The organism is Pseudomonas sp. LS2P72 (assembly GCF_054897865.1).
Genome location: NZ_CM142708.1, coordinates 4,566,714 through 4,622,183, shown reverse-complemented (window position 1 = coordinate 4,622,183; position 55,470 = coordinate 4,566,714). Strand labels below are relative to the sequence as shown.

At 58.9% G+C, this 55,470-nt stretch carries 56 protein-coding genes and 5 pseudogenes (2 of these 61 running past the window's edge); 26 read left to right on the top strand and 35 right to left on the bottom strand.

Annotated elements, in window-relative coordinates; translation table 11 throughout:
* Window positions 1–470: the 3' portion of a cysteine hydrolase family protein gene (locus tag ACYZUA_RS21215; protein WP_461960487.1), read on the top strand. The gene continues 64 nt to the left of window position 1, outside the view; 470 of the gene's 534 nt are visible here — the last part of the coding sequence; the start codon falls outside the window, past its left edge; the stop codon is at window positions 468–470.
* A 30-nt stretch (window positions 471–500) separates the two neighbouring features.
* Here ACYZUA_RS21215 and ACYZUA_RS21210 read toward each other — a convergent pair whose 3' ends face one another.
* Window positions 501–1,403, bottom strand: coding sequence for a LysR family transcriptional regulator (locus ACYZUA_RS21210; protein ID WP_461960486.1), 903 nt, complete (start codon window positions 1,401–1,403; stop codon window positions 501–503).
* A gap of 147 nt (window positions 1,404–1,550) precedes the next feature.
* Between ACYZUA_RS21210 and ACYZUA_RS21205 the strand changes: the two genes are divergently transcribed.
* A complete protein-coding gene (locus tag ACYZUA_RS21205) occupies window positions 1,551–3,050 on the top strand; it encodes a purine-cytosine permease family protein (protein ID WP_201188280.1) in 1,500 nt (499 codons plus the stop codon).
* Window positions 3,047–3,892 (top strand): nitrilase family protein, encoded by an 846-nt coding sequence (locus tag ACYZUA_RS21200; RefSeq protein ID WP_461960485.1) that lies wholly within the window; start codon window positions 3,047–3,049, stop codon window positions 3,890–3,892. Before ACYZUA_RS21205 ends, ACYZUA_RS21200 begins: the two co-directional genes overlap by 4 nt.
* 103 nt (window positions 3,893–3,995) lie before the next feature.
* Here ACYZUA_RS21200 and ACYZUA_RS21195 read toward each other — a convergent pair whose 3' ends face one another.
* Window positions 3,996–5,324 (bottom strand): TolC family outer membrane protein, encoded by a 1,329-nt coding sequence (locus ACYZUA_RS21195; protein WP_461960484.1) that lies wholly within the window; start codon window positions 5,322–5,324, stop codon window positions 3,996–3,998.
* Between the two features lie 241 nt (window positions 5,325–5,565).
* Between ACYZUA_RS21195 and ACYZUA_RS21190 the strand changes: the two genes are divergently transcribed.
* Entirely contained in the window at window positions 5,566–6,261 is a 696-nt protein-coding gene (locus ACYZUA_RS21190; RefSeq protein ID WP_461960483.1) for a tRNA (adenine(22)-N(1))-methyltransferase, read from the top strand.
* 3 nt (window positions 6,262–6,264) lie between these two features.
* On the opposite strand, the pseudogene ACYZUA_RS21185 reads toward ACYZUA_RS21190, so the two are convergent.
* From ACYZUA_RS21185 to ACYZUA_RS21165, 5 genes and pseudogenes are all read right to left on the bottom strand, one after another.
* Window positions 6,265–6,351, bottom strand: a pseudogene (locus ACYZUA_RS21185) (MAPEG family protein); the annotation flags it as partial.
* 75 nt (window positions 6,352–6,426) lie between these two features.
* Window positions 6,427–7,692: an MFS transporter gene (locus ACYZUA_RS21180; RefSeq protein WP_461960482.1), complete on the bottom strand. Its 1,266-nt coding sequence runs from the start codon at window positions 7,690–7,692 to the stop codon at window positions 6,427–6,429.
* 33 nt (window positions 7,693–7,725) lie between these two features.
* Window positions 7,726–8,796, bottom strand: a complete 1,071-nt coding sequence (locus tag ACYZUA_RS21175) for a sugar phosphate isomerase/epimerase family protein (protein ID WP_461960481.1) — start codon at window positions 8,794–8,796, stop codon at window positions 7,726–7,728.
* A 112-nt stretch (window positions 8,797–8,908) separates the two neighbouring features.
* A complete protein-coding gene (gene pdxR / locus ACYZUA_RS21170; RefSeq protein ID WP_461960480.1) occupies window positions 8,909–10,414 on the bottom strand; it encodes a MocR-like pyridoxine biosynthesis transcription factor PdxR in 1,506 nt (501 codons plus the stop codon).
* A gap of 432 nt (window positions 10,415–10,846) precedes the next feature.
* The gene (locus ACYZUA_RS21165; RefSeq protein WP_461960479.1) at window positions 10,847–11,242 is read right to left on the bottom strand and encodes a RidA family protein; all 396 of its coding nucleotides are present in this window, start codon (window positions 11,240–11,242) and stop codon (window positions 10,847–10,849) included.
* A gap of 139 nt (window positions 11,243–11,381) precedes the next feature.
* On the opposite strand from ACYZUA_RS21165, the gene ACYZUA_RS21160 reads away from it, so the two are divergent.
* Entirely contained in the window at window positions 11,382–12,296 is a 915-nt protein-coding gene (locus ACYZUA_RS21160; protein ID WP_461960478.1) for a LysR family transcriptional regulator, read from the top strand.
* Window positions 12,297–12,360: 64 nt separating this feature from the next.
* Here the strand turns inward: ACYZUA_RS21160 and ACYZUA_RS21155 are convergent, their stop codons facing one another.
* Window positions 12,361–13,674: an MFS transporter gene (locus ACYZUA_RS21155; RefSeq protein WP_461960477.1), complete on the bottom strand. Its 1,314-nt coding sequence runs from the start codon at window positions 13,672–13,674 to the stop codon at window positions 12,361–12,363.
* Window positions 13,675–13,814: 140 nt separating this feature from the next.
* Here ACYZUA_RS21155 and ACYZUA_RS21150 point away from each other — a divergent pair, with 140 nt between their 5' ends.
* Window positions 13,815–14,273 (top strand): winged helix-turn-helix transcriptional regulator, encoded by a 459-nt coding sequence (locus tag ACYZUA_RS21150; protein ID WP_461960476.1) that lies wholly within the window; start codon window positions 13,815–13,817, stop codon window positions 14,271–14,273.
* A 195-nt stretch (window positions 14,274–14,468) separates the two neighbouring features.
* Complete coding sequence (locus ACYZUA_RS21145) at window positions 14,469–15,215, top strand: tetratricopeptide repeat protein (RefSeq protein ID WP_461960475.1); 747 nt, start codon at window positions 14,469–14,471, stop codon at window positions 15,213–15,215.
* A gap of 67 nt (window positions 15,216–15,282) precedes the next feature.
* On the opposite strand, the gene ACYZUA_RS21140 is transcribed toward ACYZUA_RS21145, so the two are convergent.
* Entirely contained in the window at window positions 15,283–15,681 is a 399-nt protein-coding gene (locus ACYZUA_RS21140) for a hypothetical protein (RefSeq protein WP_461960474.1), read from the bottom strand.
* A 408-nt stretch (window positions 15,682–16,089) separates the two neighbouring features.
* On the opposite strand from ACYZUA_RS21140, the gene ACYZUA_RS21135 reads away from it, so the two are divergent.
* The 3 genes from ACYZUA_RS21135 to ACYZUA_RS21125 all read left to right on the top strand — a co-directional run bounded on the left by ACYZUA_RS21135 (window position 16,090) and on the right by ACYZUA_RS21125 (window position 18,214).
* The gene (locus tag ACYZUA_RS21135; protein WP_461960473.1) at window positions 16,090–17,205 is read left to right on the top strand and encodes a DUF3616 domain-containing protein; all 1,116 of its coding nucleotides are present in this window, start codon (window positions 16,090–16,092) and stop codon (window positions 17,203–17,205) included.
* 10 nt (window positions 17,206–17,215) lie between these two features.
* Window positions 17,216–17,545, top strand: a complete 330-nt coding sequence (locus ACYZUA_RS21130) for a DHCW motif cupin fold protein (RefSeq protein WP_461960472.1) — start codon at window positions 17,216–17,218, stop codon at window positions 17,543–17,545.
* Window positions 17,546–17,641: 96 nt separating this feature from the next.
* Window positions 17,642–18,214 (top strand): eCIS core domain-containing protein, encoded by a 573-nt coding sequence (locus ACYZUA_RS21125; protein ID WP_461960471.1) that lies wholly within the window; start codon window positions 17,642–17,644, stop codon window positions 18,212–18,214.
* 4 nt (window positions 18,215–18,218) lie between these two features.
* Here ACYZUA_RS21125 and ACYZUA_RS21120 read toward each other — a convergent pair whose 3' ends face one another.
* The 11 genes from ACYZUA_RS21120 to ACYZUA_RS21070 all read right to left on the bottom strand — a co-directional run bounded on the left by ACYZUA_RS21120 (window position 18,219) and on the right by ACYZUA_RS21070 (window position 26,479).
* The gene (locus ACYZUA_RS21120; protein WP_461960470.1) at window positions 18,219–18,893 is read right to left on the bottom strand and encodes a class I SAM-dependent methyltransferase; all 675 of its coding nucleotides are present in this window, start codon (window positions 18,891–18,893) and stop codon (window positions 18,219–18,221) included.
* 64 nt (window positions 18,894–18,957) lie between these two features.
* Complete coding sequence (locus ACYZUA_RS21115; protein ID WP_223430525.1) at window positions 18,958–19,554, bottom strand: cytochrome c3 family protein; 597 nt, start codon at window positions 19,552–19,554, stop codon at window positions 18,958–18,960.
* Between the two features lie 9 nt (window positions 19,555–19,563).
* Complete coding sequence (locus ACYZUA_RS21110) at window positions 19,564–20,049, bottom strand: nitrate reductase cytochrome c-type subunit (protein WP_461960469.1); 486 nt, start codon at window positions 20,047–20,049, stop codon at window positions 19,564–19,566.
* 11 nt (window positions 20,050–20,060) lie between these two features.
* Window positions 20,061–22,565, bottom strand: a complete 2,505-nt coding sequence (gene napA, locus ACYZUA_RS21105) for a nitrate reductase catalytic subunit NapA (protein WP_461960468.1) — start codon at window positions 22,563–22,565, stop codon at window positions 20,061–20,063.
* On the bottom strand, window positions 22,562–22,822 hold the full coding sequence (locus ACYZUA_RS21100) for a chaperone NapD (RefSeq protein ID WP_056744788.1): 261 nt from the start codon (window positions 22,820–22,822) through the stop codon (window positions 22,562–22,564). The genes napA and ACYZUA_RS21100 overlap by 4 nt, the downstream gene beginning before the upstream one ends.
* 37 nt (window positions 22,823–22,859) lie before the next feature.
* Window positions 22,860–23,027, bottom strand: a complete 168-nt coding sequence (napE, locus tag ACYZUA_RS21095) for a periplasmic nitrate reductase, NapE protein (protein WP_033059995.1) — start codon at window positions 23,025–23,027, stop codon at window positions 22,860–22,862.
* A 137-nt stretch (window positions 23,028–23,164) separates the two neighbouring features.
* Window positions 23,165–23,863: an arsenical resistance protein ArsH gene (gene arsH, locus ACYZUA_RS21090; protein ID WP_461960467.1), complete on the bottom strand. Its 699-nt coding sequence runs from the start codon at window positions 23,861–23,863 to the stop codon at window positions 23,165–23,167.
* 11 nt (window positions 23,864–23,874) lie between these two features.
* The gene (locus ACYZUA_RS21085; protein WP_461960466.1) at window positions 23,875–24,345 is read right to left on the bottom strand and encodes an arsenate reductase ArsC; all 471 of its coding nucleotides are present in this window, start codon (window positions 24,343–24,345) and stop codon (window positions 23,875–23,877) included.
* A gap of 29 nt (window positions 24,346–24,374) precedes the next feature.
* The gene (locus ACYZUA_RS21080) at window positions 24,375–25,658 is read right to left on the bottom strand and encodes an arsenic transporter (RefSeq protein WP_461960465.1); all 1,284 of its coding nucleotides are present in this window, start codon (window positions 25,656–25,658) and stop codon (window positions 24,375–24,377) included.
* 23 nt (window positions 25,659–25,681) lie between these two features.
* Complete coding sequence (locus tag ACYZUA_RS21075; RefSeq protein ID WP_461960464.1) at window positions 25,682–26,029, bottom strand: metalloregulator ArsR/SmtB family transcription factor; 348 nt, start codon at window positions 26,027–26,029, stop codon at window positions 25,682–25,684.
* 150 nt (window positions 26,030–26,179) lie between these two features.
* Window positions 26,180–26,479, bottom strand: a complete 300-nt coding sequence (locus ACYZUA_RS21070) for a hypothetical protein (RefSeq protein WP_461960463.1) — start codon at window positions 26,477–26,479, stop codon at window positions 26,180–26,182.
* A gap of 310 nt (window positions 26,480–26,789) precedes the next feature.
* Here ACYZUA_RS21070 and ACYZUA_RS21065 point away from each other — a divergent pair, with 310 nt between their 5' ends.
* The 6 genes from ACYZUA_RS21065 to ACYZUA_RS21040 all read left to right on the top strand — a co-directional run bounded on the left by ACYZUA_RS21065 (window position 26,790) and on the right by ACYZUA_RS21040 (window position 34,754).
* Window positions 26,790–27,812 carry a helix-turn-helix transcriptional regulator gene (locus ACYZUA_RS21065; protein ID WP_461960462.1) on the top strand — a complete coding sequence of 341 codons (1,023 nt, stop codon included), beginning with the start codon at window positions 26,790–26,792 and terminating at the stop codon, window positions 27,810–27,812.
* A 411-nt stretch (window positions 27,813–28,223) separates the two neighbouring features.
* On the top strand, window positions 28,224–30,092 hold the full coding sequence (locus ACYZUA_RS21060) for an amidohydrolase (protein WP_461960461.1): 1,869 nt from the start codon (window positions 28,224–28,226) through the stop codon (window positions 30,090–30,092).
* Window positions 30,093–30,110: 18 nt separating this feature from the next.
* On the top strand, window positions 30,111–31,853 hold the full coding sequence (locus tag ACYZUA_RS21055) for an amidohydrolase (RefSeq protein WP_461960460.1): 1,743 nt from the start codon (window positions 30,111–30,113) through the stop codon (window positions 31,851–31,853).
* Window positions 31,854–31,964: 111 nt separating this feature from the next.
* Entirely contained in the window at window positions 31,965–32,705 is a 741-nt protein-coding gene (locus tag ACYZUA_RS21050; protein ID WP_461960459.1) for a TorF family putative porin, read from the top strand.
* Between the two features lie 50 nt (window positions 32,706–32,755).
* Window positions 32,756–34,159, top strand: a complete 1,404-nt coding sequence (locus tag ACYZUA_RS21045) for a purine-cytosine permease family protein (protein WP_461960458.1) — start codon at window positions 32,756–32,758, stop codon at window positions 34,157–34,159.
* A gap of 136 nt (window positions 34,160–34,295) precedes the next feature.
* On the top strand, window positions 34,296–34,754 hold the full coding sequence (locus tag ACYZUA_RS21040; RefSeq protein ID WP_461960457.1) for a GNAT family N-acetyltransferase: 459 nt from the start codon (window positions 34,296–34,298) through the stop codon (window positions 34,752–34,754).
* Between the two features lie 15 nt (window positions 34,755–34,769).
* Here ACYZUA_RS21040 and ACYZUA_RS21035 read toward each other — a convergent pair whose 3' ends face one another.
* From ACYZUA_RS21035 to ACYZUA_RS21025, 3 genes are all read right to left on the bottom strand, one after another.
* A complete protein-coding gene (locus tag ACYZUA_RS21035; RefSeq protein ID WP_461960456.1) occupies window positions 34,770–35,630 on the bottom strand; it encodes a phosphotransferase in 861 nt (286 codons plus the stop codon).
* 413 nt (window positions 35,631–36,043) lie between these two features.
* Window positions 36,044–37,339, bottom strand: a complete 1,296-nt coding sequence (gene cls, locus ACYZUA_RS21030; RefSeq protein WP_461960455.1) for a cardiolipin synthase — start codon at window positions 37,337–37,339, stop codon at window positions 36,044–36,046.
* Window positions 37,340–37,612: 273 nt separating this feature from the next.
* Window positions 37,613–38,173 (bottom strand): lipid-binding SYLF domain-containing protein, encoded by a 561-nt coding sequence (locus tag ACYZUA_RS21025; RefSeq protein WP_309676738.1) that lies wholly within the window; start codon window positions 38,171–38,173, stop codon window positions 37,613–37,615.
* A gap of 289 nt (window positions 38,174–38,462) precedes the next feature.
* Here ACYZUA_RS21025 and ACYZUA_RS21020 point away from each other — a divergent pair, with 289 nt between their 5' ends.
* Window positions 38,463–38,699 carry a hypothetical protein gene (locus ACYZUA_RS21020; protein WP_461960454.1) on the top strand — a complete coding sequence of 79 codons (237 nt, stop codon included), beginning with the start codon at window positions 38,463–38,465 and terminating at the stop codon, window positions 38,697–38,699.
* Window positions 38,700–38,898: 199 nt separating this feature from the next.
* On the opposite strand, the gene ACYZUA_RS21015 is transcribed toward ACYZUA_RS21020, so the two are convergent.
* Window positions 38,899–39,273: a RidA family protein gene (locus ACYZUA_RS21015; RefSeq protein WP_461960453.1), complete on the bottom strand. Its 375-nt coding sequence runs from the start codon at window positions 39,271–39,273 to the stop codon at window positions 38,899–38,901.
* Window positions 39,274–39,306: 33 nt separating this feature from the next.
* On the bottom strand, window positions 39,307–39,510 hold the full coding sequence (locus ACYZUA_RS21010) for a hypothetical protein (protein ID WP_461960452.1): 204 nt from the start codon (window positions 39,508–39,510) through the stop codon (window positions 39,307–39,309).
* 6 nt (window positions 39,511–39,516) lie between these two features.
* On the opposite strand from ACYZUA_RS21010, the pseudogene ACYZUA_RS21005 reads away from it, so the two are divergent.
* A pseudogene (locus tag ACYZUA_RS21005) lies at window positions 39,517–39,675 on the top strand (glucarate dehydratase); the annotation flags it as partial.
* Between the two features lie 104 nt (window positions 39,676–39,779).
* Entirely contained in the window at window positions 39,780–40,958 is a 1,179-nt protein-coding gene (gene solA, locus ACYZUA_RS21000) for an N-methyl-L-tryptophan oxidase (protein WP_461960451.1), read from the top strand.
* Here the strand turns inward: solA and ACYZUA_RS20995 are convergent.
* A complete protein-coding gene (locus ACYZUA_RS20995; protein ID WP_461964071.1) occupies window positions 40,948–41,250 on the bottom strand; it encodes a DUF7693 family protein in 303 nt (100 codons plus the stop codon). The two genes, solA and ACYZUA_RS20995, sit on opposite strands and share 11 nt — an antisense overlap.
* Window positions 41,251–41,363: 113 nt before the next feature.
* On the opposite strand from ACYZUA_RS20995, the gene ACYZUA_RS20990 reads away from it, so the two are divergent.
* Together ACYZUA_RS20990 and ACYZUA_RS20985 are read left to right on the top strand one after the other, a co-directional pair.
* Entirely contained in the window at window positions 41,364–41,753 is a 390-nt protein-coding gene (locus tag ACYZUA_RS20990) for a c-type cytochrome (protein WP_461960450.1), read from the top strand.
* Window positions 41,754–41,849: 96 nt separating this feature from the next.
* Window positions 41,850–42,905 carry a sterol desaturase family protein gene (locus ACYZUA_RS20985; protein WP_461960449.1) on the top strand — a complete coding sequence of 352 codons (1,056 nt, stop codon included), beginning with the start codon at window positions 41,850–41,852 and terminating at the stop codon, window positions 42,903–42,905.
* Window positions 42,906–42,975: 70 nt separating this feature from the next.
* On the opposite strand, the gene ACYZUA_RS20980 is transcribed toward ACYZUA_RS20985, so the two are convergent.
* From ACYZUA_RS20980 to ACYZUA_RS20965, 4 genes and pseudogenes are all read right to left on the bottom strand, one after another.
* Window positions 42,976–44,691 carry an amidase gene (locus ACYZUA_RS20980; protein ID WP_461960448.1) on the bottom strand — a complete coding sequence of 572 codons (1,716 nt, stop codon included), beginning with the start codon at window positions 44,689–44,691 and terminating at the stop codon, window positions 42,976–42,978.
* A 181-nt stretch (window positions 44,692–44,872) separates the two neighbouring features.
* Window positions 44,873–45,301, bottom strand: a complete 429-nt coding sequence (locus ACYZUA_RS20975) for a nuclear transport factor 2 family protein (RefSeq protein ID WP_461960447.1) — start codon at window positions 45,299–45,301, stop codon at window positions 44,873–44,875.
* A 36-nt stretch (window positions 45,302–45,337) separates the two neighbouring features.
* A complete protein-coding gene (locus ACYZUA_RS20970) occupies window positions 45,338–45,910 on the bottom strand; it encodes a chorismate mutase (RefSeq protein WP_461960446.1) in 573 nt (190 codons plus the stop codon).
* Window positions 45,911–46,072: 162 nt separating this feature from the next.
* Window positions 46,073–46,309, bottom strand: a pseudogene (locus ACYZUA_RS20965) (phage infection protein); the annotation flags it as partial.
* A gap of 202 nt (window positions 46,310–46,511) precedes the next feature.
* On the opposite strand from ACYZUA_RS20965, the pseudogene ACYZUA_RS20960 reads away from it, so the two are divergent.
* Window positions 46,512–47,036 (top strand): annotated as a pseudogene (locus ACYZUA_RS20960) (cupin domain-containing protein); the annotation flags it as partial.
* Window positions 47,037–47,045: 9 nt separating this feature from the next.
* Window positions 47,046–47,522 (top strand): hypothetical protein, encoded by a 477-nt coding sequence (locus tag ACYZUA_RS20955; protein WP_461960445.1) that lies wholly within the window; start codon window positions 47,046–47,048, stop codon window positions 47,520–47,522.
* A 4-nt stretch (window positions 47,523–47,526) separates the two neighbouring features.
* Here the strand turns inward: ACYZUA_RS20955 and ACYZUA_RS20950 are convergent, their stop codons facing one another.
* The gene (locus ACYZUA_RS20950; RefSeq protein WP_461960444.1) at window positions 47,527–48,156 is read right to left on the bottom strand and encodes a bestrophin-like domain; all 630 of its coding nucleotides are present in this window, start codon (window positions 48,154–48,156) and stop codon (window positions 47,527–47,529) included.
* Between the two features lie 42 nt (window positions 48,157–48,198).
* A complete protein-coding gene (locus ACYZUA_RS20945) occupies window positions 48,199–48,867 on the bottom strand; it encodes a polysaccharide lyase family 7 protein (RefSeq protein ID WP_461960443.1) in 669 nt (222 codons plus the stop codon).
* A gap of 351 nt (window positions 48,868–49,218) precedes the next feature.
* Here ACYZUA_RS20945 and ACYZUA_RS20940 point away from each other — a divergent pair, with 351 nt between their 5' ends.
* The gene (locus ACYZUA_RS20940; RefSeq protein ID WP_461960442.1) at window positions 49,219–50,310 is read left to right on the top strand and encodes a DUF3616 domain-containing protein; all 1,092 of its coding nucleotides are present in this window, start codon (window positions 49,219–49,221) and stop codon (window positions 50,308–50,310) included.
* Window positions 50,311–50,745: 435 nt separating this feature from the next.
* Here ACYZUA_RS20940 and ACYZUA_RS20935 read toward each other — a convergent pair whose 3' ends face one another.
* The 3 genes from ACYZUA_RS20935 to ACYZUA_RS20925 all read right to left on the bottom strand — a co-directional run bounded on the left by ACYZUA_RS20935 (window position 50,746) and on the right by ACYZUA_RS20925 (window position 53,840).
* Entirely contained in the window at window positions 50,746–51,879 is a 1,134-nt protein-coding gene (locus ACYZUA_RS20935; RefSeq protein ID WP_461960441.1) for an alanine--glyoxylate aminotransferase family protein, read from the bottom strand.
* A gap of 484 nt (window positions 51,880–52,363) precedes the next feature.
* Window positions 52,364–52,858, bottom strand: coding sequence for a PaaI family thioesterase (locus ACYZUA_RS20930; RefSeq protein ID WP_461960440.1), 495 nt, complete (start codon window positions 52,856–52,858; stop codon window positions 52,364–52,366).
* 127 nt (window positions 52,859–52,985) lie between these two features.
* A complete protein-coding gene (locus ACYZUA_RS20925; RefSeq protein WP_461960439.1) occupies window positions 52,986–53,840 on the bottom strand; it encodes a LysR substrate-binding domain-containing protein in 855 nt (284 codons plus the stop codon).
* A gap of 147 nt (window positions 53,841–53,987) precedes the next feature.
* Here ACYZUA_RS20925 and ACYZUA_RS20920 point away from each other — a divergent pair, with 147 nt between their 5' ends.
* Both ACYZUA_RS20920 and ACYZUA_RS20915 read left to right on the top strand, forming a co-directional pair.
* A complete protein-coding gene (locus ACYZUA_RS20920; protein WP_461960438.1) occupies window positions 53,988–55,040 on the top strand; it encodes an agmatine deiminase family protein in 1,053 nt (350 codons plus the stop codon).
* A gap of 4 nt (window positions 55,041–55,044) precedes the next feature.
* Window positions 55,045–55,470, top strand: a pseudogene (locus tag ACYZUA_RS20915) (nitrilase-related carbon-nitrogen hydrolase); its annotated part runs 363 nt beyond the window's last position; the annotation flags it as partial.

Here is a 55,470-nt window from a genome sequence, read left to right as displayed (position 1 = left end):
TTGAGATCAAGCGCGTTATCGAGAACATCAACGACCTCAGTGCCAAGGCTCGCGAAGCAGGCATCCCGGTCATCCTCATCCAGCACGAAGAAAGGGGCGATCTGCTGCAGCACGGTTCCGAAGGCTGGCAACTGGCCAAAAGCCTGAAGACTTCGCCGCAAGACCTTCGCGTGCGAAAAACCACTCGAGACTCGTTTTACCAGACCCACTTGCAAGCCCAATTGCAGGATTTGGGCACCGACCGCCTGATCATCTGCGGGCTGCAAACCGACTATTGCGTCAACGCCACTGTCCGCCAGGCCCTGAACCTGGGCTATGACGTAGTGCTCGCCGCCGATGCGCATTCCACCGTCGACAACGGCAACCTCGCCGCTGAAGACATCATCACCGAGCACAACGCAGACCTGGCGCACTTGACGGGGCCCGTGGCGCGGATCGACGTCCTGCCGACCAACGAAATCCGGATCTGAAACGGGTGAGGGGCTTGCTCCCGTTGACGCTTACAAGGCCTCGAAAATGTCGATCAACTCAGTCAGAAAAGCACTGACCACATCCCGCTGACGCGCCGAATGCCTGACCGCCGCATGAAAGCCGACCTCATAGCGCAACAGCTCGGGATTCAGCGGATGTAACTGCCCCAGTTGTTCGTGCTTTGCCGCATAGTGCTGCGGCAGAAAGCCCAAATGCTGGCCTGACAGAATGAGCAGGGCGGCGCCGTCCATGCTGTCCGTGAGCACAGTCAGGCGTTCTATCGAGGTGGGCGCTGGCATTTCCGGCAAGGGATGGCTGGGCCATACCCAATCGTAATCGCTGACGTCATCCCGGGTCAGCTCGCCCACTTGCTCGAACAGTGGATGAGTCGGGGCGCAGTAGGCGATTTGGGTTTCCTGGAATAACGCAAAGTAATCAATGCTGGGCAGGCGGTGCCAGAAATAGCCGATCGCCAGATCGATATGGCCGTTGATGATTTTCTCTTCCAGCAGCGATGACGACAGCTCCGTGAAATGGAAGTACAGCCCTTCATGCCGAGACCGTAACCGCGCAATGGCCAAGGCGATTTTCTTGTTGGCCACCGGATCGATTTGCCCGAGCAGGCCGATGTTGATGTTGCCCGACACCTTGCGATTGATGTGTTGGACTTCAACCCGGAACCCTTCGGCAGCCGCTAGCAATCGGCGCGCCGCCTCGACAAACTGGCTGCCCTTGGGCGTCACCGAAAACCCGCCGCGTCCGCGTTCGCAAAGACGAAACCCCACCCGCGCCTCCAGCGTCGCCAATTGCGCGCTGATGGTGGGTTGCGTGGTGTTGAGCGCCGTTTGTGCGGCCGAAATCCCGCCCGCCTCAACGACGGTGAGAAACACCCGGATCAAACGCAGATCCAGCTCCGATACAGTTCCCAGCATGCGTGCTCCCGATACTCAATTACATAGGCGTTGATCTATGTAAACAGTGTGCCTGCGATATTTTACAGCCCTGACCAACGGCCTACATTGCAATGAAACCGGCGCTTTGCCCATAAAAACAACAATCACCAGCATAGGAACACTCATATGTCAGGGTCCCCTCAATCTGCGCACGCCATCGAAGCGAGCAGCGGGTTGGCCATCGAAGGCCACTCGATCGATTACATTCCGGAAAACGAACGTCACGCCAAGCTCAGCAGCCAAGGCCCTTTCTGGTTTCTCGGCAACTTCCACTTCTTCACCATCTCCATCGGTTTTGTCGGCCCAAGCCTTGGCTTGTCGGCGCTGTGGACGATGTTGGCCGGTGCGCTGGGCATCATGTTCGGCACCATTTTCATGGCGTTTCATGGCTCGCAAGGTCCGGAGATGGGTCTGCCGCAAATGATCCAGTCGCGTGCGCAGTTTGGTTATCGCGGGGTGATCCTGGCGTTGATGGCGACGATGTTTGTGTTCGTCGGATTCAACGTGGTGAACATCTCGCTGATCATGAACGGCCTCGAACATGTGTTTGGCATCGACCCGACCATCGTCGCCATTGCGGTGGTGCTGATCGGCGCGCTGCTGTCGATCTATGGCCACGACCTGATGCACAAAGCCTTCAAGTGGGCGTTGCTTGCAACGTTGCCGCTGTATGCGCTGGTCACCATCGCCTTGATGTTCGGCGCAGGCCAGGAGGGCGTCACCCCGGCGACCGACCTGGGTTTCAGCTGGATTGCCTTTGCCACGCTGTTTGCCATTGGCGCGAGCTACAACATTTCCTATGCGCCTTATGTCTCCGACTATTCCCGTTACCTGCCGAAAAATACCAGTCGGCCAAAACTGATCGCCGCCGTATTCATCGGTGCGTCGTTGTCGGGCGGCTGGATGATCGGCCTCGGAGCCTGGCTTGCGCAGCAGTTGAAAGCGGCGGATGCGCTGGTGGCGCTGAATCAGGTTGGCTCTTCGATGATTCCAGGCCTGGGCAATGTGTTGGTGATCGTCTCGGTGGCGGGCTTTCTGCCGATCATCGCGCTCAACACCTACAGCGCCATGCTGACGTTGCTGACGGGTGTGGATTCGATCAAGAAAATCACCCCGACACCTCGCGCCCGAGTGATGTCGATCTCTGCGATCAGCGTCATTTTGTTGACCTGTGTGCTGTCGATCAAAGGCGATGGTATCGCCCTGTTGAACACCTTCCTCGTGCTGCTCCTGTACTTTCTCGTACCCTGGACCGCGGTCAATCTGGTGGACTACTTCTTCGTGCGCAAAGGTCGCTATGCGATCCCGCATTTCTTCACGCCGAAGGGCATTTACGGCGCCTGGCAATTTCGCGGCATCGTCTCGTACCTGATTGGGTTCGCCGCCATGGTTCCGTTCTTCTACATCTTTGATGCGGCGGCTGGCAAAGAGGTGTTCGTCGGGCCGCTGGCGCGGATGCTTGAAGGCGTTGATATCGCCTGGCTGGTGGGTCTTGTGGTCTCGGGCCTGACGTATTACCTGCTCAGCCGTTCGATAGACCTTGAGTACGAACGCCGGATTATCGATTCGATTACTGAGAGCGACATTGTTTCCATGGCTCATCAGTCTGTGGAGGAGGGGCGTTGAACAGCGCAAAAAATACCGTGGTCGCTTGCTGCCAACTGGCACCGAAAATAGGCGACCTGGCTTACAACCGGAAGCTGATCGAACGAGCGATTCGTTCGGCGGCTTACCAGGGCGCTCAAGTGGTGGTGCTGCCCGAACTGGTCCAGAGCGGCTACTTGTTTGCCGATCGCAGCGAAGCCCTGTCCCTGGCGGAAACCGTCGAAGGGCCGACCTTGCGTCTGTGGACGGCGCTGGCCCGGGAATTGAACATCGTTGTGGTGGGTGGATTCTGCGAGCGGTTAGCCGGCGATGTACTGGCCAACAGTGCGGCGATGATCGATGCCCAAGGCCTGCGCGCCGTATACCGCAAGGCCCATCTCTGGGATGGCGAGAACGAAATCTTCAGCGCCGGCAGCGACGCGCCGCCGGTTGTAGAAACCGTTCATGGACGGATCGGCATGCTGATTTGTTACGACCTGGAATTCCCCGAGTGGGTGCGACTCCCGGCGCTGGCCGGTGCGGACCTGCTCTGCGCACCGGTCAATTGGCCCGATGGGCCACGACCGCCAACCGAGCGTCCGGCGGAAGTCGTGCGGGTCCAGGCCAACGCCTCGGTGAACCGAATGTTCATCGCCGCGTGTGATCGCCATGGTCATGAACGTGGGGTCAGTTGGGTGCAAGGCTCGGTGATCGTCGATGCCGATGGCTACTCTGTGGCAGGGCCGGCGGAGCAGGGTGGCGAGCAGATTTTGCTGGCGACGCTGAGTCTTGCCGGGGCGCGGAATAAGCGGATCAGTGCGGGTAATGATCTGCATCGGGATCGACGATTGGAGTTGTATGGGTTGAATAGTTTGGTTGTGTAATGCAAGCGGATGAAGCGGCGCGTCCTCGAAGGTGGGCGAAGGGAACGCTGTCGCGTGCCTGGGTTTTGCCGACCACCTTGTAGAAGTGCCGCGCAGGTGAACGTCAGTGGGTGACCAACAGTTCCGGGCCGAGGTAGTCGTTGACGTGGTCGATATCGTCGGCGCCCAGACTGCCCACCGAAGAGGCCAGGCGCAGGCGCGACATCAAGTAGCGAAGCTTGGCGTCGAACAGATCGTGACGCGCAACGAACAGCAGCTCTTCGGCATTGAGGACGTCCGAGTTGGTGCTGGTACCTCCTCCTTTGAAGCCCTTGCGTGCCGAAGCCAGTGAGCGTTCGTTGGACTCCACTGCCTTCTCCAGCGCGTGAATACGTCGGGCACCGCTTTGTACGCCTTGATACTCACGGGTGGTACCGGTGATGACTTCCTGGCGCGTGGCGTCGAGTTCGTCCAGGGCCTTATAGCTATTGGCACTCGCCTGGCGTGTCAACGCGCTGGTGCCGCCACCGCTGTACAACGGGAAGTTTACTTCCAGACCGATTGAGCCGTAGCGGTTGCGTTGATTCAACTCGGAGATGGATTGGCTATCGCCCGCGGTGTAGCCGGCCACAAAATCCAGTGTTGGCCAGTGGCCGGCCTTGGCGCGCTTCACTTCTTCTTCGGCGAGGTCGCTGCTATGACGGCGCGCATGGATCAGCGGGCTGTCGGTCTGGGCTTTGACCAACCAGTCTTGCAGGTTGCTCGGTAGCAGCGGAGGTGTATCGAAGCTCGGACGCAAGGTGGTCAGCGATTCGGGGGTTTCACCGATAAATTCCTCAAGCTTGCGGCGCGCGTTGACCAGGTTGTCCTGCGCTTCGATCAGCTCAACCGCGGCGAGGTCGCGACGAGCGGCCGACTCGTCGATGTCGGTGATGGTGCCGGCCCCCAACTCCATGCGCCGTTTCGCCGAGGCGAGTTGCTCGTCGAAGGCTTTCAGTTTGGACTTGGCTAGGGTGATGGTTTCGCTGGCCAGGAGCACGTCGAAATAGCTTTCAGCCAGGCGCACTGCGGTGTCCTGACTCTTGGCATCGAACACCGCGACGCTGTAGTCGGCACGCTGCTTGCCCTGGCGGTACTCGGCCATCTTCTGTTTGTTGAACAGCGGCTGGCGCAGGCGCACGTTAGCGCCCTTGGAGGTGTAGTCGAGATCTCTTTCGACGCCGCTCTGGCGTTGGGTGCCATTGACCTTGTTGTCGTAAGCCGAGGCATTGATCTGCGGTAGCAGGCCGGCGATGCCGATGTCGCGGTTTTGCGCGCCGGCCTCTTTTTCATGCACGGCGGCGCGATAGACGGGGCCTTGGTATTGCAACAGATCCCAAGCTTGTTTGAGGTCCATGGCGCTGGTCGGGAAGGACAGCGCCAGCAGGCAGAAGAACAGGCAATGACGGACCATTTCATTGTTCCTTGAAGGAGCTGTCAACGCTCAAGCACTGCTTTGAGAAGATAGCTCATCATGTTGCGCTCGCCAGTCTTGATGGTGACGATGGCGGGCATGGCCGGGAAAGCGGTGTCCACGACCACACAGCATTCTCTGTGGCAAAAAATTGACTAGCCTATAATTCCCCGCCGACGGGGCAGCCAGGGCTACCTCCTGATATCGACCTGATGCGCACACTGAAAAAAAGGAACGGCGGTTGAACGAACACACATTGTCCCAGCGCCTGGAGCGCGTAGCGGCGCATGTGCCAGCAGATGCGCGCCTTGCTGATATCGGCTCGGATCACGGCTACCTGCCGGTGGCGTTGATGCGCCGTGGCGTGATCGCGGCGGCGGTGGCCGGCGAGGTGGCATTGACGCCGTTCCACTCGGCCGAACGTACCGTGCGCGAGAACGGCCTGGACCGGTGGATCACCGTGCGCCTGGCCAATGGTCTGGCGGCGATCGAGTCGGGAGACGGGATCACGGCGATCAGCATCTGCGGCATGGGCGGCGAGACGATTCGCGACATCCTCGACGTCGGCAAGACGCGCCTCAGCGGGCAGGAGCGCCTGATCCTGCAGCCCAACGGCGGCGAGCAGCCTCTGCGCCAATGGCTGATGGAAAATGGCTACCGCATCCTCTGCGAGGAGCTGCTGCGGGAAAATCGCTTCGATTACGAAATCATCGTCGCCGAGCGCGCCGGGCCGGTGACGTACACCGCCGAGGAGCTGTACTTCGGCCCGCTGCAGATGCAGACACGCAGCCCGGTGTTCCTGATCAAGTGGCAGCGCATTTTGCGCGAGAAGCAGAAGACCCTGACCCACTTCGCCCGTGCGCGGCAAGCCGTTCCCGAGGAAAAGGTGCAAGACATCACCCGGCAGGCCCGGTGGATCACCGAGCTGCTGGCTTGAGCTTCATACGCCGTAACAAGCGGCTATGACAATGAGTGCGAGAAAGCAGACCAACTGCACGCAAAAGAAGGTAAATCGAACCGCCACGAATGTCGCCTGATAAGCCGGTACGCTAGGAGGAATCGGCGTGGTAGTCGATTCCTCCTCCTGGAGCCTATGGTTCGATCAGGCTTGCGCCGCGCTCATCCCGCCAGTGGCCATGGATTTTTTGCGCACCGCTTGATACAGCAGGCTGGACACCATGAAGCCCACAATGGCCAGTATGCTCATCAGGGTGAAAACATAGTTGTAACCCTGTTGACCGGGGAAGTGGTCGAGGATCGCGCCATAGATGACGTAGGCAAACATGCCGGGTGCATAGCCGATCAGGCAACCGATGCCGAAGGCCGAGCCGGTGATGTGCTGGGGAATGCCGACCTCACCCATGGGGGCCCAGAACACGCCGCGCATGGAGAACACGATCAGGGCGAAGGACAGGGTGGCGGCCATGCCCGCATAGATGAAGTCCGGGCTTTTCGGGATCAGCATGATCACGCCCATCAGCGGCAGCAGCGCCAGGAATGCCCACTTCAGGTAGCGGCTGGTGCTCTTGAACTGCTTGTCGGCAATGAAACCACCGGCAGGCCCGCCGAGGATCTTCAGGAAGTATTGGTTGATGATGCCGTAGGCGCCTACCAACGCCACTGGCAACCCGTACATTTCCTTGAGGTAGGGAATGAAATAGGTCAGGCCGCAGTAGACGATGTAGACCATGAACACGTTGAGGCTGACCAGCCAGATTCCCGGTACCTTGATCGCTTCCATCAGGTTCGCCAGACCATTCTTCGGCTTGGCCACCGACTGCGCGTTGCCGCCCTTGAGCAGGAACCAGGTCAGGGTGCCGGCCAGAATGTCGATGACCGAGTAGAACAGGATTGCCGACTTCAGGCCGGTTTCGCCCGAACCCATGGCGACGAACACGCCCAGGGCGGAAAAGGCCACCAGGGTGTCAATCACGCCACGCCCGCCTTCGAGCAGGCCGAACAACCGGCCTTGTTCCTGATCGTCACCCAGGTTACGGATGGCTTTGAGCAGCGAGGGCCAGAACAGGCAGTCGGCACAGATAGCCAGCAGACTGAACACGATCAGCAGGTTGCTGAAGGGTGGAAAGGTCGCCAGGTACAAGCCCAGGCCACCGGTGCCGATCAGACCGAGGGGGATCAGCTTGCGCGTGTCGTAGCGATCGGCGAGCAGGCCGCCCACCACAAACAGCGCGGTGGCGATGATCGCGTTGGCACTGAGCAGCATGCCGATTTCGGTGTGGCTCAAGCCCATGAATTCCTGCATGGGTACATAGAAGGCGTCCTTGAGGTTCGCCAGCTTGTAGATGGTGCCGCCACCGAGGATGAGGATCAGGAATCTGAGCCATTTGGCCTTGTTTTGAGTTGTCATTATTGTTCTCCGGGCGTAGTCGTGTCGTCAGGTTCAGGCGTTGGAAGAGGTGGCCAGGGTCAGTTCGGCCAGGGTGCGAAATTCGGCCAGCAGGCTACGGACATAGGCGACCTGGTTGTTCGCCCAGCGGTGTTCGTCGGCCAGCATTCGCTCAAGTGAGTAGCCGTTCGGCAGCGGCGTTTCGCTCATCTCCCGGTAGGCAATGAAGGGATCCGCCGCCTCAGTGCTCTGGCGGAAGGCCGGGGCCACGTAGTGGTTTTCCTGCTCGAGAATGAAGGCGATCACCTGCGGGGTGGCTTCGCCGAGCATCAACAGCTCGAACAGCATGCGGGCGCTGGGCAGATCATCCTCGTCGCTGCCCTGCAATACGCCGTAATGGCCGAAGCCGTTTTGCTCGGGGACGATGCGCACACCCTTGAGGTGAGTCTGGCGGATGTACGGCGCCAGGTTGTGCAGGGCCTGCAAGGGCTGTTCGCAGGCATTGATCATGTTGCCAAAGTCGAACAGGGCATGCAGGCGAGGGTGGTTGAGGCGGTTGAGCAGTTGCGCGATTTCGCCGCTCTTGAGTTCTTCATGCTGCTCGAAGTCAAAGTACAGATCGTGTGCGTCGGCCTGTTGCGCGAGGTAGTGCAGGTCGGTCTCGATCACGTCCATGACCCGCGACAGCGTGCCCTCGTAACGTGAGTAAACACGGATGTTGCGCACCCCCAGGGTCCTGGCGATGGCGATCACCTGGTCGACATCCTTTTTCAGCGTGCTGCTGATTTCCAGGTGCACATCCAGCCCCAGCGCTTTGGCCTTGGCGGCAAACGCCTTGAGCTGCTCGCCTGACATTTGGCTCAGGCTGTTTTCCTCGCCGTCGAGCAAGTGCAGGCTCAGGCCTTGCAGCTCGTGGCGATAGGCGAAGTCCAGCATGTCGGCAGGGATGACACGGCCGTGGGTGAGGTTGGTCAGTAGCGGGTAGGCGTGGGCAAACAGACGCAATTGCCCGAGACGTTCAAGTAACCGCCGGGCCAGCGCGTCCGTCAGCACGGGAACAGCCCCGTGTTCGACCACCTTATGGCTCAGCAAGGCGTTGAATCGTTCCTGGATCTTATTGTTCATTAGAGTCGTTCCTGGTTCAGACACCGGGTCTACCGGCGCAGCCTTTATCGCGCCAGTCAGGAACTCTCGATAGATCCATTATCAGTTAATTGATAAGACCACTTGCCTCGCATCAAGTGGTCGGTGGCAGATAACCCAAGGTGCGCAAGGCTTGGGCCAGGGCCTCGACACGCTCCCGCGCCTGGTTTTCAGGCGTGCCGGCAAAGCCGATCAACAAGGCCGGCGGCAGCGCATGCTTGATGCGGTAGTCGCTCAAGGCGTAAGTGTGGATGTTGTGCTGGGCCAGTTGCCGGGCGATGTCAGTGTCACTGAGTTCGGGCGGCAGCCAGGCAATCAGGTGCATGCCGGCATCCGCCGCAGTGATCCTGAAAAAGCTGCCAATCTGCTTTTCAAGCTGTTCGATCAATGCCTGCTGGCGCGCCTTGTACAGCGCACGCATGCGGCGGATGTGCCCCAGGAAGTGGCCTTCGATCATGAAGTCTGCGGTTGTCGCCTGAAGCAGGGTAGGCGGACTGCGATCCATGACCGCGCGCAGGGTGCAAAAGGGTTCGACCAAGGCCTGCGGCAGAATCACGTAGCCCAGCCTCAGTGACGGAAACAACACTTTGCTGAACGTTCCGACGTAGATCACCCGGGCCATCTGGTCCATGGCATACAGCGCCGGGAGGAGGCGGCCACTGTAGCGAAACTCACTGTCGCAATCGTCCTCGATGATCCAGCTCTGATGCTGCGCAGCCCAGTCGATGAGTGCCTGGCGCCGCGCATAACTGAGGGTGACACCCAAAGGATGCTGGCGCGAAGGCGTACAAAACACCAGGCGGGCATCAGGGCACTCGGTCAGGCCTTGCTGGACATCGATCCCCTGTTCATCGATACGCAATGGATTCACCTGAGCCCCCTGGGCCTGCAACGCAATGCGCGCGGCGATGTGCCCCGGGTCCTCCATCCAGACGCTGTCCTGCGGATTGAGCAGCAGCATACCCAGCAGGTTGAACGCTTGCTGCGCGCCGGAAACGATCACCACTTGCCCGGCATTGCAGTCGATGCCACGCGCATCGAAGACGTATTCGGCAATCGCGGTGCGGAACGCCTGCAAGCCTTGCAACTCGCCATAACCCAGAATGGCCTTGGTAGGCTTGAGCAGATGACGGTTCATCAGGCGCCGCCAGATCGCCTGCGGGAATGCGTCATAGGTGCTGTGGCTGGGCAGGAAGGAGGTCGGGGTCGCGGGGTCCCAGTCGGCATAGGACACCCCGCGAAAATGATCGCTGCGCAGCGACAGCATCGACTGGCTCAGGTCGGACAGGCGCGGTGGCTGGCGCGGTTGCTCATCCTCGATACCCCGGCTTTCCCACTCAGTGCCGACATACGTACCGGCGCCAGTACGCGAGGCCAGGAAACCTTCGGCAATCAACTGATCGAAAGCATTGAGAATGGTGATCCGCGATAACCCCAACTCGTTGCTCAAGGTTCGGGTCGACGGCAGGCGCACACCCCCCTGAAGTCTGCCGTTGAGTATCTGTTTGCGAATCTGCAGATACAGTTGGCGGTACAGAGGAATGGCACTGGCACGGTCCAGCTCGATAGCCGACAGCAGCAAACCTGCGGGGGATTTCATGACGTGCTCACCTGGGTGAAATGGGATTGACCTGAAAACTGTCAGGGGCGCTATGGAATCGACTCCACCTCAACCTTCAGTTTTTCTTGGGCAGTAAATAGCGCGTCAAGGAATTGCTTTGATGCGCCTTTTGGCGTTTGTCCCTGACGAGTATTACAGTGAAAAGCTGCGCTATAGGCCAGCCTGGTGGGCAAAATCGGGAAGATTGGTCAGCATGACGGTCACCTGATCAGAAAAATTCCCGCCCAAAAACGGCGCGCGCTTTTATATCAGCAATACCGGTTTGCGGGTTATTCGCCGAAATGCCGACTGATCGATCATGACACCTTGCATGCCGGGCCGGCAGCGCGTTTTTAACGCACGGAGCGGGCTCGGTTTCCCACTTTCGTTTTTGCGAAAGTCAGGTGCGGGCGGAGGAGTGCTGAGCCTATTTTATTGGGGTAGTTTGGCGATCACCTTGATCTCGAAGTCGAAGCCGGACAACCAGGTCACGCCGATAGCGGTCGCCGTCGGGTAGGGAGCTTCGCCCCAGTACTCGGCCGCTACTTCCCAGATAGTTTCGAATTTCGTGCCGGGGTCGACCATGAAGATGGTCGTGTCGACCACATCCTCGAAACTACTGCCGGCCTCGGCAAGGATCGCGTTGAGGTTGGTGAAGGCCAGGCGAACCTGTGCCGCGAGGTCCGGCTCGGCCGAGCCATCCTTGCGGCTGCCGACCTGACCGGATACGAACAGAAAACCGTTGGAGCGAATCGCCGGCGAGTAGCGGTGAAGCTCGTAGAGTGCATGGCGGTCAGGCGGGAAAACGACATCACGTTTGCTGGTCATTGCATAGCTCCTTCGGGGCATCATGGCCCGCTGTTAACGATGGAACCACTGTAAAAAGAAGGCAGACTTGGATAAACGGGCAACTCTGGTCATGACTGTTTGTAGAATCCAAACTATCCAGACCCGAGTGAGGCGTGAAATGGACCGTTTCGATGCAATGCAGGCCTTTGCCCGAGTGGTGGAAACCGGCAGCTTCACCAAGGCGGCAGCCACCTTGCACATGAGCAAGACCACCGTGACGCAGCTCGTTCAGCAACTGGAAGCGAGGCTGCGCGTACGCCTGCTCAACCGCACCACACGCAAGGTCAACGTCACCGCCGATGGCGCGGCCTACTATGAGCGCGTCATCCGGCTACTGGTCGATATGGACGACGCCGAGACCAGCTTGTCCAGCGCGTCGATGACACCGCGCGGGCGGCTGCGGGTGGATGTACCCAGTCCGCTGGCGCGAATGCTGCTGATACCCGCCTTGCCGGGGTTCTTTGCACGCTACCCGGAAATCCAGCTGACCGTGGGCGTGAGCGATCGCATCGTCGACATAATTGGCGAAAACGTCGACTGTGTGGTGCGCGGCGGCGAGATCATCGATCAGTCCCTGGTGGCAAGGCATGTGGGCGATCTGAAACTCGGCATCTATGCCGCGCCCGGCTATCTGCAGCGCTTCGGTACGCCGGCGCACCCCCGTGAGCTGGAGGAGGGCAGGCACAGTACCGTTGGCTTCCTCTGGTTTCGTACGGGCAAATCCTTGCCCTACGCGATGCAGCGGGGTGAGGAACGCATCGAGGTCCAGGGCCGCCCGCAACTGACGGTCGACGACGGCAATGCGTACCTCGCCGCCGGCGTGGCTGGTCTGGGCATGCTTTGGCTACCGCACTACATGGCAAAACCGCACCTGGTCAGCGGCGAGCTGCTGCCGCTGCTTGAGGACTGGCACATGGCGCCAATGCCGATGTATCTGGCATTCCCGCCGAATCGCCATGTCAGCGCCAAGGTGCGGGTATTTATCGACTGGGTAATGGAATTGATGGCCGAGCATGCGCCGGTGGTCAGGTGAAACAGGTGTAAAGCCATTTCAGGACTAGACACTCTAAACGTCCATTTTTGGCGAAAGGTGCCGGTCATGAACGTCTGTTTCCGACAACGGCTATTTGCTTTAAGGCCACATGCCTCTCAAGGGAAAAATGAAACGTGAGGAACCACAAAATCAAGGCAGTAGCGCTGATCAAGGCGCCGAGCAGGCTGACTGCTATCCAGCCCCAAAGCGCATAAACCTGGGTCGCGGCTGCCGCCCCCAGCGCACTCCCGAGCGAGTAGAAGCACATGTATGCGCCGACCATGCGACTTTGGGCGTCGGGTCGTGCAGAAAAAATGAGGCTCTGGTTGGTGACGTGTACTGCTTGCACCGCGAAGTCGAGCAAGACCACTCCGAAGACCAGCGCGATCAAGGATGTCTCGGCAAAAGTGATGGGCAACCAGGAAAGCGTCAGGAGCCCCAGCGAAATGCCGGTAACTCGTTGTCCCAAGCCTTGATCGGCCCAGCGACCGGCTCTTCTCGCAGCAAGGGCACCGGCGACGCCGGCCAATCCAAACATGCCGATGGCAGTGTGTGAAAGCGACAGCGGCGGGGCGCTCAACGGCAGCACCATGGAAGTCCACAGCACGGAAAAATCGGCAAAGATCAGTAAAGCCAGAAGGCCCCTGATCCGCAAAACCGGTTCGGTCATGAACAGCTTGAAGAACGACCGGATGAGCGCGTGGTAGGCGTGTTGATTGCGTGGCGACGCTGCGGCAGGAACCACTTTCCACAGCACCGCCGCGATGGTCAGCATCAATCCTGAGGACACGAAGTAAACGGCGCGCCAGCCCGCGATGTCCGCAATCAGGCCAGAGGTAAACCGCGCCAGAAGAATGCCCAGGACGATTCCACTGGTTACCGTCCCCACTGCCTGCCCCCGTTGTGATGGCGTTGCCAACACGGCGGCGTATGCCACAAGTACTTGAACAACCACTGCCAGTAAGCCCATCACGATCATGGCACCCAACAGGGCTAGCCATTGCTGTGCTGCGCCGACCGCCGCGAGTGCAACCGCAGACAGCATCACTTGAGTCAAAATCAGCCGTTTACGGTTAACCATATCGCCCAGCGGTACGATGAACAGCAACCCCAGCGCGTATCCAGCCTGAGTGGCCGTCACCACGACCCCGATCAATCCTGAGGCGACGCCCAAGCTCTCAGCCATTGAGGCGAGCAAGGGTTGGGCAAAGTAAACATTGGCTACTGCAAGTGCGCAGGTGAGGGAAAACAATAACGTGAGCGACGGGGAAAGCCCCGGAGACTGGTCGGTCCTGCTGCTTTCCCCGGTGTCCGAATGCAGCAATTCCGAGGGCTGTCCGAAGAACCGTTTGGTGGCTGAGTCGGCATCTGCTGTCATGTACACCTCCATGGCGTTAAACTGGTTTCAATTTAGAACTAGATTTCATTGTCGCCGTATCAGGTTTTAAATTGCAACCACATTGCGCCAGGCTAGTGGACATACGTGGCAAAAATCCACATTCCGGAAGGTTAAAAAAGATGGTCGAAGACGCTTCACCGCAACGCAGCGAATGCCCGGTAGCAAGGACACTGGAGGCCATTGGGGATCGATGGTCGCTCATGATTATCCGCGACGCTTTCGATGACATTCGCCGGTTCAGCGAATTTCAAAAGAGCTTGGGCGTGGCGAAAAATATTCTGGCATCGCGACTGAAAACGTTGGTCGAGGTCGGGGTATTCGACGTTCGACCGGCGTCAGATGGAAGCGCCTACAAGGAGTACGTCCTTACGGACAAAGGACGGGAGATCTTTCCGGTTGTGGTCAGCATGAGGCAGTGGGGCGAACGTTTTCTGTTCAAGCCGCAGGAGACGCGTTCTGTGCTGATAGACAACGAGTCCGGCCAGCCCCTGATGCCGATTGATGTTCGCTCATCAAGTGGTCAAAAACTTGGACCGTCTGACTGCCACAGAGTGAGACGTGCTGACGACGAGTCGTGAATCGACAGGGTGGGGTGGTAAAAAATCAGACGGGTTGCGGTGGTCTGCGAATTCCACGCCATCCGCAGTGGCCGTTGCAGCGGGAACTTCAGGGTATTGGCCAGGTCAACAGGGGCCCTGTATCGGCGACGCCGATCAGCGATGGTGGCCTGTTTTACGGCAGTGCCGTCCGAGAACATCCGAGTCCGCCCCCTGATGCCAACCAAGAGTTTTCTGCCGGGTCTCGTCCTGGCGTTCTGCGCCGTCGCGTCGCTTTGCTCGGTTGCTGCCGAGCGAAGAGCGCCCTCGCAAAGTAACAGCGCATCAACCACGCTCATCGAAACTGCCTCGCGGCAGTATGAAAATGGCCAGTTGGACCAAGCCGCTGCCACGCTGGAGCGTGCCCTGCATATCCAGCCGAACAACCCCGCGACGCTGCATTACCTTGGTGTGTTGCGCCTTCAGCAGGGACAGTACCAGCAGGCTGAAACATTGGCGGCGCGCTCGAACATGCGGGTGGGTCGCAACGTCGAGTTACGCAACCGCAACTTCCAATTGATCCAGGCGGCGCAGCAGGCCAAGGCTTCGAGTACCTCACCCAACACCAAAGAGGACCTGGTCGCCGTACAGAAGGGGCTCAAAGAGGACGCCCAAAAGCGCCGCGAAGCAGAAATGGCCGCTGCTGAACAACCCAACGCTGGCAACTTCGCCAGCGCAAAGGCAGAGACCGTATCGAATTCGCTGACGGCTGGCAGGCTACGGCCCGAAGGAGAAATGCCAGTGGCTTCCGTAGAGCCAGAGCCCGCGCACGATGAGGTTGAAATCCCCCGGGGCCATTGGCCGCCACCGGGTAAATGCCGAATCTGGTTTCCTGATCGCCCGCCCGGGCATCAGCCCGCACCTGGCAAGTGCAAGAAGCTGCGACATCGGGTTCCGTCAGGAGCCTACCTGGTGCGCGGTTGAGTTTCTGAGTGTCCTTCTGGCCGGTTAAGTCGCAGGTGTTGCAGGCGGATAATCCCGTGGCGTCGCACTAGCGACGATAGTAGCGGCGATCGTCTTCATAGCGGTGCCGCATGGCCCGATCGTGGTGGCGCTCCCAATCACGATGGCGCTCAGCTTCTCGGCGGGCTTGCTCTCTACGCCACTGATCTCTACGCCAGTCGTCTCGGCGCCAATCGTCTCTACGATTGTGCGAACGGTGGTCATGCCAGTATCGGTCGTCATGGGCAAGCAACGGCCCTGGCTGCGTGCCGGCCATACTGGCCAAGGTCAGCCAAGGGTTGCCGGCGGCCTGGACAGGAGCCTGAACGGCTGCGACTTCAGTTACGAAAACAGGGGTCGAGGTCTTCATTTGTGTTGCTGATGCCGAGCCCACTGCCGCGAACGCGAACAGGCCGAAGAGCATCATCCGTGGGTCATGGAATTTCATGAGCGAAGACAACCTCTGATTGACAATTGGACGTGTGGCCATCTGGGTGCGAGAAGCTGCGGGTTCGCGCTTACCGAGCGGATGTGCCTATGCACATAGACAGATAAATAGGGAAAAGTTCTAGGGGGGGCGCTGCTTAAATAGCCAACGGTCTCAGTGTTTGGCGCCCTTTGAAGTTTGCTATCTCGATGTCCGCTTCTGGGCCGATTGCCGTCTGTGGCGAAGGGCAGCAATCGACTGTCGATTCAACCGGTCGACGCAACAAATTTTAGCAGCTGCAGCGAACGGACCTAAGCCATCAGCGGTGGACGGGTCGGCTAGGATGAGTGCATGCTCTGGAAGAAGAGCACGCGCAGAATCCGGTTCTGAGTAACCGGCGCGCAGCGCCATAAAGACAGGAGACCGCTCATGAGCCACCGAAGCAATTTTGCGCTGTTGAGCTTTGATCCGGCGTTTGCGTCGTTGCGCGATGGCCTTTCGGTCGCTCAGCAGATTGACGACACACTCTGGGTGGCGAACGACGAAACCACGAGCCTGGAACGCCTGAAAATCCAGGATGCTGCGCCCGGCGACGTCGTAAGGTGCGATGAGCACCAATCGTTTCAGCTCCTGGAGTATTTGGATCTGCCCCTACCGAAGCAAGACGCCGAGATCGATATCGAGGGGTTGGCCTATACCCATGACAGTGGTTACCTCTGGTTGGTGGGCTCCCATAGCCTGAAGCGAAAGAAGGCCGAGGCCGGCACTCCTGCACAGAAGAATATCAAGCGCCTATCGACGGTAGAGGCGCAGGGCAATCGCTTTCTGCTGGCCCGCATCCCTGTGGTCCGGCAGAACGACGGCTATGCACTCGCCAGGAAGGTGGACGCCGATGGACGTACGGCGGCGCAGCTACATGGCAACGAGGTCAGTAACGACCTGACCACGGCCATTGCTGAAGATCCTCAACTACGCGACTTCCTGAGTATCCCGGGTAAAGACAACGGCTTCGATATCGAAGGGTTGGTGGTGATTGGCTCGCGTCTTCTGCTAGGGCTACGTGGACCGGTCCTTCGCGGCTGGGCTGTGTTGCTGGAGATAGAACCTGAGCTGAACGACGCCTCGACTGACACGCTGGTGCTTAAGAAGATCGGTCCGGATGGGCGCCGTTATCGCAAGCACTTCTTCGCGCTAAATGGTCTGGGCTTGCGTGACCTGTGCACTAGCGGTGACGATCTGCTGATCCTGGCGGGTCCCACCATGGACCAGGATGGTCCGGTAACGGTCTTCCGCTGGCGCGGCGGTTTCGCGTCCGACGAGGAAAGCGTGGTCTTTACGGATCAATTGGAGAAGGTGCTGGAGGTGCCTTTTGGGCAAGGCAACGATCACGCTGAGGGCATGTGTCTGTTCCAATCGGGCGAGCAGCCTGGGGAGGTTCTGATGATCGTCTACGACTCTGCGGCGCAGAGTCGTAAACACGGCGATACGGATGTGGAAGGGGACTTGTTCATCCTGGATTACGGTCCACAGACACTCAATCATTGATGAGGCAACGATGGATCTGACGGCTGTTCCCTTTGGTACGACCGATTGGTCGACTGTCGAACCTGTTCAGTATGCTGGACAGACGGGTACCGCCTATTGGCGAACCTGCCAGTTTGGTTCAGCGCGTGTGCGGATGGTTGAGTACAGTCCCGGGTATCTGGCCGATCACTGGTGCTGGAGAGGTCATATCCTGTTGTGTCTGGAAGGCGAGTTGCACACGGAGCTGGAGGATGGTCGTCAGTTCACGCTCACCGCCGGGATGAGCTATCAGGTGGGCAGCAACGCTGAGGGGCATCGATCGTTCAGCACCACCGGTGCCAAGTTGTTCGTCGTGGATTAACGCTGGGGCGCTTGGTTCGGGACTACGCTAAAGCCATGCGGATCGTCGATCAATAGTGACCCACTGTTCGCGTTGCGTCCGTCCCTGGAGCGCCCAATGCCGCCCATCATCACGCGCCCGTTGGCGCTGTTTGTTCTTTGCCTGACGCTTGAAGTGCCAGCCCAGACCAACGCCTGCCCAGCTGGCGAGACACAAGTGTGCCTGGACGGCTGCATCTGCCTGCCAATGCCTGATGGCATTTACCAAATCGCGGCACCGGCCCTGGCGATGTGGCTGACCCAAGCCCGTGCTGACGCAGCCAGCGCCGGCATCCAACCCATTCCACCGCACATCCGGGAACAACTGATGCGCTGGTACGACCCCAGCGTCCTCGATACTGCGCGCTACAAAGTGAGCGATAACGGCCAATTCAACACCGCCACTGCCATGCTGCAAAACCCCGATGTCGGTGCCGTGACGCTGATCGACATCATCCTCTTCCGGGACGCTCAATCCGCAGAACAGGACATCGCACTCTGGGCTCACGAGTTAAAGCATGTGCAGCAGTATCAGGAATGGGGCGTAGAAGGATTTGCCCAGCGGTATACACAGGATTTCAATGCTGTGGAGGCGCCGGCTTATGCCATACAGGCTGAGGTCAGGCGGTGGGTACGGGAAGGGAATTACTGAGGAGTCACGAACCCCGCTGCTCGGCCACCAACAGCAATGACTGCGGCACAGGACTTTGCGGGTGCTGCGGTTCCTGCAGGACGGCCAGCTGAAAACCGGCCATGTCCAGCGCATTGAGCCAACTGGACAAGGAGCGGAAATACCACGGCATGGGTTGCCACTGTCCCTTGAACCCAGTGAAGGTCTCTTCCCGCCAACCATCCTGATAGTCGCCCGCCGCTGCGGTCCATGGATGCAGCGTCTGGATCACCAGCGTGCCGCCAGGGGCGAGCAGGGCGTTCATGGCGGCGAGCAGCGGGATGATGTCCTGGTGCAGCAGGGCGAAGTTGGCGCAGATCAAGTCGTAGTCGCGGCCGATGTCCACCTTCGCTTCCACCAATTCTTCATAGCTCGCCAGATGCACCTGGGAGGAGCCCGCCGCCCGCGCTGCTTCGACCAGCGTCGCATCGCCATCCACACCGACCGCTTTCATGCCCCGTTCAGCCAACGCGCGCAACAGCCAGCCCTCGCCGCAGCCCAGGTCGAGCACGCGCTCGGGCTGGCGGCCCAACACCGCCAGCAGGATTGCCTGGTCGGTGACCTTGAGGCGACTTTCGATGGCGCCGCTGCGGACGGCGTCGATCCAGAATTGGGCGTTGTGGTGCCAGCTGTCGAGGAGGGTGGATTCGGGGGTGGGCATATCGGTGACCGGCGTCGTTGGTTGGATAAAAGGATAGGACAAGCGCGGGCGGATCGAAAAATCCTTACCAGCCTTTCACTCCGCTCATATCGGGCAGCTTGTGAGCGATGCCCTTGTGGCAGTCGATACAGGTGGCCTCACCGTTGGCCAATGAAGTTGAGTGCATGGCAGAAGCGCGCTTGCTCTGGCGGGTAAAGTCCATGAACTCGAAGTTGTGGCAGTTGCGGCATTCGCGAGAGTCGTTGGCCTTGAGCCTTGCCCACTCATGTTCGGCCAGTTCGCGACGCAGCATGAGGAATTTGTCGCGTGTATCGATGGTGCCGAAAATCTTGCCCCACACCTCTTTTGAAGCCTGCATCTTGCGCGCGATCTTGTGGGTCCATTCATGGGGCACGTGGCAGTCCGGGCAACTGGCGCGCACGCCGGATCGGTTGGTGTAGTGGATCGTGTCCTTCAGTTCGACGAAAACGTTGTCACGCATCTCATGACAGGAGATGCAGAATTTTTCGGTATTGCTCAGCTCCAGCGCGGTGTTGAAGCCGCCCCAGAAAATGATCCCGGCGATAAAGCCCCCCAGTGTCAGAAAGCCCAGGCTGTAGTAGAGGCTCGGACGACGCAGAATGCCCCAGTAATCCTTAAGCAGGGCGAACAGTGCTTTCATCTTGCCTCCTCAGGGTTTCTGCGCGGCGTTGGCATCGTCTTGCAATATCTTGTCGATCGTCTCAAAACTGTTGCCCACCAGGGGTTGCACTTCTGTTTGCGGCACGTGGCATTGGTTACAGAAGTACCGGCGCGGTGACACCGCCGCCAGCGCCTGGCCGTCGCGGTCCATGTAGTGGGTGATGCTGATCATCGTTGCCTGGGTCCGCGCGCTGTTGGCACGGCTGTGACAGGACAGGCACTTGTTGCCGTTTTGGTCGATCTGATAACCGCGAATGGTATGGGGGATGGTGGGAGGCTGGTCCGGGTAATTGCGTTCGCGCTTCAGGTCTTTGTTTTCTTCATTGGCAATGGGCGGGGCCGGCATGCTCTGGGTCAAGGTGCCACCGGGCCGGCGCCCATCAGGCCCCGATGCATCGAGGGGGTAATTGACTTCTGCAGCCATCACCACGCCAATCGCAGCGAGCAGGAGCAACGGCAGGATTCGCAAAGGCATGACGGTTCTCCTCAGGCCACGCTGATCAACTCGATTCGTATCGCGCATTTTTTATAGTCGGTCTGCTTGGAGATCGGGTCGGTGGCATCGAGCGTGACTTTGTTGATCAGCTTGTTGGCATCGAAAAACGGCACGAACACCAATCCTTGAGGCGGTTTGTTACGCCCGCGAGTCTCGATGCGTGCACGGATTTCACCGCGTCGACTGATCAACTTCACTTCACTGCCACGCCGCGCCTTCAAGGCCTTGGCATCTTCGGGGTGCATGTAGACCAACGCGTCCGGCACCGCTTTGTACAGTTCCTCGACGCGTTGGGTCATGGTGCCGGTGTGCCAGTGTTCGAGGACGCGTCCGGTGCTCAGCCAGAATGGGTAATCGGCATCCGGGGCTTCGGCTGGCGGCTCGTAGGGGAGGGCGAAGATGATCGCCTTCTTGTCCGGGTAGCCGTAGAACTGCACCTCGCTGCCTTTCTCCACGTAGGGGTCGAGCCCCTCGCGGTAACGCCAGCGGGTTTCCTTGCCGTCCACCACCGGCCAGCGCAGTCCTCGTTCGCTGTGGTAGCGGTCGAACGTGGCAAGGTCATGCCCGTGGCCGCGACCGAACTGGGCGTACTCCTCGAACAAACCTTTTTGCAGGTAGAAGCCAAACGCTTTGGCTTCATCATTTTTGTATCCGGCTTCCATTTGCTCGACCGGGAACTGGTCAACCTGACCGTTCTTGTAAAGCACCTCAAACAGGGTTTTGCCCTTGTGCTCAGGAGACTTGGCCAGTAACTCGGCGGGCCAGGTTTCATCGGTGGTGAAGCGCTTGGAAAACTCCAGCAACTGCCACAGGTCCGACTTGGCGTCCCCCGGTGCGGTCACCAATTGATGCCAGAATTGCGTACGCCGCTCGGCGTTGCCGAAGGCACCTTCCTTTTCCACCCACATGGCGCTGGGCAGGATCAGGTCGGCGGCTTGCGCGGAAACGGTGGGGTAGACATCCGAGACAATCACGAAATTATCCGGGTTGCGCCAGCCAGGGAGGACTTCCTGCATGATGTTCGGCCCGGCGTGCATGTTGTTGCTGGCCTGGGTCCAGTAAACGTTGAGCACGCCGTCCTTGAGCATGCGGCTCTGTTCTACCGCGTGAAAACCAGGCTTCTCTTGAATGGTGCCGGCGGGCAGCTTCCAGATTTTTTCGGCGATGGCGCGGTGCTTGGGGTTGGTCACCACCAGATCGGCGGGCAAGCGGTGGGAGAAGGTCCCGACTTCGCGTGCTGTACCACAGGCCGACGGCTGGCCGGTGAGTGAGAAGGGGCTGTTGCCCGGCTCGCTGATCTTGCCGGTAAGCAAATGGATGTTGTAGATCAAGTTGTTGGCCCAGACACCGCGAGTGTGCTGGTTGAAACCCATGGTCCAGAACGACACGACCTTGCGCTTGGGATCGGCATACAACTCGGCCAAAGCCTTGAGCCTTTCAGTCGGAACGCCCGTCTCCTTGGCGGTTTGTTCCAGCGTGTAAGGTTTGACGAACGCTGCGTATTGTTCGAAGGAAATATCGGTCCAGGTGTTGGCCTTGCCGGCATTTTTTGCCTTCATTTCCCGAGGATCGTCAGGGCGCAGGCCGTACCCGATGTCGTCGGCACCTTGGGCAAACCGGGTGTGTTTCGTAATGAAGTCCTGGTTCACCGCGCCGCTTTCGATGATGTGATTGGCGATGTAGTTAAGGATCATCAGGTCGGTTTGCGGCTTGAACACCATGGGGATGTCGGCCAGCTCGAAACTGCGATGTTCGAAGGTCGACAGCACGGCCACTTTCACGTGAGGCTGGCTCAGGCGGCGGTCGGTGACCCGGCTCCAGAGCACCGGGTGCATCTCGGCCATGTTCGAGCCCCAGAGCACGAAGGCGTCGGTGGCTTCAATGTCGTCGTAGCATCCCATCGGCTCATCCATGCCAAAGGTACGCATAAAACCCATCACCGCCGAGGCCATGCAATGGCGGGCGTTGGGGTCGATGTTGTTGCTGCGAAAGCCTGCTTTCATCAGCTTGTTGGCGGCATAGCCTTCCCACACGGTCCATTGCCCGGAGCCGAACATGCCGACCGACCCGGGACCTTTGCTCTTCAAGGCCTCCTTGAATTTCAGTTCCATGATGTCGAAGGCCTTCTCCCAACTGATCGGCTGGAATTCGCCTTGCTTGTCGTACTGGCCATTCGTCATGCGCAAAAGCGGTTGGGTCAGGCGATCAACGCCATACATGATCTTCGAAAGGAAATAGCCCTTCACGCAGTTCAGTCCACGGTTGACCTCGGCCTTGACGTCGCCGTGGGTGGCGACCACCCGGTTGTCCTTGGTCGCGACCATCACGCTGCACCCGGTGCCGCAGAAACGGCAGGGCGCCTTGTTCCAGTCCAGGGTGACCATGTCCGCTTCGGTCACCAGATTACTGGCATCGGTAATAATCGGCAGGCCAGCAGCGGCGGCTGCAATGGCGGCGGCCTGGGCTTTGACGAATGCTCGGCGCGACATGCTCATTCGATATCTCCTTCGGGTTCGAGGAGTTCGTGATAGATCAACGCCGCGTTGAGTACGCCCGGCAAGTTGTTGATCTGTTCGATGCGTTGAAGGATCTGACTTTCGTGTACAGCTTCAAGGACCACCACCAGTTTTCCCGCCGCACTTTCCTGATGCAGTTCCAGGCCGTCCAACAGACGCAGGTTGGCTTTAACGGCGTCGAACATTTCAGGTCGGGCAAGTACGACAAGACTGGCAATATGCAAAGCTTCGTCCATGCGCTGGCTCCAATAGGCTTTCAGAAACGGCTATTAGTTAGTTGGGTGGTCCCGGTGGGCCGTACAGCATCTGGAAAAACCAGACGATAAAACCGTAGCCGCCGACGATAGCGACCGACAGCAGCGGAAAGAGGCAGACGACGAGAAAGAGAAACAGCCGGGTTTCCTTGCGGCGCTGAGGTTTTCGTTCTTCAGCCAATGACATGAGTAATCTCCTGCCGAACGTGCAGTCAGACTAGATCACGAAGTTTTTGCAGGTTTTCTGGCAGGGGTTTTACAGACCGACGGTTGTTAACCCGTGCTCCAGTGTCGCAACGGGTTATAACTTTTTAGTTCATTACTTCATTTAGTTATCACGCGCTGATTTACCCGCTGAGTCAGTTCTTCCGCTGATTCTTTGCGTTCGGAGTAGCGGTCAACCAGATCCGGGCGCTCGCGCAGCAGCAACGTGAACTTCACCAGTTCTTCCATGACGTCGACCACCCGGTCATACAGCGAGGACGGTTTCATGCGATTCTCCTCGTCAAACTCCAGAAATGCCTTCGGCACGGACGATTGATTAGGGATCGTGAACATCCGCATCCAGCGTCCCAGCACGCGAAGCTGATTCACCACGTTAAAGGATTGGGAACCGCCGCTGACCTGCATGACGGCGAGCGTTTTCCCTTGGGTCGGGCGAACGGCGCCCAGGGCCAGCGGCACCCAGTCAATCTGCGCCTTGAATACGGCAGACATGGAGCCGTGGCGCTCGGGTGAGCACCAGACCTGTCCTTCAGACCATTGCATCAGCTCAAGCAATTCCTGAACTTTCGGGTGATCGCCGGGTGCGTCATCCGGTAGCGGTAGTCCCGATGGATTGAAGATCCGCGTTTCTGCACCGAAGTGTTCGAGCAGACGGGCTGCTTCTTCGACCAGCAGACGGCTGAACGACCGTGCGCGGGTCGACCCGTACAGCAGCAGGATTCGTGGCTTGTGTTGGCCGTCGTCACTGGCAATGGGCTGAATCAATGACGCGTCGAGATTAGGCAGTGGGTGGGTCATGAGGGCTCCGGTTACAGCGTGCTGATGCGGTCGAGTTCGCGCTTCAGTGCATCGCGATCAAGTTGGGCGAAGGGCAGGGCGAGGAACGCCCGGCAGCGTGTTTCGATGTGTGCAAGCGTCGAGTGGAATGCAGCGGCGACGACTGTCTCATCACCCTTCACCTCTGATGGATCTTCCAGTCCCCAGTGGGCCTTGAGCGCCGGTCCGAAGTAGACCGGGCAGCCCTCACCGGCGGCTTTGTCGCAAACGGTGATGACAATGTCCGGCGGGTTGGCCTCGAAGGCGTCGTTGCCTTTGCTGCTTAACCCGTCGATCGCAATCCCGGCCTCTTGCAACGTGGTCAGGCTGCGCGGCAGAACCTGTCGTTTGGGGAAGCTGCCGGCGCTGATCGCCTGGAAGCCTTGCGGTGCGAGATGATTGAACATCGCTTCAGACAGAATGCTGCGACAGCTATTGGCGGTACACATGAACAGAACGCGCATGGCGACTCCTCTTTCCAGATGGGCAGGTGCTAAACGCCCAGGCGCAAGGCCAGGGCAGATAAGGTGATGAACAGAATCGGCAGCGTCAGAACGACACCTACCTTGAAGTAGTAACCCCAGGTGATGCGGATGCCCTTGCGCTCCAGAACGTGCAGCCAGAGCAGTGTTGCCAGGCTACCGATAGGCGTGATTTTCGGGCCCAGATCAGAGCCGATGACATTGGCGTAGATCATGGCCTCACGCACCACGCCGGTGGCGTCACTGGCCTGGATCGACAGCGCACCCACCAACACCGTCGGCATGTTGTTCATGCCGGATGACAGCAACGCCGTGAGAAAACCGGTACCCAACGCGGCGCCCCAGATGCCGAATTCGGCAAAGTAATTCAGGGCCACTGTCAGATAGGTTGTCAGGCCGGCGTTTTTCAGCCCATAAACCACCAGGTACATGCCCAGCGAAAAGGTCACGACCTGCCATGGCGCTTCACGCAATACACGTCGGGTTGATATCACATGCCCACGCGCCGCAACGGCGAACAGCATCGCGGCGCAGACCGCCGCAATGACACTGATCGGAATGCCCAGTGGCTCCAGCGCAAACAGCCCAATCAGCAGCAAACCCAGGACAATCCAGCCGACGCGAAACGTCAGCGGGTCTCGCACTGCACGTCGTGGATCTTGTAGATCATCCAGTGAATAGCGTTCGGGTATGTCACGACGGAAAAACCAATACAGCACCCCGAGAGTGGAGCCCACGGCAACGAAATTGACTGGGACCATGACCGAGGCGTACTCGCTGAAACCCAGGCCGAAGTAGTCGGCTGAAACGATATTGACGAGATTCGACACCACCAGGGGTAGGCTGGCGGTGTCGGCAATAAAGCCTGCCGCCATGACAAACGCCAGGGTGGACGCTGGCGAAAAGCGCAAGGCAAGCAATATTGAAATTACGATAGGGGTCAGTATCAGCGCCGCACCGTCATTGGCAAACAGGGCGGAAACGGCTGCGCCCAGTAGCACCGTGAAAGCGAACAGGCGACGACCATCGCCCTTGGCCCAGCGTGCCACATGCAGTGCGGCCCACTGAAAGAAGCCTGCCTCATCAAGCAACAAGCTAATGATGATGACCGCGATAAACGTAGCGGTGGCGTTCCAGACAATGCCCCACACCAGTGGAATATCGTCCAGCGTCACGACGCCTGCAATCAGTGCCAGAACAGCCCCCAAGGAGGCGCTCCAGCCGACACCCAATCCCTTGGGCTGCCAGATGACCAACACAATGGTGACGAGAAAAATGGCGAACGCAGTAGACATGAGCAGTCTCGACGGGTGATGGGTCAGCAGCAGGCGGCAGTGTTGATAGGGCGGTCGCCCATCGTTTTGAGTCGAGTGCTGTTTTCCTCAAGCCAGTCGGCGTTGGCGTCCAGTGTTGTCTCAAGAATGGTGCGAACCCACTTTGGCAGTTCAGGGTTGAGCCGGTAATACACCCACTGACCCTGGCGGCGGTCCAGCAGCAGGCCACATGCCCGGAGTTGCGCGAGGTGACGGGAGATTTTCGGCTGACTGTCGTCCAGGGCGCAGACCAGTTCGCAGACGCATAACTCTCCCTCACGGGTGATCAGTAAGGTGGCCCGCGTGCGAGTTTCGTCGGACAGGCATTTGAATACGGCGGCAGGGTTCAGCATGGAAGTGTCTTCAATACATGTGGTTATCCGAATATACGGTTATACATATGTATCGAGCAAGCCAAAATCAGATCGACGTCGATAAGACTGTCGGACGTGACTTTGCAAAGGGGCTTGAATCAGTGAATGGCTGCTTCTGGGCCTAAAGCTTCAATTTTTGCACTCCACCAACACCACTTTGCAGGTATCGGGCGTGCCACCGGATCGGCCGGCATAGCGTATGCAATTATCCAGGGATTTTTTGCGAGCCATGTTCAAGGTGGAGCCCCAAGCCAGGCCGCCCTCGCCGACAGTGGGGAGCGCTTTTGCATAGCAGCTGTCGCCTAGGCTTGAGGCCGAATAGCGAGCCGTCGCAGCTTTGCCTGCACATCCAGCTGCCAGCGCCAGGTTGATGGCGAGCAGGGAGGGCAGGATCCATGACGAGCATTGGCGCGCTGCTTTTCCGGTCATCCCATCTCCCCTGTATCAAGAGGCTAGAGGCATGTTTGTGGTCGTGCTTCATTCAGATTAGACGGTGTTGTGCCTGCCCCTGGGTCGGTTTAGCGGAATTAGCGCATTTGGGTCATTCTTGCTGACCGCCGGAGTAAACCGTACGACAGCGAGCGGCGATCCGTTTGCGCACAGCTTGGCCTTCCGGCAGCTATTGCCAAAAGCTGCCAGTCACCAGAATTCTCCCGCAACAACAGCGCTCGCTGGACGCCATAACCGCGCCTATGGCATCGTCGAAAAAATACGCCATGTAGTAAACAGGATAAAAACAATGGAGGAGGGTGATGAGGTTGGCGCCAAGGCGTCGATGGCCACGCTGACCGCGTTCAATCGTTGCGTGTTGCACCTGGGTCGGCTTGCTCGAGACCGCGGCGCCTCTCAATTCATCGCCGACGGCTTGCAGGCCTTCCGCCAACTGGTGCCCTTCGCTTCGGCATGGTGGGGCGAGATGTCGACGTCAGACGCCAGTACTCCCCCTCAAAGCTGGATGCACGGGCGAATCGATCTGCCCGAGTCGTTTGCCGTCGAATGGCACAAAGTGGCGGTCAGCGACAGATTTTCCCAGGAGACCTTAAGTCAACCCGGGGAAGTGCTGCGCGACAGTGGGTTCAACGATCCCTGCGAGGAGGTGAACGACTTCGCACGGCGTCACGACCTCTACCACCTGATGTGCATCACGTTCGAACTCCCTGAAAGCGGCTTGATGTTCTTCGTCTGTCTCTACCGTGGCCTTCATGCACCGGCTTTCAATGACAGCGAGGCCGGGTTGTTCTCGGCGTTCTGCGACCATCTGTTGCAGCTGTGGCGTTTTCAGGTGCAGGACATGATTCGCTGCGACACGGGCAACGGGGCGAGTGACTTCGGGGTCGCGCGGATGGACGGCAGTCTGCTGTATGTCGGTGCAAGTCTGTGCGCCGCCATTCAGCGCGAGTTGCCCGGGTGGAGCGGCTCAATGCTTCCCGTTGATGTCATCGCACAACTGCAAAAAGCGCCGTGTGTGATTCGCCTGGGTCGCACTGCAATGACCCTTAGCCCCAACGCCGAGCACGTCATCCTGTCACTCGAAACACAGTCGCGCGGGGCGGTGCTGGCGCCTCGCGAGCGCACGGCGGCGATGCTGTTCGCCGCCGGCCATTCCTATAAGGAAATTGCCAAAATCCTCGCGCTGAGTCCGGCCACAGTGCGCACCTATCTGCGCAACTGCTACTTGCAACTCGGCGTGAAGAGCAAAGTGGAGCTGGGTTCAGCCCTGCGTTCGCCGACCTCGCTTACGCAAACTGCACGTCGTAATTAAGCGCAGCGCCTTAAGCCATAACGCCTGCCTTGTAGACGCAGCCTGTTTGGACCGGGGACATGGTTTACATCTGTTCGGGGACATGTGTCCACCATGTCCCCGGTCCAAACACAGCCTTGTGGCGAGGGGATTTATCCCCGTTCGGCTGCGAAGCAGTCGTGAATTCAGACAACGCGGTGCATCAGATAGACCGTGCGTTCAGGTTTTACGACTGCTTCGCAGCCGAACGGGGATAAATCCCCTCGCCACAAGGCAGCGGCTACAAAGTAGGCTGACTGGTATTTGCCTTACCCCTCCTCATTTGTGGAGGTCCATCCGACCGCCGCGTTCTATAGGGTATGCCCTGCATATCAGGGGCTTGCGACCGTCCGTTCGGGCCACTCCAAAACTATAAAAACAGAGGTGAGGCAGTTGAAATTTTCCAGGCTATTTATCGCCGTTGCCGTGACAACGACATTTTCCTGCGTGGCGCTGGTGGGGTGTCAGACACACGCTTCGCCAGGCGCCGACATGGTCATGCGCAACGGCTATGTCTACACCGTCGACGGCAAGAATTCTGTGCAGCAGGCGATCGCCGTCACGGGCGGGAAGATCGTATATGTCGGCAGCGATGCAGGGGTTGCCTCGTACATCGGCACGCAGACACAGCTGATCGATCTGGCCGGCCGCATGCTGATGCCGGGTTTCGTTGATGCGCACATGCATCCGGGGGATGGCGGCCGCGCCATGACCTTGTGCGACCTGAAATACCAGACGATGACCCGCAAGGTTTTCCAGGAAACCATTCAGGCGTGCCTGGATGCCGACAGGGACAAAGGCCCCGATGTCTGGCTCGAAGTGGGCAGCTGGGACCGCATTGGCATGACCGGACTCGACGGCGACCCCGACAAATCGACACTGGATGCGCTCAAGACCAACCGTCCAATTCAAGTCCGTTCCACCGACTTCCATACGGTGCTGACCAATTCCCGCGGCCTGGCGGTCGCCGGCATCAACAAGCACACGGCCAATCCCGGTGACGGCAAGTACATGCGCGACAGCGCCGGCAACCCGAACGGCATCTGCGAAGACGGAGCCGCCGAAGCCATGGCCGCCGTGGTGCCGCCCGCCACCGACGCAGAGAAACTCAATCAGACCCGCGCGGCGCTCGACGCCATGCGCCAGCAAGGCATCACCAGTTTCTTCGATGCCTTGTCGGGGCCGGAAAACGGCAAAGCGTTTACCACCCTGCAGCAGTCGGGTGAGCTGACGGCCCGGGCCTTGCTGGCGATCAAACTCGACCCTGCGGCTGCCACGGCGGACCCGGCGAAGACCATCGCCGAAGCCAAGGCGCTGGCTGATACCTACGATCAGGGCGAAGCAAAAGTAGCGCCGGGCGTGAGCATGCGCCACGTCAAATTGTTCATGGACGGCATCATCAACGCGCCGGCGGACACCGGTGCCATGTTGACGCCGTACCTGCGCAATGCCGGCACCGATACAGCGCCGAAGTGGACACCCGGCAAGAACACCGGTGAGCTTTACTTCCCGCCGCAAGTGCTCAACCCGTTACTGTTGAAGGCCGTTCAGGCCGGCCTCGATCCGCACCTTCACGCCACCGGAGACCGCGCGGTGCGCAACTCATTGAACGGAATCGAATACGTGCGCCAGCAACTGCCCGGCAATGGCTTCCGCCCGGCCATTACTCACAACGAGTCGGTGGACCCTGCCGACTATGCGCGCTTCAAAGCGCTCGACGTGACTGCCAATATGTCCTTCCAGTGGGCCCAGCAGGCACCGTCTACGGTCGACGGCACCAACGAACATCTGGGGGCTGCGCGATTTGCCCGCATGGAGCCGTCCGGCAGCATCGCCCGTGCCGGCGGCCGTGTGGCGTATGGCAGCGATTGGCCGGTCGACCCGCTCGACGAGTTCCTGGCGCTGAAGATCGGTGTCACCCGCTCAGGTGATCCACTGAACCCGCACAGCTATGGCCCCAAGTATGCGGGCAGGCTGAATGCCGACCCGGGGCTGTCGCGCACTGAAGTGCTGCGCACCATCACCATCAACGCCGCCGAGCAGCTGAAACTGGAGGCTGTTGTCGGTTCGGTCGAAGTCGGCAAGTTCGCGGACCTGATCGTTCTGGACAAGAACTTCATGCAGGTTCCCGAGGAGGAATTGGCTCGAAACAACGTGCTGCTGACGGTCGTGGGCGGCCAGGTCGTGTGGGCCAAGGCGCCATTCGTTGGCCTCGATCCGAAGGCGTTGACTCAGGCATCAGCCTCCCACCCAGCCCAATAAAAACAAGAGAGTGTTCCGATGCAGCGATTTATTCCAAACCTGTTGGCCGCAGCCCTGGCCTTTTCTTCGGTGCAAGCCATGGCCGCCGCTGACCTTGTGTTGTTCAACGGCAAGGTCTTCACCGCCGAACCCGGTCAGGGACTGGTCCAGGCAGTGGCCGTGCAGGACGGCAAGATTCTCAAGGTGGGTAGCGATGCCGAAATCAACGCCCTGGCCGACACCGGCACGCAACGGATCGATCTGGCCGGCAAGGTGCTGATGCCGGGAATGATTGATACCCACAGTCACCCGGTGGTGGCGGCCTTTGACAGCATGGGGGCCAACCTGCTGGATGAAGTCAAACCGTTGCCGGAGCTTGAACAGTGGATTATCGAACAGGATCAGGCGGGCATTGCGCGGGCCGGTGACGTGATCAGCATCGCCGGGGTCAGTTCGGCGTATTGGGACAAGAGCCGTGAGCTGGGCCAGCGCTTCAATCAGGGACGCTGGGCGGATCAACCGGTGGTCCTCAGCGGGATCGACGGGCACACCGGCTGGGCCAACAACGCCATGCTCAAGCGCCTGAAAATCGACGCGACATTGGTAAAAGGACTCTCGGAACAAGACCGCAGCTTTGTGGGTCATGATGCGGATTTCACCCCCAATGGTTATTTTGCCGAGTCGCGCTGGGACCAGGTACGCAGCCAGATCCCCGCGCCCAGCGACGAGATCATGTTGAAAGCCGCCCGCGAGGCAGTGAAGGTCAACAATCAATACGGCGTCACTGCCTGGATGGACGCGGCGGCGAATGCCGGCAGTGGCGATTCGCTGTTCGATTTCAAGGCAACCGAGCAGAGTTACGGCGTGCTGCCGCTTTACCGCGAACTGGCAGAGAAGGGCGAGCTCAATGCCCACGTCGCCGCGCTGCTGTTGGCCAACCCGAAAAGTCGGCCGGCCGATCTGGAAGTGCTGGCCAAGGTCATGAAAAAATTCGAGAGTGTGCCCAACCTGAGTTTTCCTGGCATCAAGGTATTCGCTGACGGCGTTCTGGAGTTTCCGGGGCAGACCGCCGCGGTCATCGTTCCCTTCAAGAACAGCCAAAAGAACGGGCAACTGCTGATCGACCCCGCGCATTTCGGTGAGTTGGTCGTGGCAGCGGAGAAGCGCGACTGGATTGTGCACATGCATGCGGTCGGCGACCGTGCGGTGCGTGAATCACTCAATGGTTTTGCCTATGCGCGCAAACTCAATCCGACACCGGTGGCTCATAGCATCAGCCACTTGCAACTGGTCAACCCGAAAGAGTTTCCGCGCTTCAAGCAACTTGGCGTGATCGCCTCCATGCAATTGCTCTGGGCCACCGGCGAGAGTTACACCGTCGAGCTCGTCAAACCCTATATCAGCGCGTTTGCTTACGGTTATCAGTATCCCGCCAAATCCCTGCATAACGCCGGTGCGGTCATCGCCGGTGGCAGTGACTGGCCGGTGTCGAGCCCCAATCCATGGAACGCCATCGCTCAGGCCAGTACGCGCAAAGGGCCGCTGGGTGTGTTGAATGCCAAGGAAAGCATCGATCGCCAGGCCATGTTCTACGCCTACACGCTCAATGCCGCCAAGGCCCTGCGCCTGGAGCAGCAGATTGGTTCGCTGACACCCGGCAAACAGGCCGATCTGATCATCCTCGACCGCGATGTGTTCAAGGTCAGTGATGATGAACTGTTCGACACCAAGGTCCTGAAGACCTTCTTCGCCGGCAAAGAGGTGTACGCGCCCGCGTCCTGACCCTCCGTTCACCCGCACCACGCAAAAGACTGCCTGGCTCCTCGTATGACGAGGGGCTCGGCATCGCCATGCCCGAAATAATCCGCACCTCCATAAAAATAAGAGACTTGTATGAACGCACGCTCAGTATTGACCCTTGCCACTCTCGTATTGGCACCCCTGACCACCCAGGCACTGCCACTCAATGATGACTTCAGCCTGGACATGACCCTGGGAGTCTTCAGCGACTACCGCACCCGTGGCATTTCGCAAACCCTGGGTGATCCGGCGGCTCAGGCCGGCGCCACGCTGGTGCACAGCAGCGGCTTGTACATTGGCGCCTGGACCTCGAATGTCGATTTCGGCGGCGAGTTCAAGACGCGGCAGGAACTCGAGTATTACGCGGGCTACTACTGGCAGGCGACCGAGGCCATCAGCCTCGATCTGGGGTACCTCAAGTACGACTATCCAAAGGAAGGCCAATTCAACATGAGTGAGGTCTACGCCGTCCTTGACGTTTATGGCGTGAAGCTCGGCGCCAATTACTCAAACGATACGCCGAACTTCTTTGGTGAGGACCAGGACACCCTCTACACCTACCTCAGCTACAAAATCGAATTGCCGGCCGAGATCGGCCTGGACCTGCGCGTGGGTCGCAACGATGTCAAAGACCCGGCGTTCTGGTCCGCCAGCGGTGAAAGCCGTGATGCCTACACCGAGTGGGAAGCCAAGTTGACCCGTGACTTCGTGGGCGTGACCTGGGGCCTTAGCTACATCGATACCGACCTGTCGAAAAGCGAATGCACGAGCTGGTACGGCTATGGTGATTTGTGCACGGCCACGGTGGTTGCCAGTGCCAGCAAGGCGTTCTAAGCGTTCGAGCCCACACCCTAAAAACAAGCGCCTCAAAGGAAAACAGCGTAATGACCAAGGTCAGCGATAGTCAGCAACGAAGTCCCCTGATCGAGACACGTTCGATCGATTTCATTCCCGAGGCCGAGCGGCATGGCAGCCTCTACAGCCAGTTCACCCTGTGGCTCGGTGCCAACCTGCAAATCACCGCGATCGTCACCGGTGCCCTGGCCGTGGTGCTGGGCGGCGATGTGTTCTGGTCACTCATCGGCTTGCTGATCGGCCAGGTGCTCGGCGGCGCAGTGGTTGCCCTGCACGCGGCGCAAGGGCCGAAGCTCGGCCTGCCGCAGATGATCTCCAGTCGCGTGCAGTTCGGGGTCTATGGGGCGGCCATCCCGATTGTGCTGGTGTGCCTGATGTACCTCGGTTTCAGCGCCACCGGCGCGGTGTTGTCGGGGCAGGCGATTGCCCAGCTGATCGATGTCAGCGACAGCGCCGGCATCCTGATTTTCGCCTCCTGCATCGCGTTTCTGACGATCTTCGGTTATCGGGTCATCCACCTGGTCGGCCGGGTGGCCAGCGTGCTGGGCATCATTGCCTTCGTCTACCTGTTTACCCGGCTGATGACGCTCAACGACATCGGTCTGTTGTTGGAAAATCGCCATTTCGGCTGGAGTACTTTCCTGCTGGCGGTGTCGTTGTCCGCTTCCTGGCAGATCGCCTTTGGCCCTTATGTGGCGGACTACTCACGCTACCTGCCGAGCAAAACCTCGTCGTGGAAGACGTTCGCTGCCGTCGGACTTGGAACGGTGCTGGGCGCGCAGGCGTCCATGGTGCTGGGGGTGTTCGCCGCGGCATTGGCCGGTGCGAACTTCCGCGGTCATGAGGTGGCGACCATCGTCGGGTTGGGCAGCACCGGTGTGATGGCGTCCCTGCTGTACTTGAGCGTGGTGTTCGGCAAGGTCACGGTGTCCACGCTCAACGCTTATGGCAGCTTCATGTGCGTGGCCACCATCATCAGTGGTTTCCGCAGCCGTCTGGAGATTTCCGCCCGCCAGCGCATGGTGTTTGTATTGGTGATCGTCGCGGCGTCCACCACGCTCGCCCTGCTGGGCCAGTACTCGTTTCTCAACACCTTCAAGTACTTCATCCTGTTTTTGCTGACCTTCTTCACACCGTGGAGCGCGATCAATCTGGTGGATTACTACTTCATCAACAAAGAGCGCTATGACATCCCGGCGTTGTCCGACCCGGCGGGTCGTTATGGCCGCTGGAACCTGCGCGGGATCAGCGTGTATGTCATCGGTGTATTGATCCAGTTGCCCTTCGTCGATACTCACTTCTACTCCGGGCCGATGGTCGCGCAGCTCGGCGGTGTCGATATTTCCTGGATCGTTGGTCTGGTGGTGCCGGGGATTCTGTATTACGGGCTGGCGAGGACATCAATGCCGGCGGTGGCCCCTGCGCGGAACTGAAAGGCCTGAGGAGGAAAGCAAAAAGATTCGCAGCCTGCGTACGCCGTCCCTTGTAAGCGCTGCCGCAAGTTGCGATCTTTTGATCTACATTTCCCTTTCCCCGCGCATCACATCAATCCGTAAGGAGACGATCAACATGGACATCCAGGCCTTGCGAGCCGACGCATCCCACCTCGATAAAATCGCCAGCCTGTTCGACGCCTATCGAGGCTTCTACGGTCAACCATCGAACCTGCCGCAGTCTCGCGACTTCATCGCCGAGCGCATTGCCCGGGACGAATCCGCGATCTTCTTCGCCCAGGCCCCCAGCGGCGAGGCGCTGGGTTTCGTGCAGTTGTTTCCGACGTTCTCCTCCATCGACGCACACCGCACCTGGTTGCTCGGCGACCTCTTCACAACACCCGCCGCCCGAGGGCAAGGGGTCGGCACGTTGCTGATGAACACCGCACGAGCCTTTGCGTTGTTGACCGGCGCCAAAGGCATGCTGCTGGAAACGGCCACTGACAATGTCGGCGCGCAACGGTTGTATGAGTCCCTGGGTTATGTGCGCGACACGGGTTACTACACCTACTGCCTCGATTTGAAACAAGGCTGAGCCAACCGCTGCCGGTTACTTCAACTCAAGCAGAAATGCAGCTTGGGCCTTGGGGCACGTGAGGATGCGGTAACGCGTGCTACGGGAAACATCACGGTCACGAAAGCGCTCATACACCGCCTGGAAAACCCCACGGTTCAATTGCGGGTGCTGATGCTTCAGGTAGCGTTCACAGCAGGTGTTGTAGTGTTCAACCGATATGAACTTGTTGAACCAGAAGCGATAGAAGTAACCCAGCAGAAAACCCAGGCTGAAGTCGTGATCCAGCACCGAATGCGCGCAGCATTCGAAATCGATCAGGCGCAGCCTGCCATCGGGGCCGATCAGGATGTTCTTGGGGTGCGGGTCCATGTGCACAAACCCCTCGACCAGCGTCTGCCCAAACAGTTGGAAAATATCCAACAGCAGCGTTTGCACCTGCTCGGGTTGGGCGATCAGTCGTTCATCGACGCTGCAATGATTGTCGAAAAAACTGACCAGTAAATACTCTTCCTTGAGAAAAGGAAAACGTCCGACGTGGCCGAATGCAGCCACTCTGGGCGATGACTCCGACTTGGCGGACACAACGGACAGGTTGATGAATTCGTTGGTCAGGTCATGCAGCCCGAACACACGCTTGAGGCCCAGGAAATTCTGCAGCTGCTTTTTCCAGTGGGTCAGGCGGTTGTGTTTCAACACCCATTTGCGCTCACCTTCGAGCAGGAACACGCTGCGGGTTTCCTCGGGAATATCCAGCAATGCATGTTGATCCGGCTCGGCAAAAAACCGCTGAAGCACCGTCACCAGTTCGTTCTGATCAGACGGATCAAAATGGAAGGTGACGCGAGCAATCTTTTGCTGATTCAGAGGGGAAGTAAGGTGTCTGAGGTGACGCATGTATTGCCTCTGCAAATGCTTTTGGGTCGATAAACGGCGGCAAACGAGCGCGACGCTTTGTCGTTATCGGCAGGACGCTGCAGACCCTTACTCACAGAGTTGATTTTTTACCGTTGGGTTGGCTGCACGGCCAACTAGGTCAGGCGCGACCAGGCTGTGCCTCGCGATGCGGGGTACAGCCTTGTCAATACGAGACGCTCTTGGACGCTATGCGAACCCGAGAAACGACAGGATAACCACGACTATCACAATGACCCCGACGATGTAGATGATGTTGTTCATGAAGTCCACCTCTCAACCTGAATGGATTGCGGAACGTGGGAGTTACAACCACAAGGTACTGCACCTTTACTGGCAATTCCATTGCGCAACACACAGAGCTCCGTTGCTCATTCTCAACCGCGCCACTCGACTTATAGCCAATATTCCCAGAGTCGCCCCATCTGCTCCTTGGCTCTCAAAACGAGCGAGCGGCGCTGCCATTTTTCCAACTCGATTTCGTTCGACTTGGCCAGATCAGCCATGAATGCCGCCTGCATCTTTTTTCCAAACCCGCTGCCCAGCACAACGACGTTGACTTCATCGTTGTGCAGGAAGCTGCGCCAGTCGAGGTTGGTGGAGCCGACAGTCGACCACACGCCATCGATGACTGCAGCCTTGACGTGGAGAAGCGCATCACGGCGTTCGTAAAGCTTGACGTTGGCCTCCAGCAGCTCGCTGTAGTAGGCGCGTCCGGCATGGAACACCAGCCACGAATCGGTGCTACTGGGCAGCACCAGCTTGACGTCGACGCCACGTGCTGCCGCCTCCTTGAGTGCCGCCAACAACTGCGGATCGGGCACAAAGTAGGCGTTAGTCAGCCATATCTCGGTCTGCGCGCTATGCAGCGCCGAAATCAACGTCGCATAGATCTGGCTGAACGGCTCATCTGGGGAGCTGCCGATGGCGCGAATCACCTCGGTGCCTTTGCGCTCCAGCGGCGGAAAGTAGTGGCGAGGCGCGAGTGGTTCACCTTTCTGGGCAGTCCAGGTTCCGATGAACAGCTTCTGCAGGTCTGCAACCACAGGCCCCTCGATGCGCAAGTCGGTATCGCGCCAGGGCAAATCACCATTGGGACGCGTCTTCGAGTGTGAGCTGAACGAGCCCCCCGAATAGACGCTGCTGATGTTGATCCCGCCGAGAAAGGCAATACGGCCGTCCACTATCAGCAGCTTTCGGTGATCGCGCTGGTTCACGTCCCAACCCGCTTTGGCCGTCACCGGGTTGATGGGGTTGTACTCCAGCACTTTGATACCCGCATCGGTCAATCGAGAGAAAAACGCTGAGGGTGTTCCGAGGGTTCCGACGCTGTCACGGATCAGATTGACCTGTACGCCTTTGTGTTGCTGAGCGATCAGTGCGGCGGCGAAACGCTGACCGACTTCATCATCGTCGAGGATATAGGTCTCCATGTTGATGTGGTCGCGCGCAGCTTCAATGGCTTTGATCATCGATTGGTAGGTGCTGGGGCCGTCCTGCAGCAAGTCGACCTTGTTTCCTTCCGTTAGCGGGCTACCGGAGACGGACTCTTCGATGGCGAGGTGCACATCGAAGATGTTGGTCTCTGCGCCGGTGGACTTGAGTCGGTCGAGAATGGCTTTGCTGCGCTCGGCTGACAGAGGTCCGTTTACCCCGTCGACTTGCACTGGCGCAGAGGTCGCGTGAGCCATGTCCGGCACTATCCTCGGCAAAGCACTGGAGCCAATCACAAATGTCAGAAGCACAACCACGCCTAGCACCAGAGCAATACATGCACCCTTACATCGGGTTAGAAGATTCATTAGGCCCCCTCTTGGCGAGGATGGTGATAGCGCTCAACAATCCAGGAATTTCGCCGTGTATCCAGCCCCAAAGGGGCGTCTTGCCTGGTACACAAGACGCCTTGGGGGAGGGGGCAGCCACGCGGCACGCTTCAAAAGACAGACCCCTTGAAGGGTAGGCTTTCAGCGCTTGATCAGGGAAATCTTCGTTCCCTCGATGCTGACCCCGGCCATTAACCCCTGCTGGTCGAAAATGAACGCGTAGGCATCGTCCTTCACTGTCGTGCTGGACAGATTCTTCGCCACCCCGTCATCAACCAATACAACGGTGGGTCCTACGCCGACTTCCCAACCCTTGGTCTCACGAACATAATTTACGGCTTTGTCAGTCATCAGGAAAACCGCATAGCCATACGACTGGGCGCCTGCTTGTAGTCCCCAGGACCCGGTTACGGAGTTGTAATAATTCTCTACTTGCGAGCCCTTCATCAGCACGCCTTCGCCATAGCTGCCACCAAACACAAGGCCGGCCTTGATGATTTTCGGGAAGACCAGCACCGCTTTGGCATTCTGCGAAATGGTTTTGGCAGATGGGGTGGTCTTGTAAAGCGTTTGCAACGCTTGCTGGGAGTCGGCATTCAGGTCCTCGGCGGTTGCCGCACCTGCATTGTTCAGGAGGCTCGCTGATGCCAATGATGCTGTCGCGAGGAAGATCGATAGGAAGAAGCGCATTGACTGAGTCATTTTCGTACTCCGGTAAGGGAGCAGGGGATGGGAGCAGCAGTCAGCGCCTGCACCAGACAGGTTCCGAACCTACTGAACGTTATCCGGCGCACCCTGATGTGTGTGAATGGCAAAACGTCGCTTTTGAATGACGCGGGCCCAAGGCCTTTGATCAGTCGCGACGCCGTCAGAAGTTTGGACCACTGTGCAACGGCGGGGTTCGTCGTCAGAGGCAGCTTTTAGCCGATTGCTGACTGTCATCACTGACGGCAATCGATTTGTTGCATTAATTCGTCTGGAGGTTCTCACCATGCACAAATACACACTGGCATACCTGTTCAACGGCGAGCCCCGCACACACATATTTGAACTCAAGCAGCCTCAGTTGTCCGTACATGAGGCGGCGATGCACCTGCTACAGCTGCATTTTGGGGATGGAGAAAACAGCCTCATCATGCCCACCGCGGACGCGACGCCGGAGGAGATTTTAGAGCAGGCTGAGCTGGTAGGATTGACGCAGATTAAGGTCGTCGATCAATCCAGTTGATGCCAGGTGCTGCGCCGAGCAATGCGCGTCTTGGCATACAGGGCTGCTTCTGGGCCGATTGATGCCTGTCTTGACGGGCAGAAAATCGACTCCAAGCTGCCTGTCGTGGCAGGCAGTCAACGATCGATTCCCAGGAAGGTTTTACCTTCACTGTACCTGGGGTTTGATCAGCTACGCTTGGTGTATGACTACAGGTAGCTCACTGCAAACAGGCGTACACCACCATCTCAACCAGCATCTCCTCGCGTGCCAGCCCCGCCACCACAATGGCCGCGCGGTTGGGGTAGGGCGCCTGGAAATACTGCGCGTAGGCTGCGTTGACGGGGGCCAGGTAGCTACGGTCGGTGACGTAGATCAACACCTGGGTCACCGCTTCCAGCGATGTGCCCGCCGCCTCCATGGTATGGCGCAGGTTAGCAAGGGTCTGCTGCGCCTGCGCCTCGATGCCGCCGGCTACCACCTGGCCGCTGGCATCGATGGGGATCTGGGCGGTGTAGAGGGTGCCATTGCCGACGACGGCCCATTCAAGCGGGGCTTTAGACGCGAAAAGGTCGGTCTTGATCGCATATTTCATTGGGGTATTACTCAGTGAAGGGGACGGGGTTTTTCAATCGGCATCGCTGCCGCCACCTGCGCCGTGGCGGCGCGAGGACTCGGTACTTTCGACCAGTACCTGTTCGGCCAGCTGCTTGAGACGTTGCCAGGTGGCTTCACTGACGCTGAAGCCCTGGGCAAGTGCGGCTTGCGCACAGACCTCATGACGCGCAGGTACTGCCGGGCGACTGAAGGCGACGGTGATACTTTGCTCCACATCCCTGAAATCACCCGCGCGCCCGGGTTGGGTCTGGAACTGGATCACGATCAACTGGGCAAGCTGCACGATCAGTACCTGACGTGCGGCATTCGCCAGCGCGATGACGTGAAACAGATGCAGCGTTACAAGCCGGACTGGAAGGCGGTCAAACCGCGTTTTTGATCAGATGAACGGTGCCTCCCGGGAATACTGAAAAGCCCTGGCAACCCACAATTCTTGGCCTATGCTGGTGGCTTTTCAACGAGTCGGTTTCGGCGGGGGCATAGATGGATCTTCGGTGTGAAGTAGCGGTTCTCGGTATGGGCGCAATGGGCGCCGCCACCCTGTATCAGCTGGCGAAATCCGGCGTCAAGGTGGTGGGTATCGACCGCCATCATCCTCCCCACGATCAAGGTTCCAGCCATGGCGATACGCGCATCACCCGGCTCTCGGTCGGGGAGGGCGCCGAATATCTGCCCATCGTCCGCAACTCCCACAAAATCTGGCGCGAACTCGAAGCGCTGTCCGGTGAGTCATTGTTCGAGCAGTGTGGCGTGTTGGTCATGACTTCCAGCCCCACGTATGACGCTGACGATGAACATGACTTCACCCACAGCACCCTTCATCTCGCGAACACCCATGACATTGAGCACGAGGTGTTGTCGGCCCAACAGATTCGTCAGCAATTCCCGCAGTTTTCACCGGTGCTGGACACGGCAGTCGGCTACTTCGAACCGGGAGGCGGTTATGTCCGTCCCGAGCGATGCATCGCGGTACAGCTCAAGCTCGCCGAGGAACTGGACGCGACGCTGCTGAAGGGCGAAACCGTCATGCAAATCACCTCGGACGAGCAGGGCGTCACCGTCATTACCAATCAGCGAACTATCCTCGCCGATAAGGTCGTGATCAGCGCCGGCATGTGGTCCAAGGGCTTGCTCGGGGAGCCTTTCGACCGGTTGCTGCGGGTGTGTCGTCAAAAGCTGTTCTGGTTCGAACTGGAGGAGAACGCCCGGTTCGCACCGCTGTCACCGACCTTTATTTATTCTCACGGGCCAGGTGATGAAGACTCTGTCTATGGGTTTCCGCCGTTGCCCGGCGAGGGCAGTCTGAAGGTCGGCACCGAGCAATACAGTGAAGAGACTTCACCCGACACGCTGGACAGATCCGTCAGCGACGCCGAAGCACGCGAGATGTTCGACACCCATGTGCGCGGCAAGATTGCTGGCGTCAGCTCGCGGGTCGTCAAATCGGCGGTGTGTGCCTACACCGTCACACCGGACAGTCACTTCATCATCGACGAGCACCCGTTACTGAAAAATACCTTGGTGGTGTCCGCCTGTTCGGGACACGGCTTCAAGCATTCCGCTGCGCTGGGCGAGGCACTGGCGCAGTGGTGCTTGCGGGGCAGCAGTGATCTGGATCTGTCGGCGTTTTCGTTGAAGCGGTTTGCGGGCGTTATTGGGTGAGTGCAGTGCTCAGGCGCTCGATCTGCGCCAGCTCCCAGGTGCTGAGCAGACTGACCGGGTCGGTGCCGTAACGTTGCCAGCTGTCGAGCACGCCCTCGCGACCGTCCGGGCTTTGGCAACGTTGGCAGTGGAGAAGGTGAGTGCCGTCGAAGTCGAGGGTCAGGCGCCAGCCCTCGATATCGACTTGCACCTGGCCCGGCTCGGGTTGTTCGTCGAGGCGCTTTAAAAATCGAACTTCCAGCGCGGCGTCGCGCAACTGCTGGTAAACCTCGCGGGCGGTCAGGGGCGGCACTGATGTCTCCGGTGAAATCGTGGCAATCGTAGATTCGGGGTGCACAGGATAGACGATCATGGTGAAATCTCCGCGAGCTTGTGCTTTGAGCACCTACTGATCCGGAACCCTACATGAAGAAATCCGCCGCACTCACCTTGGCCCTGGTGCTCAATGCTGGAATATTCGGCGCGCAAGCACACGCGGCCGGCGATGCTGAAGCGGGTGCGACACTGTTCAAGCGGATATGCGGCGGCTGCCATCAGGTCGGGGAGTCGGCGCGCGGTTCATTCGGGCCGCAACTCAATGGCATTTTTGGCCGCCCTTCAGGCAGCACCACGGATTACCAGTATTCCGATGCGATGAAATCAGCCGGTATCGTCTGGACCCGTGAAACCCTAACTGCGTATCTAGAAGATCCAAAAGAAGTGGTGCCCGGCACCCGCATGATTTTCTGGGGGCTCAGCGACCCGGAAAAGATCGACAACCTGTTGGCGTACCTTCAGACGTTTCAGCCGCAGTAGTACTTTGCGACTTTCGAGGGCATTCGCCAGACGCGGAGCACTCGGTGGTTCTGATCTGATTTACAATTCCCCCTTTTGACGGAGGGGCAGCCGTTAATGGATGTTCTCGCGCTTCTGTATGACTACCTGATCAAGTGGGTGATCGAGCCTGTCACGGATCAGTTTCTTGGCATTTTCGATCTGAACGGCCGCTTCAGCATCGTGTTTCTCTGCGTGTCCTACAGCATCGCCTACAGCCTGTACCGCTTCAGAAAATATCGCGGGCTGACCGACGCACGTTCTTTCTGGCAGTTCATCGGCGGGCACCGGGTTCATTTTCATCCCTCGGCATTGCTGGATTACCGGTACTACTTCGTGCGGGCCATTCTGAAGATCGCGCTGGTACTGCCCATTGTTGGCCTGGTCGACCCGTACGTCCTGCGTTCCGGCGACTACCTCTCGTTTTTCAACAATCTTTGGGGCGCGCGCGCGCAGGTGGGGCAGAACCTCTTACTTTCCTTGCTCTACGGGCTCGGCGTGTTTCTGGTGAAAGACTTCATCCATTACTGGGGCCATCGCGCCTTTCATTCCCGGTATCTGTGGGCGTTCCACAAAGTCCATCATTCCGCGCCCGTCCTGGTGCCGGCGACGGCAAGCCGGATTCACTTTGTGGAAAAAATGGTTGAGAAACTGACTGACACCGTCTTCCTCGGCGCTTTTGCCGGTGTCTTCTGGTACGCCTGTGGCGGGGAGATCAGCCGGTACACCTTGTTCGGCGTTACGTATATGGTCCTGATCCTCAATGCCTTGGCGGCCAACCTGCGTCACAGCCATGTCTGGCTTTCTTTCGGGCCCGTGGTCGAACATGTGCTGAACAGCCCCGCGCAGCACCAGATTCATCACAGTGACGCGCCCCGACACTTCAACAAGAATTTCGGTACCAACCTGTCACTCTGGGACTGGATGTTCGGTACGCTCTACGTCACACACTCGACGCCCGAGCCCATTCAGTTCGGCACCGGCAAACAGGATCACGACCGTTACCTGACGCTCTATAGCCTGATCGTCACGCCCTTTGTGGACATCGCCCGCAAGTTCCCCGTCAGGCGTGCCATGGAATGGCCGTCGCGTTTCGCCGAAAAACGCTCGTTGAGACTCTTGCGCCGACGTTAGCGCTGAACTCCGGGGCGACGTTCAACCAGTGGACGGGATTGGAGCGTGTAACGCCCCGATCCCGCTCTTTCTATTGTTGGCCAACCGGCAAGGGTGGGGTGCGAGGCGGGATCAATCGTTTTGTTCCGATCGATTCGAACGCCGAAGCCAGGCGCAACAGCGTCGAATCGTCATAGGCACGACCGGCGAATGTCAGCCCGACGGGCATGCCGATGTCCGGCATGACGCCCATCGGCACCGTGACCGTGGGGACGCCCAGGTGCCGGATGGCAAGATTGCCGTTGGCGACCCAGACGCCGTTGCTCCACGCGATATCCGCAGACTTCGGATCGACATCGGCATTCGCCGGACCCACGTCGGCCACCGTCGGGAATAGAACCGCATCGAGTCCCAGCCGATCCATCCAGTCCTCAAGATCGATTCGACGTGTCTGTTCAAGTCCGCGCAGTCCGTCAGGAACGGTGGTGATCTGGTCCCACGGTGTGATGCCGCGCTCGGCCATTTTCACGTACTCGTCCATGCCGGCGGCAAGGTCGTCCTCCCGGTTGGGGAGCGTGCCCGGGTCGTGGGGGAAAATCAGCGGTCCGTCGACATCGGCCAGGCGGTTCAACTTGGGATCGCCATTGGCCCGCAGAAAATCATCGAACGCCCAGGCCGACAGGTCCCACAACTCATGATGCAGGAACTCTTTGGACACCAGGCCCCGCGTAAAAACGGTCGGTGCACCGGGGCGATCACCTTCGCAATTGGACACCAGCGGGAAATCGACTTCGATGACTTCGGCGCCAGCGGCTTCGAGTGCTTTGCGCGCCTCTTCCCAGAGCCCGATCACGGAAGGACGGGTGATGATTCGCTGCCCCGTCGGACCACCGATGCCAGGCGCATCGCTCGTGCCCGCTTCGGGATCCGCGTTGATGTACATGCGCGGCACGCCGAAGCGCTTTCCTGCCAGTGCATCGGATTTCACGGCCAACTCGGCATAGGAAGCGGGACGCACCGAAGCGACACTCGGAATCGGCACCCACGGTTGCATCCGCCACAGATCGCCACGTGTGTCGGGATCTTCCGCCACCACCACGTCGAGCACTTCGAGCAAGTCGGCCATGGTTCTGGCAAACGGCACGACAACGTCCATCGTCGGCGTCAACGGCCAGTTGCCGCGCACCGAAATTACCCCGCGTGAAGGTGTGTAGGCACACAGACCATTGTTCGATGCAGGACCGCGTCCGCTCGACCAGGTTTCTTCCGCGAGGCCGAATGCCGCGAAACTGGCGGCAGTTGCCGTACCGGCGCCGTTCGATGAACCCGAGGCGAAGGGGGCGGTGAGATAGTCAGCGTTGTACGGGCTTTCCGCGCGGCCGTAGACCCCGCGCTGCATGCCGCCGTTTGCCATCGGCGGCATATTGGTTTTGCCCAGGCAAATCGCGCCAGCAGCGCGAAGCCGTTCGATCGTGAACGCATCGCGATAAGCAATCAGGTTCGCGAAGGCCGGACTGCCGGAGGCGGCAGTGAGCCCCTTCACCAGGTAACTGTCCTTGGCCGTATAGGGAATGCCATCGAGCGGACCCAGCGTCTCGCCCTTGGCTCGACGAGCATCGGAGGCCTGCGCCTCGCTCAGCGCCTCGGGATTTCGAACCACCACCGCGTTGAGGACGGTGGGCGTGTCGGGACCGTCGTAGGCATCAATCCTGGCGAGATAGGCCTGGACCAGCTCAACCGCAGTGGTTCGGCCAGACTCGAGCGCAGCACGCAGTTCGGCAATGGAAACTTCGGTGACCTCGATCATGCTGTTACCACCGTCTGCTGATGGGCGACGCGATGAATGTTGCCATCGCGCTGAATGTTGGGCTCAGGGACATCACTAATCTCAAAATGGATATTCATCGGCGTTCTCGTTGCGCTGCGTTTCGCACTCTATTTAACACCAAGCCGGGAGCAGAGGCATCGCCCAGGGCGATGCAACGTCTTCAGGCTTTGCTGGCCGCCAGGTAAGCGCCAAGGCGTTGTCCCATTTGCTCACCCAAGGCTTGCAGGCCACTCAAGGGACGGACCATCACCTCAAACTCGACGATTTTTCCTTGTTCATTGAACCGGATCATGTCGATGCCCTTTAACTGTTTTCCGCCGACGTTGGCGCTGAACTCCAGGACGACGCTCAACCCGTCTGCGGTCGACAGTTCCCGGTGGTAGACAAAGTCCTCAAATACCTCGATGACCGTGTTGAGAATCATCGATACCACGGCTGCCCCCGGGTAAGGCGTGTGAGCCATCGGGGAGCGGAATATCGCCCGTGGGTCCAACAAATCGGGCAAGGCGCTCAAGTCACCCTCGCGGATCATGTCGTGCCACTGGGTCAGGGATTCTGCGGCTTTGGGATGCAGTTTAGGTTCAGACATTTTCAACTCCTGTATTTTTGTTGTTGGGTTACCTTGTCATCGGTTCGCGACGCACAGTTCCCCGGTGGCGCGTATCAGTGCCTGACCATGCAGACCGTCCTTGATCAGGCTGGATCGTTCTTTGGCTAGCCAGTCCGCGCATTGCGGGTCTTTGCGGTAGGGCGCGAAGGCGGCGTATTGCTTCAACAGGCGGTTTTGCAGCTCATCGAGCTGTGGCCGGATTTGCTTGGCGAGGTCCGGCCGCGGCGTGTCAGGCGCCTTGCCAGCCGCTCGCCATTGGGCCACCAGCCCGTATTGCACCAGCTTGTTGGCTTCGATCTGTGCGGCGATCAATTCGGCTACTTCGTCCGGGTCCAGATTGCGCTCAACGGCCAGTTTCCTGGCGTTGGCGATGACTTGTGCCTCCCGGGCACTGTCCTGGATCGGTTTGCCACTGTCCCACTTGGTCAGCGCCACAAGATCAGCAATGCTCAGGCGCTCGTTCAACGTTACCAGCAGCGGTTGCAAGCTATCGGGTGCCGGGGAGGGCGCGCTGGCCTGTGCGCTGCTGGCGAGTAAACCGAGGACGACGCAAGTCAGCAGTTGCGGTAAGCGTGGGGAATGGAGCATGGGCAAACCTCATTGGGTACGGGACTCACAATCAGGTGTTATGTATCACAGGTGCGGCGGAGGCATTAAGCAGGGATCGATTTATTTTGTGCACGAAAAAGCCCGGCTTGTCAGGCCGGGCTTTTCGTTGAGTGCTTCGGTAAAGCCATTCATTTATACAGCGCGGTTCTCGATCAGACGATCGGAGCCACCTTCAGCGACGCGGTTCTCGATCAGACGATCCGAACCACCTTCGGCAACACGATTTTCGATCAAACGATCCGAACCACCCTCAGCCACACGACTTTCAATCAAACGATCCGAGCCGCCTTCAGCGACAACCGGGTGAGCAGAGGTAGCGGCGAAAGCGTTAACTGCAAAAACCGAGAAAGCGATGCTGAGAAGGATTTGGCGTTTCATGATGGTGTGCTCCGGGGTGTAGTTGTGGGGTCTGGCGCTGATGTTACGCCGCGGATTTTTTATGAGAACTTCATTGAGTTGATGGTGACTATCGACGCTGGCAATGATCCTCCTGTCGTCGGCTGTACCGCTCAGCCAACACCGTGGCTTGGTAGGGTGCTACGGCTACAATCACGACGAATAAAAGCGCCGGAGTTTGCCTATGGATCGCTTGTCTACGTTGTTGTCACAGTTCGGCGTGCGCGCAAGCCTGTTTTACAACGGCAATCTTTGCGGCATGGCGTCATACGATGGCGCTGACCAGCGCGGCCATATTCACCTGCTGCAGGCAGGTAGCGTCACTTTGCAGGGGGCTGATCGCAAGGACTTGCTGCTCACCCGGCCCAGTCTGATTTTTCTGCCACGCCCAAGCCGGCATCAACTGTTCGCCGGTGAGCCCGGGGGGGCTCAACTCTTGTGTGCGTCGATGAAGTTTGAGGGCGGAGTCGATAACCCGTTGTCCGCTTCGTTACCCGATTGTCTGGTGCTGTCCCTGGATGAGCTACCGCTGCTGGCCGATACCCTGAAATGGATGTTCAGTGAGGCGGCAGGCGAGCATTGTGGCCGGGAGGCGGCGCTGGATCGCTTGTTCGAACTACTGATCATCTTGTTGTTTCGGCATCTGCTCGACCACCACCAGTTGCGGACCGGAATGATGGCTGGACTGCCCGATATGCGGCTGGCGCGCTAGCTTCAAGTGCCTTTTGCACTGGCCGTGCTCGGATTGCTCCTGGTCAACGGCCAGAGCATCGCCCGGTTCGAGGGGCAATCACCCACCACCCTGGCGCTCGGGATTGGTGCGTCACTCGCGGCGGTCGCACTGTGGGTCTGGTTTGGGCTGGCCAATCAAAGAAGCGCTGATAAAAAGCCCGGCATGAATGCCTGGGTCTGGACCGCCATGATGATTGGAGGCAGCCTGCAAACGCTCCTGTTCATCCCGGTGGGTACGGCCATGGATGTGTTCAATGCTCCCATGCTCGGTTTCGGGCAAAGCGCGATCAGCCACCTTTACCTTCCCGCTTTTGTACTGGCGGCCGTTGCGTCAATTGGCGGCGCATGGGCCTGGACCATCGCTTCCCAACGCCTTCCCATGACACTGGCCAGTCAGTTGCTGTCACTGGAAATGGTCTTCGCTACCTGCATGGGGCTGCTGTTCGACCCCATCCTCGACTAATTGATCAACGGATGATCTCGGCCAGCGCTTGGCGCATCGGCTCACCGGAGACATGGACGAGGCCGGAGAAGGGCGAGTCCAATTCCAGAATCATTGTGATGCCACCCGAAACCGCAACCGAACAGAGGGAGAAAACGACGATAGTCGTGGCATTGCGAGGTGCGAACAAGCCGAAGCTGGCGAAAACAAGGCTAAGCCAAAAGATCAGCAGGATCAGGAACGGCATTGGAATGTTGCTGGCACGCTGTTCCGCCAGCAGCCAGCGCGCCTGTAATACATCGTCCGAAAGCGTGAGCGCCTGGGAGCGAAGCCAGCGCTGTCTCGGATCAGTCGGAACAAGCAAAAGAATCGATTCCTGTGTCGCCTCCATCATCCGGACAGTTGCTTCAATTGACGCTGACTGTTCCCCTGCCGCCGGGAACAACTCCTGCATTTTCGCTTCAGCGTAGGTGCGCAGTTTGACACGCGCATAATCCGCTTCTGGCCCGTAGCGCTGCATCACGCGGTTGAGACGAACGATGTCGACGGCGATCCTGGATACTTCACTCGATCGCGTTGAGAAAGAATTGTTCGCTGTCGAAATCATCAAGCCGATCACCAAGGCTGAAAGCGTGCCAACAATCGCAGTCTTCACCCTTCGGATCGGCGTGCCAATGGTAGTGACCTAAAGAAGCGACTAAATGTTGTGTTGGATCTCCAGCATCTTGAACGTCACTTTTCCGCCCTCGGTGGGATAGCCGGTGTTGTCCTGCACATACGCACCCGCTTTGAAATACAGTGGTTTGGTCTTCCAGCTCGGGTCGATGGTGGTTCTCCAGTTGTATCCTGCTGCGCTGATGCCCAGCGCGCCCTTCGGGCTGAGGTGGATCTGGTAGGAAAAGTTGCGGTTGAGCGGCACCCCCGTCGCAATGGTGATGACCTGGCCCACTTCATCGTCGGGACGCATGCGCACCTTGGCGACAATGTTCCCCGTCGAAGCTGACGTTTTGTACTGGTATTCCAGCTTCACCATGGGGCTGTTGCTGTCCTTGTTGTGAATCTGACCAATCACGATCTTGCCGGTGCTGGGTACCTGATTGACGGCCAGACTCGCCCGCAGTTTGTTATCCGCTGCTGAATACTGCCAGTTGCGCAGCGTTCCATCGCTATAGGTTTCCCGCAACTCGCTGCGCGGGTAAACAGCGTTGGCTGTCCTGGAACCGGTCACAGGTGCCCAGAAGGAAAGGGTAGCGGCTTCAGAACTGAAATACTGGTCCTTGAAGCCTTGCGCCAGTCGAGGCGTTTCTATGGTGGCCGGTGGGCTGCCTTCAGGGATGCTTAAATTCCAGGTGGCGAGGTCGATCATGTCAATAATCCTGTATGCGGGGAATGTTGCGGCCACAGTTGCGCTCGAACCGACGCTATTGAGCTGTGTCAATTGGGTCTGCTGATTAGGAAACCCGTATGGCGGTAGATTGACGTCAAATGTTCGCCGAAGTGGTTATTGCAGGCTTTGTGCCTACGGGGGTCACCGTTAGTCGGCTATTTTTGGAGTTGAGGGAACTAATCCGGGTTGCTTAGCAGCTGCAGCGAAAGGACCTAAGCCATCAGCGGTGGACGGGTCGGCTAGAATGAGTGCATGCACTGGACGAAGAACACGCTCGAAAGCCGGTTCTGAATAACCGGCGCGCCGCGCCATAAAGACAGGAGACCGCTCATGAGCCACCGAAGCAATTTTGCGCTGTTGAGCTTTGATCCGGCGTTTGCGTCGTTGCGCGATGGCCTTTCGGTCGCTCAGCAGATTGACGACACACTCTGGGTGGCGAACGACGAAACCACGAGCCTGGAACGCCTGAAAATCCAGGATGCTGCGCCCGGCGACGTCGTAAGGTGCGATGAGCACCAATCGTTTCAGCTCCTGGAGTATTTGGATCTGCCCCTACCGAAGCAAGACGCCGAGATCGATATCGAGGGGTTGGCCTATACCCATGACAGTGGTTACCTCTGGTTGGTGGGCTCCCATAGCCTGAAGCGAAAGAAGGCCGAGGCCGGCACTCCTGCACAGAAGAATATCAAACGCCTATCGACGGTAGAGGCGCAGGGCAATCGCTTTCTGCTGGCCCGCATCCCTGTGGTCCGGCAGAACGACGGCTATGCACTCGCCAGGAAGGTGGAGGCCGATGGACGTACGGCGGCGCAGCTACATGGCAACGAGGTCAGTAACGACCTGACCACGGCCATTGCTGAAGATCCTCAACTACGCGACTTCCTGAGTATCCCGGGTAAAGACAACGGCTTCGATATCGAAGGGTTGGTGGTGATTGGCTCGCGTCTTCTGCTAGGGCTACGTGGACCGGTCCTTCGCGGCTGGGCTGTGTTGCTGGAGATCGAACCTGAGCTGAACGACGCCTCGACTGACACGCTGGTGCTTAAGAAGATCGGTCCGGATGGGCGCCGTTATCGCAAGCACTTCTTCGCGCTAAATGGTCTGGGCTTGCGTGACCTGTGCACTAGCGGTGACGATCTGCTGATCCTGGCGGGTCCCACCATGGACCAGGATGGTCCGGTAACGGTCTTCCGCTGGCGCGGCGGTTTCGCGTCCGACGAGGAAAGCGTGGTCTTTACGGATCAATTGGAGAAGGTGCTGGAGGTGCCTTTTGGGCAAGGCAACGATCACGCTGAGGGCATGTGTCTGTTCCAATCGGGCGAGCAGCCTGGGGAGGTCCTGCTGATCCTCTACGACTCTGCGGCGCAGAGTCGTAAACACGGCGATACGGATGTGGAAGGGGACCTGTTCATCCTGAATTAGCCACGCACCTCGACGTCAACGCGGCCTGCAGATCAGTTTGCCTGGGCTGCTGGTCGCCACCCTCGGACTTGCAGCACTGGCCCCGCAGTTTAAGTTGGTCTTCATCGCGGTGAAATGGCTCGGCGTTGCCTTTATCCTGTTCATCGCCTGGAACTTATGGTCAACGAACACCGAACAAATGCAGGCACCTCCAAAGCGCTCAGCAGGTCGATCCCGATGCCGAGCGCGGTAATGAAGATGACTTCTGGCCAGGAGAGAGCCGTCAGATCAAATGCATGGGGCAAACCCGCGCCGAAAAAAAACGACGGCTAACATGAAGTCCCGACGACCAGCGTCACATTCGTCGAAGATCAGCGCCATGGGCCGACAGGGCCCAGGGCAGGATGCCTTCCTTGAATTCACAAGTTCGGTATCTGCTGCGGGCACGATAAGGGCTTAGTTAACCATCACCTCGTCCAGTGCCTGCTCGAGGGTGCTGACCGTGCGCTCGATATTGTGCAGCTTTTCGAGTCCGAACAGACCGATGCGGAAGGTCTGGAAGTCGGCCGGTTCGTCACATTGCAACGGCACTCCGGCGGCGATCTGTAGGCCATGATCGGCAAATTTCTTGCCGCTCTTGATGTCGGCATCATCGGTGTAGCTCACCACTACGCCAGGGGCCTGAAAGCCGGCTGCGGCCACGCTTTTGATGCCTTTGCCGGTCAACATTGCGCGCACCCGATCGCCCAGAGCCTGTTGTTCGCCGCGGACCTTGTCGAAACCGTAGGCTTGCGTCTCTTTCATCACTTCGTTAAACCGCGCGAGGGAATCGCTGGGCATGGTCGCATGGTAGGCATGTCCGCCCTGTTCGTAGGCCTGCATGATCTGAAGCCACTTTTTCAAATCGCAGGCGAAGCTGCTGCTATGCGTCTGTTCGATGCGCTCGAGGGCCAAAGAACTGAGCATCACCAAGGCGCAGCAAGGGGAGGCGCTCCAACCTTTCTGCGGTGCGCTGATCAGCAGGTCGACTGCGCATTTGTGCATATCAACCCAAAGCGTGCCTGAGGCGATGCAGTCCAGCACGAACAGGCCACCCACCGCATGCACGGCGTCGCCGACGGCCCGCAGGTACTCGTCGGGCAGGATAATCCCTGATGAGGTTTCAACGTGGGGAGCGAAGACAATCTGCGGCTTCTGCGCCGCAATGGCTGCCAGCACTTCGTCCAGAGGGGGTGGGGCGTAGGCAGCCTGGCGACCCGTGTCGACCGGTCGGGCTTTCAGCACCGTAGTGGCCGCCGGGATGTTGCCCATCTCAAGGATCTGGCTCCAGCGATAACTGAACCAGCCGTTGCGTATCACCAGGCATTGCTGGTCGGTGGCAAACTGCCGCGCCACCGCTTCCATGCCGAATGTGCCGCTGCCCGGGACCACCGCAACAGCCTGGGCGTTGTAGACCTGTTTCAGGGTCCTGGAAATGTTCTTCATCACGCCTTGAAATGACTGCGACATGTGGTTGAGCGAGCGGTCGGTGTAGACCACTGAGTACTCGACCAGCCCCTCGGGATCGATACTGGGATATAGCTTTGACATGGCGTGACTCCTTTGGCAGAGATCTCAGTGGTATCGACCCTGCCCTAAGCCTTGGCAAATGACAAGATGCTCGGGATTGAATTGCGACTTCTGTCGAGCGGCTGGCATTGCCTGTGGGCGGCAACTGGTTCTAACTGCGCGCACAAGAAATACAACAGGCAATTACCTATGCACGAATAAAATGGTGCAACTGCCCCCAGTCCGGTTGGTCGACAACGATGGCGCAACGCGGCGATCAGGTTACACCTAGTCTGTCCACTGACTGCTTTTGGCCGATTCAAGCCCTTCAGGAAGAGAGACTATTGATCTGAAACAGGCGTGAAATCGTGAGCAAGGCTTTCTCCCCGTCAGCCACATGGAGGCCCAATAAAATGGATGGTGTAAGGCGCCTTAAACTGAATGTTCGATTTGGCTGGCCGCATCCAGCCATGAAAGCACTGCATGCGTTCAGCCAGGTTGTCCTTGGTGCTTGCGAAGAGGCAACCTACCGACTATGAGCAACCGCTGCCAGTTGCTCGGTATCTACGCGAACAAAAACGGAGTCTCCAATCGCCGTGAGCACTTCCCCGGCGTATACCTCGCAGATGACGCGAGTTTTGCGTCCGACTTCACCTTCGACTTTCGCACGCAGGGTCAGCGGTACACCCATCGGGGTCGGTTTGATGAACTTGATGCCAAGGTTGCCAGTGACGCAATTGATGCGTGGGAGGCTTCCAGCTTCGCGGTGTTCCGTACGGTAGTGATAAGCCATCGCCGTCCAGTTTGAATGGCAGTCAACCAGCATCGCTGTCAGCCCGCCGTAAACCAGATCCGGCCAGCCGCAATACTTGGCGTCAGGCAAGTGCTCGGCCATGACATGCACGCCGTCCTCATGCCAGAAGCTCTTGATGTGAAGCCCGTGCGGATTACTGCTGCCGCAGCCGTAACAAACGCCTTCAGGCGCGGCGGTGTCTTGCAGGGAGTTGTCGAGCCTGGACATACCTTGATCCTTCTCATAAATGTAAACCAAACCTGTCGGATTTTAACGCTGCAATCGGTCATTCGGGCAACCCGGCCAGCCGCAGTCCATCCGCGAACCGCGCGCGAACCGTAGCGTGAGGCTTCCCTCAGTCCAGGTTACCCAGCAGCCACTCACTGAAGCTTCGCGCCAGCGCATTATTCTCACTGTCACGATGGGTCAGCATGGCCCAGTTCGGGCCGCGAATGGTTTGCTCCACCAAGGGTTGCAACAATCCTTGGGCGCGCGCCTGCCGACTCAATAACTGGCTGACCAGGGCGATACCGAGCCCCGCGCACGCGGCGTCCAGCAGCAGGCCGGGGTCGGAGAAATTCAGCCCCTGATCTTTCTGGCCGACATCGATGCCAGCCTCCACCGCCCAGTGACTCCAATCCGTTTCCCGCTCACCGTGAAGGGTGGTGCGCTGTTCGGGTGGCAACGCCAAAAGGCTCGGGTGACACGCCGGATACAGGCGGTCGGCGTGCAGCACCTTGAAGCTGCACTCGGCCTGGGAACTGATGTCATCGCGCACGGCGAGGTCGATGGTCTGGGTGGTCATGTCCGGGACTTCATCGGTACTGAAAATCCACAGATCAACGTCTGGATGCTCGCGGCGAAAATCCCCCAAGCGTGGCAGCAGCCAGTGACGGGCGAATGCCGGGGTGGTGTTGAGCACCAGTTGGTTGGGTTTCTGGTATTGCCCGAGACGGCGAATGCCGACGGCCAGTTGTTGCAGCAAGGCCTGGGTGGTGCTGAGCAGGTCGTGACCGGCGTCGGTCAGGCTGACGCTGCGTCCACTGCGAAAGAACAAGGGTTGTTCGAGGTACGCCTCAAGGCTGCGGATCTGCTGACTGATCGCCGATTGAGTGAGGTGCAACTCGGCGGCCGCCTTGTGGAAACTGCCCAGCCGGGCGGCGGCTTCAAAGCCGCGAAGGGTGCTGAGTGGCGGCCAGTGCTTGAGCATATTGATAAGTTCCTCTAATCATTTCTATGCAAAATCCATCGTTTGTTTGCCTGATTTTACGGCCGTAGCATGCATGCCAGGATCACCCAAGCAGTTTTGTTGAACACAATGGCTTAACTAAAAGGGCTTTTTATCATGCAGCATGTCATGCAGCAGAATGAAATTCGAAACAGCGGTTGGATGATGCCGGCCGAGTGGGTCAGGCACGCCGCCACCTGGATGGTCTGGCCGCACAACACGGCACTCTGGGAGTCCGGTTGGGGCGTGACATTGCCTCTGGTGCAAGAGGACTTCGCTCGCGTGGCCAACGCCATCGCCCGTTTCGAACCGGTGAAACTGGTCGTCGACCCTTCTGCTATTGCCAGCGCCAAAGCCTTATGTGGACCGAACATCGAATTGATCGAGCTGGCGGTGAACGACAGCTGGTGCCGGGACTCCGGTCCGAGCTTCGTTTGCCATCCGCAACATGGCCTGGCCGGGGTGAGCTGGCGCTTCAATGCGTGGGGCGGCAAGTCGGCTCATGATCTGGACGAAAGCCTGGCTCGTCGCGCACTCAATCATTTGGGCGTGGAGTGCTTTGGCACTGCGCTGAGCAATGAAGGCGGGGCCATCCATGTGGACGGCGAGGGCACGCTGATCACCACCGAGTCGGTATTGCTCAACCCCAATCGCAACCCGGGCATGAACAAAGCGCAGATGGAGGAAATCTTCACGCGTCTGCTGGGCGTGAAGAAGACGATCTGGCTGCCAGGCGATCCGGATTACGTGACCGGCGACATGACCGACGGCCATGTCGATGGCGTGTGCGCGTTCGCCCGCCCTGGCGTTTTGCTGGTGGACGCCACCCACGACCAGCACTCGGTGTATGCCGAAGTAGCCCGGGAAAACCGTCGTGCGCTGGAGCTGGCCACCGATGCCCAAGGTCGGAAGTTCGAGCTGATCGAGTTGTATGAAGCCAGCGATGCCGTGGACACCGAAGCCGAAGTGTTTTGCGCCTCCTACACCAACTTCTACATCGCCAACGACGCCATCATCATGCCGGCTTACGGCATTGATGCCGACAACGTGGCGGCCGCCGTGTTGGGGGAGGCGTTCCCGGGGCGCGAAGTGGTGCCGGTGCGGATCAATCACCTGGCCCACGGCGGTGGCGGTGTGCATTGCATCACCCAGCAACAGCCCGCCTGGCCGGTGGAGGGTTGATGTCATGACGCTTCTGACCGTCGCCACCACCCAGATGCCCTGCACCTGGGACTTGCAACACAACCTCGATCAGGCCGAGCAACGGGTGCGCGAAGCCGCGGCCAAAGGCGCCCAGGTCATCCTGTTGCAGGAGCTGTTTGCCACGCCGTATTTCTGCATCGAGCAAAGCCACAAGCACCTGGAGCTGGCTGAAGAATATCGCTACAGCCCTGTGCTCAAGCGCTTTGCCGCATTGGCCAAAGAGTTGGGAGTGGTGCTGCCGCTGAGCTGGTTCGAAAAAGCCGGCAATGCCTACTTCAATTCCTTGAGCGTGGCCGATGCCGATGGGCGCCTGCTGGGTGTGTATCGCAAGACCCACATTCCTAACGCCATCGGCTATCAGGAGAAGGAATACTTCAGCCCCGGCGATACCGGTTTTCGTGTCTGGGAC

Bases quoted from the DNA above. Each gene is read 5' to 3' on its own strand.
- ACYZUA_RS21210 (WP_461960486.1), bottom strand. From the start codon at position 1,403: ATGCTGGGAACTGTATCGGAGCTGGATCTGCGTTTGATCCGGGTGTTT.
- ACYZUA_RS21205 (WP_201188280.1), top strand. From the start codon at position 1,551: ATGTCAGGGTCCCCTCAATCTGCGCACGCCATCGAAGCGAGCAGCGGG.
- ACYZUA_RS21195 (WP_461960484.1), bottom strand. From the start codon at position 5,324: ATGGTCCGTCATTGCCTGTTCTTCTGCCTGCTGGCGCTGTCCTTCCCG.
- ACYZUA_RS21180 (WP_461960482.1), bottom strand. From the start codon at position 7,692: ATGACAACTCAAAACAAGGCCAAATGGCTCAGATTCCTGATCCTCATC.
- ACYZUA_RS21175 (WP_461960481.1), bottom strand. From the start codon at position 8,796: ATGAACAATAAGATCCAGGAACGATTCAACGCCTTGCTGAGCCATAAG.
- pdxR (WP_461960480.1), bottom strand. From the start codon at position 10,414: ATGAAATCCCCCGCAGGTTTGCTGCTGTCGGCTATCGAGCTGGACCGT.
- ACYZUA_RS21165 (WP_461960479.1), bottom strand. From the start codon at position 11,242: ATGACCAGCAAACGTGATGTCGTTTTCCCGCCTGACCGCCATGCACTC.
- ACYZUA_RS21160 (WP_461960478.1), top strand. From the start codon at position 11,382: ATGGACCGTTTCGATGCAATGCAGGCCTTTGCCCGAGTGGTGGAAACC.
- ACYZUA_RS21155 (WP_461960477.1), bottom strand. From the start codon at position 13,674: ATGACAGCAGATGCCGACTCAGCCACCAAACGGTTCTTCGGACAGCCC.
- ACYZUA_RS21150 (WP_461960476.1), top strand. From the start codon at position 13,815: ATGGTCGAAGACGCTTCACCGCAACGCAGCGAATGCCCGGTAGCAAGG.
- ACYZUA_RS21145 (WP_461960475.1), top strand. From the start codon at position 14,469: ATGCCAACCAAGAGTTTTCTGCCGGGTCTCGTCCTGGCGTTCTGCGCC.
- ACYZUA_RS21140 (WP_461960474.1), bottom strand. From the start codon at position 15,681: ATGAAATTCCATGACCCACGGATGATGCTCTTCGGCCTGTTCGCGTTC.
- ACYZUA_RS21135 (WP_461960473.1), top strand. From the start codon at position 16,090: ATGAGCCACCGAAGCAATTTTGCGCTGTTGAGCTTTGATCCGGCGTTT.
- ACYZUA_RS21130 (WP_461960472.1), top strand. From the start codon at position 17,216: ATGGATCTGACGGCTGTTCCCTTTGGTACGACCGATTGGTCGACTGTC.
- ACYZUA_RS21125 (WP_461960471.1), top strand. From the start codon at position 17,642: ATGCCGCCCATCATCACGCGCCCGTTGGCGCTGTTTGTTCTTTGCCTG.
- ACYZUA_RS21120 (WP_461960470.1), bottom strand. From the start codon at position 18,893: ATGCCCACCCCCGAATCCACCCTCCTCGACAGCTGGCACCACAACGCC.
- ACYZUA_RS21115 (WP_223430525.1), bottom strand. From the start codon at position 19,554: ATGAAAGCACTGTTCGCCCTGCTTAAGGATTACTGGGGCATTCTGCGT.
- ACYZUA_RS21110 (WP_461960469.1), bottom strand. From the start codon at position 20,049: ATGCCTTTGCGAATCCTGCCGTTGCTCCTGCTCGCTGCGATTGGCGTG.
- napA (WP_461960468.1), bottom strand. From the start codon at position 22,565: ATGAGCATGTCGCGCCGAGCATTCGTCAAAGCCCAGGCCGCCGCCATT.
- ACYZUA_RS21100 (WP_056744788.1), bottom strand. From the start codon at position 22,822: ATGGACGAAGCTTTGCATATTGCCAGTCTTGTCGTACTTGCCCGACCT.
- napE (WP_033059995.1), bottom strand. From the start codon at position 23,027: ATGTCATTGGCTGAAGAACGAAAACCTCAGCGCCGCAAGGAAACCCGG.
- arsH (WP_461960467.1), bottom strand. From the start codon at position 23,863: ATGACCCACCCACTGCCTAATCTCGACGCGTCATTGATTCAGCCCATT.
- ACYZUA_RS21085 (WP_461960466.1), bottom strand. From the start codon at position 24,345: ATGCGCGTTCTGTTCATGTGTACCGCCAATAGCTGTCGCAGCATTCTG.
- ACYZUA_RS21080 (WP_461960465.1), bottom strand. From the start codon at position 25,658: ATGTCTACTGCGTTCGCCATTTTTCTCGTCACCATTGTGTTGGTCATC.
- ACYZUA_RS21075 (WP_461960464.1), bottom strand. From the start codon at position 26,029: ATGCTGAACCCTGCCGCCGTATTCAAATGCCTGTCCGACGAAACTCGC.
- ACYZUA_RS21070 (WP_461960463.1), bottom strand. From the start codon at position 26,479: ATGACCGGAAAAGCAGCGCGCCAATGCTCGTCATGGATCCTGCCCTCC.
- ACYZUA_RS21065 (WP_461960462.1), top strand. From the start codon at position 26,790: ATGGAGGAGGGTGATGAGGTTGGCGCCAAGGCGTCGATGGCCACGCTG.
- ACYZUA_RS21055 (WP_461960460.1), top strand. From the start codon at position 30,111: ATGCAGCGATTTATTCCAAACCTGTTGGCCGCAGCCCTGGCCTTTTCT.
- ACYZUA_RS21050 (WP_461960459.1), top strand. From the start codon at position 31,965: ATGAACGCACGCTCAGTATTGACCCTTGCCACTCTCGTATTGGCACCC.
- ACYZUA_RS21045 (WP_461960458.1), top strand. From the start codon at position 32,756: ATGACCAAGGTCAGCGATAGTCAGCAACGAAGTCCCCTGATCGAGACA.
- ACYZUA_RS21040 (WP_461960457.1), top strand. From the start codon at position 34,296: ATGGACATCCAGGCCTTGCGAGCCGACGCATCCCACCTCGATAAAATC.
- ACYZUA_RS21035 (WP_461960456.1), bottom strand. From the start codon at position 35,630: ATGCGTCACCTCAGACACCTTACTTCCCCTCTGAATCAGCAAAAGATT.
- cls (WP_461960455.1), bottom strand. From the start codon at position 37,339: ATGGCTCACGCGACCTCTGCGCCAGTGCAAGTCGACGGGGTAAACGGA.
- ACYZUA_RS21025 (WP_309676738.1), bottom strand. From the start codon at position 38,173: ATGACTCAGTCAATGCGCTTCTTCCTATCGATCTTCCTCGCGACAGCA.
- ACYZUA_RS21020 (WP_461960454.1), top strand. From the start codon at position 38,463: ATGCACAAATACACACTGGCATACCTGTTCAACGGCGAGCCCCGCACA.
- ACYZUA_RS21015 (WP_461960453.1), bottom strand. From the start codon at position 39,273: ATGAAATATGCGATCAAGACCGACCTTTTCGCGTCTAAAGCCCCGCTT.
- solA (WP_461960451.1), top strand. From the start codon at position 39,780: ATGGATCTTCGGTGTGAAGTAGCGGTTCTCGGTATGGGCGCAATGGGC.
- ACYZUA_RS20990 (WP_461960450.1), top strand. From the start codon at position 41,364: ATGAAGAAATCCGCCGCACTCACCTTGGCCCTGGTGCTCAATGCTGGA.
- ACYZUA_RS20985 (WP_461960449.1), top strand. From the start codon at position 41,850: ATGGATGTTCTCGCGCTTCTGTATGACTACCTGATCAAGTGGGTGATC.
- ACYZUA_RS20980 (WP_461960448.1), bottom strand. From the start codon at position 44,691: ATGATCGAGGTCACCGAAGTTTCCATTGCCGAACTGCGTGCTGCGCTC.
- ACYZUA_RS20975 (WP_461960447.1), bottom strand. From the start codon at position 45,301: ATGTCTGAACCTAAACTGCATCCCAAAGCCGCAGAATCCCTGACCCAG.
- ACYZUA_RS20970 (WP_461960446.1), bottom strand. From the start codon at position 45,910: ATGCTCCATTCCCCACGCTTACCGCAACTGCTGACTTGCGTCGTCCTC.
- ACYZUA_RS20945 (WP_461960443.1), bottom strand. From the start codon at position 48,867: ATGATCGACCTCGCCACCTGGAATTTAAGCATCCCTGAAGGCAGCCCA.
- ACYZUA_RS20940 (WP_461960442.1), top strand. From the start codon at position 49,219: ATGAGCCACCGAAGCAATTTTGCGCTGTTGAGCTTTGATCCGGCGTTT.
- ACYZUA_RS20935 (WP_461960441.1), bottom strand. From the start codon at position 51,879: ATGTCAAAGCTATATCCCAGTATCGATCCCGAGGGGCTGGTCGAGTAC.
- ACYZUA_RS20930 (WP_461960440.1), bottom strand. From the start codon at position 52,858: ATGTCCAGGCTCGACAACTCCCTGCAAGACACCGCCGCGCCTGAAGGC.
- ACYZUA_RS20925 (WP_461960439.1), bottom strand. From the start codon at position 53,840: ATGCTCAAGCACTGGCCGCCACTCAGCACCCTTCGCGGCTTTGAAGCC.
- ACYZUA_RS20920 (WP_461960438.1), top strand. From the start codon at position 53,988: ATGCAGCAGAATGAAATTCGAAACAGCGGTTGGATGATGCCGGCCGAG.